60 protein-coding genes (1 of these 60 running past the window's edge) are annotated in these 53461 nt (G+C 62.6%); 27 read left to right on the top strand and 33 right to left on the bottom strand.

All coding sequences use genetic code 11. The features are described 5' to 3' along the window. Nucleotides 1-143 precede the first annotated feature (143 nt). Complete coding sequence (locus tag AC0L2P_RS05620) at nt 144-656, bottom strand: hypothetical protein (RefSeq protein WP_473500236.1); 513 nt, start codon at nt 654-656, stop codon at nt 144-146. A gap of 376 nt (nt 657-1032) precedes the next feature. On the opposite strand from AC0L2P_RS05620, the gene AC0L2P_RS05625 reads away from it, so the two are divergent. The 3 genes from AC0L2P_RS05625 (at nt 1033) to AC0L2P_RS05635 (ending at nt 3796) form a co-directional block, all read left to right on the top strand. Then, entirely contained in the window at nt 1033-1887 is an 855-nt protein-coding gene (locus AC0L2P_RS05625) for a HamA C-terminal domain-containing protein (protein ID WP_473500237.1), read from the top strand. 143 nt (nt 1888-2030) lie between these two features. Further along, nucleotides 2031-2516, top strand: coding sequence for a DEAD/DEAH box helicase (locus AC0L2P_RS05630; RefSeq protein ID WP_473500238.1), 486 nt, complete (start codon nt 2031-2033; stop codon nt 2514-2516). A 47-nt stretch (nt 2517-2563) separates the two neighbouring features. Then, complete coding sequence (locus AC0L2P_RS05635) at nt 2564-3796, top strand: helicase-related protein (protein ID WP_473500239.1); 1233 nt, start codon at nt 2564-2566, stop codon at nt 3794-3796. 174 nt (nt 3797-3970) lie between these two features. On the opposite strand, the gene lepA is transcribed toward AC0L2P_RS05635, so the two are convergent. Then, nucleotides 3971-5776: a translation elongation factor 4 gene (gene lepA / locus AC0L2P_RS05640; RefSeq protein ID WP_473500240.1), complete on the bottom strand. Its 1806-nt coding sequence runs from the start codon at nt 5774-5776 to the stop codon at nt 3971-3973. Nucleotides 5777-6006: 230 nt separating this feature from the next. Here lepA and AC0L2P_RS05645 point away from each other — a divergent pair, with 230 nt between their 5' ends. From AC0L2P_RS05645 to msrA, 4 genes are all read left to right on the top strand, one after another. Continuing rightward, nucleotides 6007-6270, top strand: a complete 264-nt coding sequence (locus AC0L2P_RS05645; protein ID WP_473500241.1) for a hypothetical protein — start codon at nt 6007-6009, stop codon at nt 6268-6270. A gap of 343 nt (nt 6271-6613) precedes the next feature. Next, complete coding sequence (locus tag AC0L2P_RS05650; protein WP_473500242.1) at nt 6614-7339, top strand: DUF1223 domain-containing protein; 726 nt, start codon at nt 6614-6616, stop codon at nt 7337-7339. Between the two features lie 73 nt (nt 7340-7412). After that, the gene (locus AC0L2P_RS05655; RefSeq protein ID WP_473500243.1) at nt 7413-7721 is read left to right on the top strand and encodes a hypothetical protein; all 309 of its coding nucleotides are present in this window, start codon (nt 7413-7415) and stop codon (nt 7719-7721) included. Nucleotides 7722-7803: 82 nt separating this feature from the next. Next, nucleotides 7804-8532, top strand: coding sequence for a peptide-methionine (S)-S-oxide reductase MsrA (msrA, locus tag AC0L2P_RS05660; protein WP_473500244.1), 729 nt, complete (start codon nt 7804-7806; stop codon nt 8530-8532). A 94-nt stretch (nt 8533-8626) separates the two neighbouring features. Here the strand turns inward: msrA and AC0L2P_RS05665 are convergent, their stop codons facing one another. The 6 genes from AC0L2P_RS05665 to AC0L2P_RS05690 form a co-directional block, all read right to left on the bottom strand. After that, nucleotides 8627-9352 (bottom strand): amino acid ABC transporter ATP-binding protein, encoded by a 726-nt coding sequence (locus tag AC0L2P_RS05665; protein WP_473500245.1) that lies wholly within the window; start codon nt 9350-9352, stop codon nt 8627-8629. Then, on the bottom strand, nt 9330-9989 hold the full coding sequence (locus AC0L2P_RS05670) for an amino acid ABC transporter permease (protein ID WP_473500246.1): 660 nt from the start codon (nt 9987-9989) through the stop codon (nt 9330-9332). The genes AC0L2P_RS05665 and AC0L2P_RS05670 overlap by 23 nt, the downstream gene beginning before the upstream one ends. A 10-nt stretch (nt 9990-9999) precedes the next feature. After that, nucleotides 10000-10671 (bottom strand): amino acid ABC transporter permease, encoded by a 672-nt coding sequence (locus AC0L2P_RS05675; RefSeq protein ID WP_473500247.1) that lies wholly within the window; start codon nt 10669-10671, stop codon nt 10000-10002. 13 nt (nt 10672-10684) lie between these two features. Next, nucleotides 10685-11479, bottom strand: coding sequence for a transporter substrate-binding domain-containing protein (locus AC0L2P_RS05680; RefSeq protein ID WP_473500248.1), 795 nt, complete (start codon nt 11477-11479; stop codon nt 10685-10687). Between the two features lie 190 nt (nt 11480-11669). Beyond that, nucleotides 11670-12674 carry a cytochrome d ubiquinol oxidase subunit II gene (locus tag AC0L2P_RS05685; RefSeq protein ID WP_473500249.1) on the bottom strand — a complete coding sequence of 335 codons (1005 nt, stop codon included), beginning with the start codon at nt 12672-12674 and terminating at the stop codon, nt 11670-11672. Further along, nucleotides 12671-14044: a cytochrome ubiquinol oxidase subunit I gene (locus AC0L2P_RS05690; protein WP_473500250.1), complete on the bottom strand. Its 1374-nt coding sequence runs from the start codon at nt 14042-14044 to the stop codon at nt 12671-12673. The genes AC0L2P_RS05685 and AC0L2P_RS05690 overlap by 4 nt, the downstream gene beginning before the upstream one ends. A gap of 263 nt (nt 14045-14307) precedes the next feature. On the opposite strand from AC0L2P_RS05690, the gene AC0L2P_RS05695 reads away from it, so the two are divergent. Then, on the top strand, nt 14308-15234 hold the full coding sequence (locus AC0L2P_RS05695; RefSeq protein WP_473500251.1) for an ABC transporter ATP-binding protein: 927 nt from the start codon (nt 14308-14310) through the stop codon (nt 15232-15234). 14 nt (nt 15235-15248) lie between these two features. Continuing rightward, nucleotides 15249-16010, top strand: a complete 762-nt coding sequence (locus AC0L2P_RS05700) for an ABC transporter permease (protein ID WP_292656992.1) — start codon at nt 15249-15251, stop codon at nt 16008-16010. A 186-nt stretch (nt 16011-16196) separates the two neighbouring features. On the opposite strand, the gene AC0L2P_RS05705 is transcribed toward AC0L2P_RS05700, so the two are convergent. Then, the gene (locus tag AC0L2P_RS05705) at nt 16197-18215 is read right to left on the bottom strand and encodes a PhoX family protein (protein ID WP_473500252.1); all 2019 of its coding nucleotides are present in this window, start codon (nt 18213-18215) and stop codon (nt 16197-16199) included. A 201-nt stretch (nt 18216-18416) separates the two neighbouring features. Here AC0L2P_RS05705 and AC0L2P_RS05710 point away from each other — a divergent pair, with 201 nt between their 5' ends. Together AC0L2P_RS05710 and AC0L2P_RS05715 are read left to right on the top strand one after the other, a co-directional pair. Continuing rightward, entirely contained in the window at nt 18417-18755 is a 339-nt protein-coding gene (locus tag AC0L2P_RS05710) for a hypothetical protein (protein ID WP_473500253.1), read from the top strand. A 14-nt stretch (nt 18756-18769) separates the two neighbouring features. Further along, nucleotides 18770-19456 carry a phosphatase PAP2 family protein gene (locus AC0L2P_RS05715; RefSeq protein ID WP_473500254.1) on the top strand — a complete coding sequence of 229 codons (687 nt, stop codon included), beginning with the start codon at nt 18770-18772 and terminating at the stop codon, nt 19454-19456. Here AC0L2P_RS05715 and AC0L2P_RS05720 read toward each other — a convergent pair. Next, nucleotides 19453-20313, bottom strand: a complete 861-nt coding sequence (locus AC0L2P_RS05720; protein WP_473500255.1) for an NHL repeat-containing protein — start codon at nt 20311-20313, stop codon at nt 19453-19455. The genes AC0L2P_RS05715 and AC0L2P_RS05720 overlap by 4 nt on opposite strands. 115 nt (nt 20314-20428) lie before the next feature. Between AC0L2P_RS05720 and AC0L2P_RS05725 the strand changes: the two genes are divergently transcribed. Beyond that, nucleotides 20429-21235 (top strand): helix-turn-helix domain-containing protein, encoded by an 807-nt coding sequence (locus AC0L2P_RS05725; RefSeq protein WP_473500256.1) that lies wholly within the window; start codon nt 20429-20431, stop codon nt 21233-21235. A gap of 250 nt (nt 21236-21485) precedes the next feature. On the opposite strand, the gene AC0L2P_RS05730 is transcribed toward AC0L2P_RS05725, so the two are convergent. Further along, nucleotides 21486-22433 carry a CHAD domain-containing protein gene (locus tag AC0L2P_RS05730; RefSeq protein ID WP_473500258.1) on the bottom strand — a complete coding sequence of 316 codons (948 nt, stop codon included), beginning with the start codon at nt 22431-22433 and terminating at the stop codon, nt 21486-21488. Continuing rightward, nucleotides 22430-22903, bottom strand: coding sequence for a CYTH domain-containing protein (locus AC0L2P_RS05735; protein WP_473500259.1), 474 nt, complete (start codon nt 22901-22903; stop codon nt 22430-22432). Before AC0L2P_RS05735 ends, AC0L2P_RS05730 begins: the two co-directional genes overlap by 4 nt. An 86-nt stretch (nt 22904-22989) precedes the next feature. Between AC0L2P_RS05735 and AC0L2P_RS05740 the strand changes: the two genes are divergently transcribed. From AC0L2P_RS05740 to AC0L2P_RS05755, 4 genes are read left to right on the top strand one after another with little or no spacing between them, the layout of a single operon-like run. After that, complete coding sequence (locus AC0L2P_RS05740) at nt 22990-23706, top strand: DUF1956 domain-containing protein (RefSeq protein WP_473500260.1); 717 nt, start codon at nt 22990-22992, stop codon at nt 23704-23706. Beyond that, nucleotides 23703-24656, top strand: coding sequence for an HlyD family secretion protein (locus AC0L2P_RS05745; protein WP_473500261.1), 954 nt, complete (start codon nt 23703-23705; stop codon nt 24654-24656). The genes AC0L2P_RS05740 and AC0L2P_RS05745 overlap by 4 nt, the downstream gene beginning before the upstream one ends. Further along, nucleotides 24653-25573, top strand: coding sequence for an ABC transporter ATP-binding protein (locus AC0L2P_RS05750; RefSeq protein WP_473500262.1), 921 nt, complete (start codon nt 24653-24655; stop codon nt 25571-25573). The genes AC0L2P_RS05745 and AC0L2P_RS05750 overlap by 4 nt, the downstream gene beginning before the upstream one ends. Then, on the top strand, nt 25570-26718 hold the full coding sequence (locus AC0L2P_RS05755) for an ABC transporter permease (protein ID WP_473500263.1): 1149 nt from the start codon (nt 25570-25572) through the stop codon (nt 26716-26718). The genes AC0L2P_RS05750 and AC0L2P_RS05755 overlap by 4 nt, the downstream gene beginning before the upstream one ends. Nucleotides 26719-26734: 16 nt before the next feature. On the opposite strand, the gene AC0L2P_RS05760 is transcribed toward AC0L2P_RS05755, so the two are convergent. From AC0L2P_RS05760 to AC0L2P_RS05770, 3 genes are all read right to left on the bottom strand, one after another. Beyond that, nucleotides 26735-27388, bottom strand: a complete 654-nt coding sequence (locus AC0L2P_RS05760) for a glutathione S-transferase family protein (RefSeq protein WP_473500264.1) — start codon at nt 27386-27388, stop codon at nt 26735-26737. A 92-nt stretch (nt 27389-27480) separates the two neighbouring features. Further along, on the bottom strand, nt 27481-28458 hold the full coding sequence (locus tag AC0L2P_RS05765) for a threonine/serine dehydratase (RefSeq protein WP_473500265.1): 978 nt from the start codon (nt 28456-28458) through the stop codon (nt 27481-27483). A 204-nt stretch (nt 28459-28662) separates the two neighbouring features. Next, nucleotides 28663-28980, bottom strand: a complete 318-nt coding sequence (locus AC0L2P_RS05770) for a hypothetical protein (RefSeq protein ID WP_023718860.1) — start codon at nt 28978-28980, stop codon at nt 28663-28665. Nucleotides 28981-29163: 183 nt separating this feature from the next. Here AC0L2P_RS05770 and mbfA point away from each other — a divergent pair, with 183 nt between their 5' ends. Then, nucleotides 29164-30147: an iron exporter MbfA gene (gene mbfA, locus AC0L2P_RS05775; RefSeq protein ID WP_473500266.1), complete on the top strand. Its 984-nt coding sequence runs from the start codon at nt 29164-29166 to the stop codon at nt 30145-30147. Between the two features lie 6 nt (nt 30148-30153). On the opposite strand, the gene AC0L2P_RS05780 is transcribed toward mbfA, so the two are convergent. The 3 genes from AC0L2P_RS05780 to AC0L2P_RS05790 all read right to left on the bottom strand — a co-directional run bounded on the left by AC0L2P_RS05780 (nt 30154) and on the right by AC0L2P_RS05790 (nt 31140). After that, nucleotides 30154-30498 carry an antibiotic biosynthesis monooxygenase family protein gene (locus AC0L2P_RS05780; protein ID WP_473500267.1) on the bottom strand — a complete coding sequence of 115 codons (345 nt, stop codon included), beginning with the start codon at nt 30496-30498 and terminating at the stop codon, nt 30154-30156. After that, a complete protein-coding gene (locus AC0L2P_RS05785) occupies nt 30495-30827 on the bottom strand; it encodes an NIPSNAP family protein (RefSeq protein WP_023679000.1) in 333 nt (110 codons plus the stop codon). The genes AC0L2P_RS05780 and AC0L2P_RS05785 overlap by 4 nt, the downstream gene beginning before the upstream one ends. 97 nt (nt 30828-30924) lie before the next feature. Then, the gene (locus AC0L2P_RS05790; RefSeq protein ID WP_473500268.1) at nt 30925-31140 is read right to left on the bottom strand and encodes a DUF1127 domain-containing protein; all 216 of its coding nucleotides are present in this window, start codon (nt 31138-31140) and stop codon (nt 30925-30927) included. Between the two features lie 69 nt (nt 31141-31209). Here AC0L2P_RS05790 and AC0L2P_RS05795 point away from each other — a divergent pair, with 69 nt between their 5' ends. After that, nucleotides 31210-31884 carry an ArsR/SmtB family transcription factor gene (locus tag AC0L2P_RS05795; RefSeq protein WP_473500270.1) on the top strand — a complete coding sequence of 225 codons (675 nt, stop codon included), beginning with the start codon at nt 31210-31212 and terminating at the stop codon, nt 31882-31884. A gap of 17 nt (nt 31885-31901) precedes the next feature. On the opposite strand, the gene ligD is transcribed toward AC0L2P_RS05795, so the two are convergent. The 3 genes from ligD to AC0L2P_RS05810 form a co-directional block, all read right to left on the bottom strand. Then, nucleotides 31902-34403 (bottom strand): DNA ligase D, encoded by a 2502-nt coding sequence (ligD, locus tag AC0L2P_RS05800; RefSeq protein ID WP_473500271.1) that lies wholly within the window; start codon nt 34401-34403, stop codon nt 31902-31904. A 9-nt stretch (nt 34404-34412) separates the two neighbouring features. Continuing rightward, entirely contained in the window at nt 34413-35264 is an 852-nt protein-coding gene (gene ku, locus AC0L2P_RS05805; protein WP_473500272.1) for a non-homologous end joining protein Ku, read from the bottom strand. A gap of 129 nt (nt 35265-35393) precedes the next feature. After that, nucleotides 35394-35900 carry a YciE/YciF ferroxidase family protein gene (locus AC0L2P_RS05810; RefSeq protein ID WP_473500273.1) on the bottom strand — a complete coding sequence of 169 codons (507 nt, stop codon included), beginning with the start codon at nt 35898-35900 and terminating at the stop codon, nt 35394-35396. A 407-nt stretch (nt 35901-36307) separates the two neighbouring features. Here AC0L2P_RS05810 and AC0L2P_RS05815 point away from each other — a divergent pair, with 407 nt between their 5' ends. Then, nucleotides 36308-36454, top strand: coding sequence for a hypothetical protein (locus AC0L2P_RS05815; protein ID WP_473500274.1), 147 nt, complete (start codon nt 36308-36310; stop codon nt 36452-36454). A 460-nt stretch (nt 36455-36914) separates the two neighbouring features. Here the strand turns inward: AC0L2P_RS05815 and AC0L2P_RS05820 are convergent, their stop codons facing one another. From AC0L2P_RS05820 to AC0L2P_RS05830, 3 genes are all read right to left on the bottom strand, one after another. Beyond that, nucleotides 36915-37298: a DUF1850 domain-containing protein gene (locus AC0L2P_RS05820; protein WP_473500275.1), complete on the bottom strand. Its 384-nt coding sequence runs from the start codon at nt 37296-37298 to the stop codon at nt 36915-36917. Continuing rightward, nucleotides 37295-39391: a TRAP transporter permease gene (locus AC0L2P_RS05825; RefSeq protein ID WP_473500276.1), complete on the bottom strand. Its 2097-nt coding sequence runs from the start codon at nt 39389-39391 to the stop codon at nt 37295-37297. Before AC0L2P_RS05825 ends, AC0L2P_RS05820 begins: the two co-directional genes overlap by 4 nt. 175 nt (nt 39392-39566) lie before the next feature. Beyond that, nucleotides 39567-40526 (bottom strand): TAXI family TRAP transporter solute-binding subunit, encoded by a 960-nt coding sequence (locus AC0L2P_RS05830; protein ID WP_473500277.1) that lies wholly within the window; start codon nt 40524-40526, stop codon nt 39567-39569. 258 nt (nt 40527-40784) lie between these two features. Here AC0L2P_RS05830 and AC0L2P_RS05835 point away from each other — a divergent pair, with 258 nt between their 5' ends. Beyond that, nucleotides 40785-41153 (top strand): YciI family protein, encoded by a 369-nt coding sequence (locus AC0L2P_RS05835; protein WP_473500278.1) that lies wholly within the window; start codon nt 40785-40787, stop codon nt 41151-41153. Between the two features lie 7 nt (nt 41154-41160). Continuing rightward, nucleotides 41161-42417 carry an RNA polymerase sigma factor gene (locus AC0L2P_RS05840; RefSeq protein ID WP_473500279.1) on the top strand — a complete coding sequence of 419 codons (1257 nt, stop codon included), beginning with the start codon at nt 41161-41163 and terminating at the stop codon, nt 42415-42417. A gap of 14 nt (nt 42418-42431) precedes the next feature. Here the strand turns inward: AC0L2P_RS05840 and AC0L2P_RS05845 are convergent, their stop codons facing one another. From AC0L2P_RS05845 to hrcA, 6 genes are all read right to left on the bottom strand, one after another. Then, nucleotides 42432-43052 carry a glutathione S-transferase family protein gene (locus AC0L2P_RS05845; protein WP_473500280.1) on the bottom strand — a complete coding sequence of 207 codons (621 nt, stop codon included), beginning with the start codon at nt 43050-43052 and terminating at the stop codon, nt 42432-42434. Nucleotides 43053-43205: 153 nt separating this feature from the next. Beyond that, entirely contained in the window at nt 43206-44186 is a 981-nt protein-coding gene (cysK, locus tag AC0L2P_RS05850; protein WP_473500282.1) for a cysteine synthase A, read from the bottom strand. 164 nt (nt 44187-44350) lie between these two features. Next, nucleotides 44351-44968 (bottom strand): LysE family translocator, encoded by a 618-nt coding sequence (locus tag AC0L2P_RS05855; RefSeq protein ID WP_473500283.1) that lies wholly within the window; start codon nt 44966-44968, stop codon nt 44351-44353. 88 nt (nt 44969-45056) lie between these two features. Further along, nucleotides 45057-46412, bottom strand: coding sequence for a PQQ-dependent sugar dehydrogenase (locus AC0L2P_RS05860; RefSeq protein WP_473500284.1), 1356 nt, complete (start codon nt 46410-46412; stop codon nt 45057-45059). Nucleotides 46413-46512: 100 nt separating this feature from the next. Continuing rightward, nucleotides 46513-46710 carry a hypothetical protein gene (locus AC0L2P_RS05865; protein ID WP_254818005.1) on the bottom strand — a complete coding sequence of 66 codons (198 nt, stop codon included), beginning with the start codon at nt 46708-46710 and terminating at the stop codon, nt 46513-46515. A gap of 34 nt (nt 46711-46744) precedes the next feature. Beyond that, nucleotides 46745-47857 (bottom strand): heat-inducible transcriptional repressor HrcA, encoded by a 1113-nt coding sequence (hrcA, locus tag AC0L2P_RS05870; protein WP_473500285.1) that lies wholly within the window; start codon nt 47855-47857, stop codon nt 46745-46747. 131 nt (nt 47858-47988) lie between these two features. Between hrcA and rph the strand changes: the two genes are divergently transcribed. Genes rph through hemW form a run of 4 tightly spaced genes read left to right on the top strand, consistent with a single transcriptional unit; the run spans nt 47989 to nt 50986 of the window. Continuing rightward, entirely contained in the window at nt 47989-48705 is a 717-nt protein-coding gene (gene rph, locus AC0L2P_RS05875) for a ribonuclease PH (protein WP_473500286.1), read from the top strand. A gap of 33 nt (nt 48706-48738) precedes the next feature. After that, on the top strand, nt 48739-49149 hold the full coding sequence (locus tag AC0L2P_RS05880) for a VOC family protein (protein WP_473500287.1): 411 nt from the start codon (nt 48739-48741) through the stop codon (nt 49147-49149). Next, nucleotides 49149-49826, top strand: coding sequence for an RdgB/HAM1 family non-canonical purine NTP pyrophosphatase (gene rdgB, locus AC0L2P_RS05885; protein ID WP_473500288.1), 678 nt, complete (start codon nt 49149-49151; stop codon nt 49824-49826). Before AC0L2P_RS05880 ends, rdgB begins: the two co-directional genes overlap by 1 nt. Continuing rightward, nucleotides 49823-50986 carry a radical SAM family heme chaperone HemW gene (gene hemW / locus AC0L2P_RS05890; RefSeq protein WP_473500289.1) on the top strand — a complete coding sequence of 388 codons (1164 nt, stop codon included), beginning with the start codon at nt 49823-49825 and terminating at the stop codon, nt 50984-50986. The genes rdgB and hemW overlap by 4 nt, the downstream gene beginning before the upstream one ends. 12 nt (nt 50987-50998) lie before the next feature. Here hemW and AC0L2P_RS05895 read toward each other — a convergent pair whose 3' ends face one another. Both AC0L2P_RS05895 and AC0L2P_RS05900 read right to left on the bottom strand, forming a co-directional pair. Then, a complete protein-coding gene (locus AC0L2P_RS05895) occupies nt 50999-51184 on the bottom strand; it encodes a hypothetical protein (protein WP_473500290.1) in 186 nt (61 codons plus the stop codon). Between the two features lie 7 nt (nt 51185-51191). Continuing rightward, complete coding sequence (locus tag AC0L2P_RS05900; protein WP_473500291.1) at nt 51192-51377, bottom strand: hypothetical protein; 186 nt, start codon at nt 51375-51377, stop codon at nt 51192-51194. Nucleotides 51378-51552: 175 nt separating this feature from the next. On the opposite strand from AC0L2P_RS05900, the gene rsmI reads away from it, so the two are divergent. Further along, nucleotides 51553-52461: a 16S rRNA (cytidine(1402)-2'-O)-methyltransferase gene (gene rsmI / locus AC0L2P_RS05905; RefSeq protein ID WP_473500292.1), complete on the top strand. Its 909-nt coding sequence runs from the start codon at nt 51553-51555 to the stop codon at nt 52459-52461. Continuing rightward, nucleotides 52454-52831 carry a YraN family protein gene (locus AC0L2P_RS05910; protein WP_473500293.1) on the top strand — a complete coding sequence of 126 codons (378 nt, stop codon included), beginning with the start codon at nt 52454-52456 and terminating at the stop codon, nt 52829-52831. Before rsmI ends, AC0L2P_RS05910 begins: the two co-directional genes overlap by 8 nt. Before the next feature lie 17 nt (nt 52832-52848). Here the strand turns inward: AC0L2P_RS05910 and AC0L2P_RS05915 are convergent, their stop codons facing one another. Further along, nucleotides 52849-53461, bottom strand: partial view of an undecaprenyl-diphosphate phosphatase gene (locus AC0L2P_RS05915; protein WP_352845479.1) — the 3' portion only. Its footprint extends 194 nt past the window's final position; 613 of the gene's 807 nt are visible here — the last part of the coding sequence; its start codon lies off the right edge, out of view; its stop codon occupies nt 52849-52851.

A 53461-nucleotide genomic window follows, 5' to 3' on the forward strand; every position in this document is an offset into this window, starting at 1 on the left:
GGGGCGGGCGGGGGGGGGTTGGCCGGGCGCTGGCCCTCTGGGGGGCCGCGGCCCCCCCCCCCCCCCCGGGGGCCCCCCCCCCCCCCGCGGGGGGGGGGGGGGGGGGCGGCCCCGCGCCCGGAGAGGGGGCGGTCCGACCGGGCTCAACGATCAGGCTTCAGCAGCGTCCAGATCCAGCCGATGAATGTGAGCACCAGGAAGGGATATCCGGCAGCGGGCAGCGGCGCCGAGGTCGGCAGCAAAGGCGCACCCCACAGGATCAGGCCCGCCGAGACGACAAACAGCAGTGCCGCCACGACAGCGGTGAGCCGCATCCACAGGGCGAAGGTTTTCGGCGCGCTGACCATGACCAGCGCCGCCGCCCAGAGCGAGATACCGCCGACATAGGAGGGCACGCTGCCCTCAAGCCCCGCCGCATTGCCGGCGAGCAGCAGGCTCTCGCCGGCAAGGAAGGTCAGAAACCCGGCCGCCACCCAGTCATTGCCCTGCCGCTGATATTTCACCGTCAGCAGCGCGGTCGCCACCACAAGCGCCACGCCGTCGATCGTCCAGAGTGTCTCGCGGAGTTGCGCGCTCGAGACGAAGGTGCCAGCGAGGCCCAAGGCGCCGCCGATGGCGAGGCCGATCGCGGCGACGATGTCCAGCGTAGCGCGCATTTCATGTCTCCTCAGGCCGCCTAAGGATACTCGAGGGTGAGGCGTTCCAAAAGGGTGAGGAATTTATCGGGCCGGCTACTAAGCCCTGGTTCCGTGCGTAGGCGGATGCTGAGGCACAACAACGCCAGTCTGAATGTCGCGCACGACTGCGGTTGGCTAGCGGTCAAGCCGATCCCTCTAAGTACAGCCAGCTACAACTCGTCGCGATTATTTTAGCCCTGACACCATGCTGTCAGGAGGCAGAGCCTATCGTTGAGGTCCCTGCCAATCAGCCGAGCACCGCAAAAGTGCAGAACACCTTTTCGTGCTAAACATTGCGTCTAACACGCTATACCCTAGAGCGCCGATTCGCTGGCCATCTGGGGGGATGCGTTGCGTGAACATCTATAATATCAAGCCAGAGCGCTTCCTGGAGAGGATTGTCTTTGACGACATCCAGACTCCTCCTCGTAGCGCATGCTGTGCGGGATTTGAACTCCAGGCTTGGAGGTGCAAGCCGTTTGTCAATCACCTGATTGAATGGCTTCCCGATTACGCGTTGGCCGAGAGTGAGCTTGATGTAAGTCACGGTAATATATATGTAAAACTGCAGCAAGCAGCAGCGCGCGTATATACCAGCGAGAAATACCAAAAACGCGGCGAAGCTGGAGAGATCGCTCTCCACGCGGTTTGTCGCGACTATTTCGATACAATACCGATTGCCCCTCGCGTCTTTTATAAGAACGCGTCGAACGACGTAGTTAAGTCCTTCGATATGGTTCATGCCAGATTTCCCATCGGTGCTGACCTGGAGCTGTGGCTAGGTGAATCTAAGCTTTATACGAATTCGTCGGACGCCATTTCGGATGCAATATCTTCGGTCGGAGCTCACATAAAACAGGGATTTCTGACGAACGAAAAACTTCTGCTTGGTCCTCAAATTTCTCGAAGCACGCCTCACTACGACGAAATCATTCACCTTTTCAAATCTCAAACTAGTCTTGATCGCTTCCTCCGGTCTTCGGTTTTTGTTATTGGTATTGCGTCGAATAGCGACGCCCTGTCGATTGCAACGGAGTTAACCGATACCTATCGATCTTCCATTTCCATCGAACTCGATAAGTTGGGCACCAAAGTAGCCATTTCGGACTTACCTCGTACGATTAAGATCGTGCTTATTTACATACCTCTACTAAACAAGGACGCTTTGCTAGACGAATTTGATAGAAGATTGAAAGGCTTGCAGCCATGATAACACAGCAAGGTTGGGAGGAACTGCAGTTTTTAGCGGGCGATGCCCTGAAGAGCCGCGTTTTCTCTCTAATTCGGGAGATCGCTGGCGCAATACAGTAACGTGAAATTGACGATCCCGACGTCACTGGATCGGTTCCCCGCTTGGCTAAGCTCATACTAGAGAGAAAGGAGCTGTTTTCGTACCGCGAGATTTTTGGCACGCTCGCTCGATCGGCAGGCCTATGGAACTACATCGATACCGAGACTGCCGACGTACGAGATGAAATCATAGCAGAGTCGGTAACCGTTCCTGCACTCGGCGGGATCACACTTCATCGTGAGCAGGTCGCTGCACTAAACACGTTGCTCTCTGGAAAAAATCTCATCCTGAGCGCGCCTACGAGCTTTGGGAAGAGCTTACTTATCGACGCGCTTATCGCCTCCGGCAGATATGAACGACTCGCAATTGTTCTTCCAACAATCGCCTTGCTTGACGAATTTCGGCGGCGCCTAGTCAGCAGATTTTCGGAGCGGTACCCCATAGTCATGTACCATTCGGAGGTGGCACCGGCAGGTAATGTCATTTTCTTGGGAACGCAGGAGAGGTTAATCAACAGGAAGGACCTGGGGCGCTTAGACGCGCGATAGTCGACGAATTTTACAAGCTCGATCCAAACCGCCAAGATGATCGCAGCATGACCCTAAATGCAGCTGTCTATCAGCTTCTACGCCGCGCGAATCAATTCTTTTTCCTAGGTCCCAATATCGAAGGTGTCCGGTTCTCTACAGATAGTCGCTGGCGGTTCGAGTTTCTCAAAACTCGTTTTTCCACCGTCGCGGTTGACACCTTTGATTTGGCCAAGGTCGACGACAAAGAGGATCGCCTCGCTAAAGAGGCCTTCGAAGAACGAAATTGGCCCGCACTGATCTTTGTTTCGTCGCCAGATAGAGCAAACTCGCTAGCTGGACAGTTAGCAGAACATGGACAGGCGGTCGGTGACGGCAGCGAGATTTCGACCTGGTTCGATGAGAATTTTGGCATGGGCTGGGCATTGAGTCGCTCGATCGAGGCAGGAATCGGTGTTCACCATGGTCGCATACCAAGAGCCCTTGCATCGCAGTTTGTACGAATGTTCAACAACGGGGAGCTTCCGATACTCATTTGCACGTCGACTCTCATCGAAGGGGTCAATACCGCTGCGAAATCTGTTCTTATATATGACAAAGCAATAAATAGGGAAGATTACGATTTTTTTACTTTTTCTAATATTCGTGGCCGTGCGGGACGTTTGGGACAGCACTATGTCGGCTCTGTGTTTCTATTCAATTCTCCACCGTCTCGCGAAGATGTTGAGGTCGAACCACCTCTTTTTGGAGATTTGGATGAGGCGCCAGATGAACTCGTGGTTCACATTTCGGACGAAGATTTGTCTCCGCGGCTGACCGATCGGCTAGACGATATTGCCGAGCGACTAGATCTTACACCTGAAGAACTTCGGATCGCTTCCGTAGTCGGACTAGATCAGCTATTGCCCTGCGGCAATACGTCGACGCTGCGGCTCGGGATGGGGCTAATATCTTCTGGCACGGCTATCCAGACTACTATCAGATTGGCGCAATTTGTGAGATTATTTGTAAGGCCCGACAGGCATCGAGCTTTGGCGTGTTCACGCACAAACAGCTTACATTTTACCTATATGAACTCAGAAAGAATAGGACGATTCGGGGATTCTTCCTTTGGTATACGAGTAACTATAAAGGCCAGGACAGCAATCAAGACAATATTTTTAAATTTCTTCGCTCCTGCGAATACGGTCTGCCGCAGCTTTTTGCTGTCGTCGAGATGTTCGCGCGGCGCAAGGATGCGAGTACAAGCTATGGGCTATTTACTGCAGAGATGCCGAGATGGTTTCGGCCAGAGGTTCTGAAGAATTTGGATGAACAAGGGGTTCCTATTCAAATTTCCGAGCGATTTTATCTATTGGATGACACGGTCGCAAGGCTCTCAAAGCGTATACGCGATGCGGCGCAAACTGGAGACGGTCGACTGAACAAATTTGAAACTGGCTGGGTATTAGCAGCAATCCCAGTTTAGCATAGGCTCAATCCCCCATCTTCAGCGCCTGGATAAACGCCTCCTGGGGAATATCCACCTTCCCAAACTGCCGCATCCGCTTCTTGCCCTCTTTCTGCTTGTCGAGCAGCTTGCGCTTGCGCGAGACGTCGCCGCCGTAGCATTTGGCGGTGACGTCCTTGCGCAGCGCCGAGATCGTCTCGCGGGCGATGACCTTGCCGCCGATCGCCGCCTGGATCGGGATCTTGAACAGATGGTGCGGGATCAGCTCCTTCAGCTTCTCGCACATCTGGCGGCCGCGCTTTTCCGCCGCCGTGCGGTGGACCAGCATCGACAGCGCGTCGACCGGCTCCTCATTGACCAGGATCGACATCTTGACCAAGTCGCCTTCCTTGTAGTCGGTCAGATGATAGTCGAAGGAGGCATAGCCCTTGGAGATCGACTTCAGCCGGTCGTAGAAGTCGAAGACGACCTCGTTGAGCGGCAAATCGTAGATCAGCATGGCGCGCTTGCCGACATAGGACAGGTCGGCCTGGATGCCGCGCCGGTCCTGGCAAAGTTTCAGGATGCCGCCGAGATAGTCGTCGGGGGTGAGGATGGTGGCGCGGATCCATGGCTCCTCGATGGCCGAGATCTTGACCACGTCCGGCATGTCGGCCGGGTTGTGCAGTTCCTTGACCGTGCCGTCGTTCAACAGCAGGCGGTAGACGACGCTCGGCGCGGTGGCGATGAGGTCGAGGTTGAACTCGCGCTCCAGCCGCTCCTGGATGATTTCGAGATGCAACAGGCCGAGGAAGCCGCAGCGATAGCCGAAGCCGAGCGCCGCACTGGTTTCCATTTCGAAGGAGAAGGACGCGTCGTTGAGGCGCAGCTTGCCGACGGCGGCGCGCAAATCCTCGAAATCGGCGGCGTCGACCGGAAACAGGCCGCAGAACACCACCGGCTGCGCCGGCTTGAAGCCGGGCAGGGCCTGTGCCGTCGGACGCTTGTCCTCGGTGATGGTGTCGCCGACGCGGGTGTCGGCGACTTCCTTGATCGAGCCGGTGAAGAAGCCGAACTCGCCGGGGCCGAGCTCGTCGACATTGATGCGGGCGGGCGTGAAGACGCCGGTGCGCTCGACCAGGTATCTGGCGCCGGTGCCCATCATGCGGATGGTCTGGCCCTTCTTCAGCACGCCGTCGATGATGCGCACCAGCACGATGACGCCGAGATAGGCGTCGTACCAGCTATCGACCAGCATCGCCTTCAATGGGGCCGTGATGTCGCCCTCGCGCGGCGGCGGCAGATCGTTGACGATCGCTTCCAGCACATCGGGAATGCCGAGCCCGGTCTTGGCCGAGATCAGCACGGCGTTGGAGGCGTCGATGCCGATCACCTCCTCAACCTGCTCGCGGATGCGCTCGGGCTCGGCGGCGGGCAGGTCGACCTTGTTCAGCACCACGACGATCTCGTGGTTGTTGTCGATCGCCTGGTAGACATTGGCCAGCGTCTGCGCCTCGACGCCTTGCGAGGCATCGACGACCAGCAGCGAACCCTCGCAGGCGGCCAGCGAGCGCGACACTTCATAGGCGAAGTCGACATGGCCGGGCGTGTCGATCAGGTTGAGGATATAGTCCTGCCCATTGTTGGCGCGGTACTTCAGCCGCACCGTCTGCGCCTTGATGGTGATGCCGCGCTCGCGCTCGATGTCCATGCTATCGAGGACTTGTTCCTTCATATCCCGTGCTTCCAGCCCGCCGGTCGACTGGATCAGCCGGTCGGCAAGCGTCGATTTGCCATGGTCGATATGGGCAACGATGGAGAAGTTGCGGATGTTTTTGATCGGCGTGGTCATGCGGCGCGCTTTAGCAGGGGCGGGTAAAGGGGGCAAGCGGCGGTGGTTGGCGGGTTCGCGCCAAATGTCGATGCGGCGCCAGAGTGGCCGCGCAAGATCGTTAAACTTTGATCCACCGGATTGGAGCATAGTTTGCGCCCGGCGTGGTAGCTCACGGCACGTCATGCCCCCGGGGGGGAACCAGGAAATGCTATCCGCAACCCATTTTCTCAAATCCGAGAAAGGCTCCTTTGCGGCTCTACCTCGGCGCCGGGTATGCGACCGCGGCACAAAAGGCCCTAGACCCTTCCAAATACCTTCCCGTCGAGGTTAAGAGCAATACGATCGTCGACATCTTCTCTGCTGTGCCTTGCGGCGAGACCAGCGACCAGGCATGGGAAGACGGCGGCAACAATCCTCCACTGCCAGACGTTACGAACGCCGACTTCTACTACAGCGTGATGGGCAGGTGCGCCTTCAACCAGCGGGCCTCGGAGACAGTGCTTACGCAATAAGGGGCGAGCTGCCGATCTCCCCCTTGGGGGCCCCTTGTGGGGGAGATGGCCGGCAGGCCAGAGGGGGGCGCGCGGGCTCTCGTAATTTGCAAATCGGCAACCCATCCTTGCATCGAGTTGGCGCCACTCGGCATCCAGAAGCAAATGCAGCTAGGCTGATGCTCTGTGGCGCCCCGTCTGTCCTGCCCTCTTTGCCACCACTTGGCATCTCCCCCACAAGGGGGGACATCGGATGTCGCCTCGGCTCTCGCCAATGCCCCTCCTCAATCACGAAGCGGTGATGGTGTAACGAACCGTGCGCCGGCGGCGAAATGTGGACATGGAACCGCACGGGAGAACGGCGATGACCGGATCAAAACGCGGCACGGCCCTTGTCGGGCTCGCCCCGGCTCTGTTTTCGGCGACTTTGTTTTTGACAATCGGGCTTTCGGCAACCAGCGCCGCCGCCGGCCAGACGCTGACCGTCGTCGAGCTGTTCACCAGCCAGGGCTGCTCGTCCTGCCCGCCGGCCAACGCCAATCTGATCAAGGTCAAGGACCGCCCCGGCGTGCTGGCGCTGTCCTTCAACGTCACCTACTGGGACTACCTCGGTTGGAAGGACACATTCGGCAAAGAAGAATTCACGCAGCGCCAGGTCCGCTATGAACCGTCGCTCGGCCGTTCCGGCCCGTTCACGCCGCAAGTGGTGGTCAACGGCAAGGCCGATGCGGTCGGTGCCAGGCCGGGCGAGATCGAGCAGCTGATTTCGAGCGGCGGCCACGCCGACGGACCGTCGCTGTCGCTCGCCGGCGGCAAGGTCAGCATCGGCGCCGGTCCGGTTCCCGGCGGCAAGGCCGATGTCTGGCTGGTACGTTACGGCAAGGGCGTCATCGAGGTGCCGGTGGCGCGCGGCGAAAACACCGGCCGCACGCTGCCGCACGCCAACGTCGTGCATTCGCTGACCAGGCTGGGCAGCTGGACCGGCGGCGCCACCGCGCTGCCGCTGCCGGCTGCCGCAAGCGGCCTCAGCACGGCGGTGCTGGTACAGCTGCCGGGCGGCGGGCCGATCCTTGCTGCCGCTACGAACTAGAACCCGTTCCGAATTTCCCCAACGCCGCAGCGGCGCCACGTGCCTACATCCCAGTCAACCCAAGGAGACCACCATGACCAATCGCCCGACCCTGGCGGCACTCGCCTTCGCACTTTGCTCGACGGCGCTGTTCGCCGGAGGCGCGGCACGGGCCGAAGATGCGATGAAACCGGCCAATGCCATGGCAACAGATGCCATGAAGCCGGCAACGGGCGCCATGAAGCCGGCCGGCGCCATGGCGGCTGACGCGATGGCCACGACCGCGATGAAGGCGACAGATCCGATGAAGGCCGACTGCATGAACAAGGCAGCCGCCGAGACGGACGCCATGAAGAAGGCCGAGGCGACCAAGGCCTGCGATGCCATGGCTCCGGCCAAATAGGCAGGGACGATGCGCACAGCAATGTGAGAGCCCGGCGGACCTATCCGTCGTATAATCCACACCACATCATGGGAGATCAGACATGACCGCAACCGTGCAACGATCGTCGATTTTCGCAAAAGCAGCGCTTGCCGCGCTCATGCTCACGGCCGCCGCGGCCGTGTTCTGGCAGACCCCGGCAGTCTCGGCCGAAGACGCGGTGGTGATCCCGCCGCCCGCAATGGACGAGAAGGCCACCGCCGGCACCGAGAAGGCGGTCTTCGCCGGCGGCTGCTTCTGGGGCGTGCAAGGCGTGTTCCAGCACGTCAAGGGCGTCACCGGCGCCGTCTCCGGCTATGCCGGCGGCGACAAGGACACGGCCGTCTATGAAATGGTCGGCACCAGCCGGACGGGCCATGCCGAATCCGTCGAGATCACTTACGAACCTTCCAAGGTGACCTATGGCCAGCTGCTGCAGGTGTATTTCTCGGTGGCGCACAATCCGACGCAACTGAACTTCCAGGGGCCGGACAGCGGCACCCAGTACCGCTCGACGATCTTTGCCGAAAACGACGCGCAGAAAAAGATCGCCGAAAGCTACATCGCCCAGCTCGACAAGGCCAAGGTGTTTCCCAAGCCGATCGTAACGACGCTTGAGACCGGCAAGACCTTCTATCCGGCCGAGGACTATCACCAGGACTTTCTGACGCTCAACCCGACCTATCCCTATATCGTCTACAACGATCTGCCCAAGGTCGAGAATCTGAAGCGGCTGTTCCCCAACCTCTACAGCGAAAGGCCGGTGCTGGTGCTGGCCGCCAACAAGAGCTGAGCTTTTGGCTGAAGCATGAAGCACGTCGCGTCCGAAGAGATCCATGCGACGCGCTTTAAGTCTTTGTTCTATGCGGGCGGGCAGCGATGCCCGCCTATTGCACACCCAGGAACTGCCTGAGTTCCGGTGTCCCCGGATTGGCGAAGACGTCCTCGGGGGCACCGATCTCGTGGACGCGACCCTGATGCATGAAGACGACGCGCGAGCAGACGTCGCGGGCGAAACGCATTTCATGGGTGACCATTACCAGCGTCATGCCTTCGGCCGCCAATTCCCTGACCACAGCCAGCACTTCGGCGACGAGTTCGGGATCGAGCGCCGAGGTGATCTCGTCGCAGAGCAGCGCGATTGGCTGCATGGCGAGCGCTCGGGCGATCGCCACGCGCTGTTGCTGGCCGCCGGACAGTTCGTCCGGCAAAGCGTCGAACTTGTGGGCCAAGCCGACGCGCTCGAGCATCTTTCGCGCCACCGCTTCGGCGTCCTTCTTCGGCGTCTTCTTCACCACCATCTGCGACAGCATGACATTGCCGCCAGCCGTCAGATGCGGGAACAGATTGAATTGCTGGAAGATCATGCCGACCTTCAGACGTAGCGCCTTGAGATGCGTCTCGTCGGGCAGGAACTGGGCGCCGGCGACGACGATCGAGCCTTCATCGATGGTCTCCAGCCCGTTGATGCAGCGCAGCAGCGTCGACTTGCCGGAGCCGCTCTTGCCGATAATGGCGACGACCTCGCCCGGCGCGACGTCGACGGAAATCCCCTTCAGCACCTCATTGTCGCCGAAGCGCTTCTTCACCTCAGTGATTGCGATGAGCGACATTGAACTTCCTTTCCAGCAGCTGGCTCGATTTCGACAGCGGCCAGCACAAGGCAAAATATATGAGCGCAACCAGGCCATAGACCGTGAACGGCTGGAACGTGGCGTTGGTGACGATCGAGCCGGCCTTCGACAATTCGACGAAACCGATGATGGAGGTGAGCGCGGTGCCCTTCACCACCTGCACCGAAAAGCCGACCGTCGGCGGCACCGCCACTTTCAGCGCCTGCGGCAGGATGACGTAGCGCATCTGCTGGAGATATCCCATGCCGAGGCTGGCGGACGCCTCCCATTGGCCCTTGGCGATGCTCTCGACGCAGCCGCGCCAGATTTCGGCGAGGAAGGCGGCGGTCCACAGGATCAACGCGACCGAGGCGGCAAGCCAGGCGGGAACGTCGATGCCGAACAGGCCAAAGCCGAAGAAGGCGAGAAAAAGCTGCATCAAGAGCGGCGTGCCCTGGAACAGCTGGATATAGCCGCGCGACAGAAGCCGCGCCCCACGCCTGTCGCCGATGCGCAGGAAAAGCAAGGCGGCGCCGACGATGCCGCCACCGATGAAGGAGACCAGCGACAGCAGGACGGTCCAGCGCGCGGCCAGCAACAGGTTGCGCAGGATGTCCCAAAAGGTGAACTGGGTCATGGCACATGTCTCATCGCGATGCCTTCCTCGGGAACAGCATCCAGCCCAGCCCCGCCAGCAGCTGGCGCAGGAGGATCGCGAGGGCCAGGTAGATCAAGGTCGAGACGATGTAGGTTTCGAAGGCTCTGAAGGTGCGCGACTGGATGAAATTGGCGGCGAAGGTCAGGTCTTCGGCGGCGATCTGCGAAACGACGGCCGAACCCAGCATGACGATGACGACCTGCGATGACAATGCCGGCCAGATGCGCTGCAGCGCCGGGACCAGAACCACGTACCAGAAGGTCTGGAACGGGCTCATGGCGAGGCTGGCGCCGGCCTCGAACTGGCCGCGTGGCGTGGCCTGAATGCCGGCCCGGATGATCTCGCAGCTATAGGCGCCGAGGTTGACGATCATGGCGAGATTGGCGGCGGTCAATTCCGACATCTTGATGCCAAGCGACGGCAGGCCGAAGAAGATGAAGAACAGCTGGATGAGGAAGGGCGTGTTGCGGATCAGTTCGACATAGGTCGCGACAACCGGCTTCAGCCATTTCGGCCCAAGTGCACGCGCCCAGGCACAGGCGGTGCCGAGCGCCACGCCCAGCACAGCGCCGATCAGGATGAGCTGCACGGTGATCCGGATGCCCTTGAGCAGTACCGGCAGATAGTCGATCAACCAGCTGAAATCGAAATGGTAGCTCATGATTGGCTGGGGATCACAGATCCGCCGGCAGGTCGACCTTCAGCCATTTCTCGGAGATCGCGTTGAGGGTCCCGTCGGATCTGGCGGCAGCGATGATGCCGTTGATCTTAGCCATCAACGCCGGCTGCTCCTTGTTCATGCCAATATAGCAAGGCGAGTTCTTGATCAGGAATTTGAGTTCGGGCCGTTTGGGCGGGTTCTTTTGGATGATCGCGGCGGCTACGACATTGCCGGTCGCGATGACCTCGACCTGGCCGGAAAGGAAAGCGGAAATGGTGCCGTTGTTATCCTCATAGCGTTTTATCTCGACGCTCGCGGGCGCGACCTTGGTCAGCTCGAGATCTTCGATCGCGCCGCGGGTGACGCCGACGGTCTTGCCGGCGAGGTCTTCCGCCTTGGCGATCGCGACGTCTGCCGGAGCGAACACGCCATTGTAGAATGGGGCGTAGGCCGCGGAAAAGTCGATGACCTTCTCGCGATCGGGGTTCTTGCCGAGGCTGGATATGACCAGGTCGACCTTGTTGGTCTGAAGATAGGGAATGCGGTTGGCACTGGTGACCGGGACGATCTCGACCTTGGCGGCGAGCTTTTCGCCTATCAGATTGGCCATGTCGATGTCATAGCCTTGCGGCGTCATGTCGGCGCCGACACTGCCAAAAGGCGGGAAATCCTGCGGAACGGCGATGCGGATGGTTCCGCGCGCCCCGATGTCGCTCAAGGCGTCGGCCCGCGCCTGCGGAGACGGAGCTATGGCCATTCCAGCCACGGCGGCGAGGGCCAGCATGCACAGATTGCGACGGTTCATCATTTTTCCCTTTGACTGGACAAAACCAATTGGTCGTCAGGGCAAAGCAACAGACGTGCCAAATCGTCGAAATCAGCGCGAAGTGCAGCTTTTCCAGCGGGATTGGGAAGCCGCCATCACGATTGACTTCCACCCGGCCGGCAGGCCGCATAAATATTGTGCAGATAATCGACCTGCCAGATTTGGTCGCCGGTCAGTCATAGGTCAGATCCGTCGCTTTGCCGGCGAACACCCGGTAGGCAAAGAACGAATAGAAGATGATGACCGGCAGCACGACGACCGTGCCGACCAGGATGACGGCCAGGCTTTCGGGTGCCGAAGCAGCCTGCCAGATGGTCAGCCGGTCGGGCACCACGAAGGGGTAGAACGACCAGGCGAGGCCGGCAAAGCCGAGCGTGAAGATCGCGGCCAATGTCAGGAACGGGAGCAGCGCGTGGCGGTCGCCGGGCTTCGGCAGATGGAAGGTCTGGCGCCACAGCCACAGAAACAGCACTGCCGACAGGATCGGCAATGGCGACAGATAGAGAATGGCCGGCCAGACGAACCATTTGTCGAAGATGCGCGCGCTGGCAAAGGGCGTGGCCAGCGATATGGCGACCATGCCGAGAGCGGTCAGCACCAACGCCGTGCGCAGCCACAGCACCGCCTTCCTCTGCAAGTCGCCTTCCGTCTTGTAGATGACCCAGGCCGCGCCCATCGCCGCGTAGGCGGCGGCAAGGCAAAGTGACACCAGCGCACCGAAAGCGATGCCGCCAGGACCGACGTCGAGGCCGAGCACATAGACGCCGAGCATATAACCTTGCGCCAGAGACGCGATGACCGAACCGAGGAAGAAGATGCGGTTCCAGCGGTGCTTCCTGCCGGCAGGCACCTTGGCGCGGAAATCGAAGGCGACGCCGCGCAGGATCAAGCCGACCAGCAGCACGAAAACCGGAATGTAGAGCGCGGTCAGAATGGTGCCGTGCGCCAGCGGGAAGGCGACCAGCAGCAGGCCGACCGCCAGCACCAGCCAGGTCTCGTTGGCATCCCAGAACGGGCCAATGGCGGCGATCATCGTATCCTGCTCGGTATCTTCGGCTGCGGCGAACAGGATGCCGATGCCGAGATCGAAGCCGTCGAGGATAACGTAGATCAGGATGGCGAGGCCCATCAGCCCGGCAAAGATCAGAGGCAGCAGGGTCGGCCAGTCGAAGCTCATGATGTTTCTCCCGGTTGCGCAACCGGCTGCGACAGCGGCCTGTTCATGACGCCAGGCAGCGGCGAGGTGTCTCCATCCTTCGCCGCCTTCAATGCCAGATGCACCAACACGCCGAGATAGGCGATCAGCAGGAGCAGGTAGAGGGTGAGATAGACCGCGAGCGACAGCGCGACATGGCTGCCGGCGACCGGGCCGACAGCATCGGTGGTGCGCAGCACGCCGGTGACCAGCCAGGGCTGTCGGCCGATCTCGGTGGTGTACCAGCCGGCCAGCGTCGCCAGCCAGCCGGACAGCGCCATCGGCACCATGACAAGCGCCAGCGGCCTAGGCAGGCTGTGGCGGCGCTTGAGGAAGAAGGCCGCCGACCAGGAGACGACGAGCATCAACAGGCCGGTGCCGACCATGATGCGAAAGCCCCAGAACACCGGAAACACCGGAGGATGGTTGCCGGCATAATCGTTCAGCCCCGGCACGACGCCGCCGGCGCTGTGCCTGAGGATAAGACTGGCGCCGTCGGGAATGGTGAGCTCGAACCTGTTCTCCCTGGCCGCTTCATCGGGAAGTGCAAACAGCACCAGCGGCACGTTGGGACCGGTGTTCCAGTTGGCCTCCATGGCTGCGATCTTTTGCGGCTGATGTTCCAGCGTGTTGAGGCCGTGCTGGTCGCCGGCAAAGACCTGGATCGGGATCAGGATCGCGGCGGTGAAGACGCCGGTGCGCAAGGCCTTCCACATCGATTCCGAGCGATCGCCGTGGAGATAGCGCAGCGCCGACAGGCCGGCGATCAGGAACGAGACGGTCAGCCCCGAAGCAAGCAGCATATGGACGAGCCGGTAGGGCATGGACGGATTGAAGACAACGGCCCACCAGTCGGTGGCGTGCGCCACACCATCGCGCATCTCGAAGCCGGCCGGCGTCTGCATCCACGAATTGAGAGCGATGATCCAGAAGGCGGACAAGGTGGTGCCGCCCGCCACCAGCACCGTCGCCAATGTGTGGATGCGGTTCGAGACGCGGCGGAAGCCGAACAGCATGATGCCGAGGAACGCCGCCTCGAGGAAGAAGGCGGTCAGGATCTCGTAGGCCAGCAGCGGGCCGGCGATGTTGCCGACCGTCTTCATATAGCCCGGCCAGTTGGTGCCGAACTGAAAACTCATGGTGACGCCGGAAACCACGCCCATGGCAAAGGACAGCGCGAACACCTTAACCCAGGTGAAATAAGCGCGCATCCAGGCGGAATCGTTTGTCGCGTTGTAGCGGAGCTTGAAGAACAGCAGCACCCAGCCGAGCGCGATGGTGATCGCCGGGAACAGGATGTGGAACGAGATGTTCGCGCCGAACTGTATGCGCGACAGAATGAGCGGGTCCATGGCGGCTCCGGCTACTGCTTGTTCGTAGAAGGATAGGCTTCATGCACCTGACGGTCAAAGCGGCGTCCCGCCGCGAGGCGGAACGCCGCAGTGTCGGTTATTCTGCTCTTGCGTGGAATTTGGCTGGACGGCCGGGCAGGTGTTGCCTATTGCGGCGAACCTCGATGTCCAGAACTGTCAGGAGCGGCATTGACATCCGGATTTGCGAACCGACATTCAGCGGATTAAATCAACAACTCTGTTTCAAGCAGCCGTTTTCAGCCATGCAGCCGATCATTTCGATTTCCGGGGTCACCAAGACCTACGCCACCGGCTTCCAGGCGCTGAAGGAGATCAATCTCGACATTGTGCGCGGCGAGATTTTTGCGCTGCTCGGGCCAAACGGCGCCGGCAAGACGACGCTGATCTCGATCGTCTGCGGCATCGTCAACCGCTCGTCGGGCAGCGTCACAGTCGACGGCCATGACATCAACCGCGACTACCGCGCCGCGCGCGGTCTGATCGGGCTGGTGCCGCAGGAACTGACCATCGACGCCTTCGAGAGCGTCTGGGCGACGGTCAATTACAGCCGCGGCCTGTTCGGCAGGCCGTCGGACAAGGCGTTCGTCGAAAAAGTGCTGCGCGACCTGTCGCTCTGGGACAAGAAGGACGCCAAGGCAATCACGCTATCCGGCGGCATGAAGCGCCGGCTGATGATCGCCAAGGCGTTGTCGCACGAGCCGCGCATCCTGTTCCTCGACGAACCGACGGCAGGCGTCGATGTCGAGCTGCGCCAGGACATGTGGGCGATGGTGCGCCGGCTGCGCGAGGACGGCGTCACCATCATCCTGACCACGCACTACATCGAAGAAGCCGAGGCGATGGCCGACCGCGTCGGCGTCATCAACCGCGGCGAGATCGTGCTGGTCGAGGACAAGGCCGAGCTGATGCGCAAGCTCGGCCGCAAACGGCTTGTGCTGGAACTGCGCAGCCCGCTGGCTGCCGTTCCCGACGCTTTTTCGAGCTATGCGCTGGAGCTTTCGCCGGATGGCGGACAGCTGACCTATACTTATGACAACCAGAGCGAACGGCCGGGCGTCGCCTCGCTGATCCGCGAGCTCGAGGCGGCCGGCATCCAGTTCCGCGACATCGACACGGAACGCAGCACGCTCGAGGAGATCTTCGTTAATCTGGTGAGGAAACAGGCATGAACCCGCGCGCGGCCATGAATCTTCATGCGGTATGGGCGATCTATCGGGTGGAGATGGCGCGCGCCCTTCGCACTGTGCTGCAGAGCATTGTTTCGCCGGTCATTTCGACGTCGCTCTATTTCGTGGTCTTCGGCTCGGCCATCGGCTCGCGCATCACCGAGATCGACGGCATCAGCTACGGCGCCTTCATCGTACCGGGGCTGATCATGCTGTCGCTGCTGACGCAATCGATCTCCAACGCCTCTTTCGCCATCTATTTTCCGAAATTCGTCGGCTCGATCTACGAATTGCTGTCGGCGCCTGTGTCCTATCTGGAGATCGTCATCGCCTATGTCGGGGGTGCGGCGACAAAGTCGATCGTGCTTGGCCTGATCATCCTGGCGACGGCCTCGCTGTTCGTGCCGCTAACGATCGAGCATCCGTTCTGGATGCTTGCCTTCCTGGTGCTGACGGCAGTGACCTTCAGCCTGTTCGGCTTCATCATCGGCATCTGGGCGAAGAGCTTCGAGCAGCTGCAGCTGGTACCGCTGCTGATCATCACTCCGCTGACCTTCCTAGGCGGCAGCTTCTATTCGATCAACATGCTGCCGGGCATTTGGCGCACGGTGACGCTGTTCAACCCGGTGGTTTACCTGGTCAGCGGCTTCCGCTGGAGTTTCTACGGCAAGTCCGACGTTTCGGTCGGCGTCAGTCTCGGCATGACCGTGGTCTTCCTGCTCGTCTGCATAGCAATCGTCGCCTGGATCTTCAGGACCGGCTACCGGCTGCGCAACTGATCGAACGGGCCTTGCCCCGGCGAAGTAGCCTTATCGATCGACGTTTCCTTGCCGAAGGCGATATAGGCCTGGGCCCGATGACCGGAACGAACGCTTGGGCGTCTCGAAGCTTGGATGCCGCATCAGGAAAAGAAGGATTTCGTATAGCCGAAATCCTTCCTTGAGACTGCAAGACCTTGCTGCGTGTCAGACCGCGATCTTGCCGCCGCCTTGCCTGGTGATCGCAACGACCGCCGGGCGCACCGGCATGTCCGGCTTGAAATCGGGCCAGCGGGTCGACAAATCTTCATAATAGGACAGACGGCCGAAAGCCTTCCAGTCCTCGCCGCCATCGCCCGGATGCTGGACGGCAACGAAGGCGGTCTGGTCGTCCGGCGCAAACAGGGGACCACACATTTCGGCGCCGATCGGCACGCGGAAGAACAGCTTTGAGGTCGCCCGCGCCGGCCCTTCCGTGTCGACAGCCCACAGACCATCGGTGCGGCCGGTGGCCTTCGGGCCCTGGCCGTCGGTGGCGACCCAGAGGCGGCCAGCCGAATCGACCGCGCAATTGTCCGGCATGCCGAACCAGCCATTGGCCGTGGTTGCGGTCGAGAAGGTGGCGCCGACAGCGGCAACCGAGGGATCACCGCATTTCAAGAGCACCTCCCACTTGCCCTTGGTGGCAGCGAAATCGCCGCCGTCCTCAACGATCTCGATGATGTGGCCAAAGGCATTTTCGGCGCGCGGGTTGGCGGCGTCGACCTGATCGGCTTTGCGCTTCGAATTGTTGGTCAGCATGACGTAAACCTTGCCGTTGGCGGCATTGGGCTGGATGTCCTCAGGACGGTCCATCTTGGTGGCGCCGAGCAGGTCGGCAGCACGGCGCGTCTCGATCAGTACGTCGGCCTGGCTGGCAAAGCCGTTCTCCGCCGTCAGCGGCCCTTGGCCGAAGACGATCGGCAGCCATTCGACCGAACCATCGTCGGCGAACTTGGCGACATGCAAGGTGCCGTCATCGAGCAAATCCATGTTGGCGGCGCGCTCGTCCGGGTTGAACTTGCCTGTGGTGACGAACTTATAGACATAGTCGAAGCGCTCGTCGTCGCCGAGATAGAAGACGACACGGCCATCCTTGGCGACGATCGATTCGGCACCCTCGTGCTTGAAGCGGCCCATGGCGGTGCGCTTCCTCGGCACCGAAGTCGGATCCTGGACGTCGACCTCGACGATCCAGCCGAAGCGGTTCGGCTCGTTCGGCTCCTTGCCGATGTCGAAACGGTCGTAATGCGCTGCCCATTCATAGGCACCTTCAGGAATGCCGAGGCGCTTGTAATTGGCGGCTTCCTTATGGCCCTGCGGCAGCTCGCCCGAGAAATAGCCGTGGATGTTCTCCTCGGCCATGACATAGGTGGCCCATGGCGTGACGCCGCCGGCGCAGTTGTTGACGGTGCCGATGACCTTCGTGCCGGTCGGATCGGCGCTGGTCTTGACGCGGTCGTGGCCGGCGACGGGGCCGGAGAGCGCAATCTCGGTATTGGAGGTGACGCGGCGGTTGAGCTTGCCGTCGCGAACGACCTGCCATTTGCCTGATACCTTGCGGATCTCGACGATGGTGCCGCCATGCGCCGTCATCTCGACATCGACCTGTGCCTTGCTGAGTGGCGCCACTTCGAGCGCTTTCTTGCCGTCCTTCTCGCCGACTTTCACAATGCCCGGAAACATCAGGTGCGGATTGGTGTATTCGTGGTTGACCACCAACAGGCCGTGCTCGGCCGAGCCGCCGATCGGGATATAGCCGACATAGTCGTTGTTGTAGCCGAATTGTCTGGCCTGGGCCTCCGCCGACTGTTTTGTCGGATCGAATTCGGGCGAATCGGCGAACAGCGGATCGCCCCAGCGCAGCAGTACATCGGCGTCATAGCCAGGTGCGACGTGATGCTTGTCGTCTATGCCGGCCTCGAGCTCGTCGAAAGCGAAGGCGGAGCCTTCGGCGGCGCGGGCGTTGTCGGCGGTGATCAGCGCCAGCGGGCTGACGGTGGCGGCTATGGCCGAGACGGCAAGCGAGCCCTTGAGGAAGCCACGGCGCGAGAACCGCGCCGCGATGATTTCACCCATGGTGCGGTTGTCGGTGGGATTGGCTCCTGGCCCGTCGTTTTCCTCGAGCAGGCTGGTGCGGAAATGGGCGTCAGGGGAGCGATGTTCGGTCGAGCGCTGTTCAGTCATGGGGCCTGCCTCTGGCTTGATATATTGCTGGAGCGTGTTGCCTGTCCAACCCGGTATCGCCGGCAGGTCACAGTTTAATGACACGCCGGCTAATTACCACCTGCGATTTGGTATCCAACGTCAGCCCGCTTGACCGCGACCAGCGCTTCGGAAACAAGAGCTGCGGCAGGCGCGCAACGACCGCATCGGGAGGAACAAAAAGTGAGTTTCTGGGGACTTGGGCAGCTCTGCATTTCGACGGTGATCTTCCTGCTGGCGGCCATGGCTGCAAAACAGTGGGGGCTGGCGCCGAGCCTCGGCAAGATCGTGCTGACGTTGGCGCTCTATTCGCTCGGCAATCTGATCATGCTGAGGCTGATCCGTGAATTCGGCATGTCGGTGTCGTTCAGCCTGTCGGCGGTGATCCAGCTGGTGTCGGTGAATGTGGTGGCGTTGGTCTTCTTCGGCGAGCGCGTCAATGCCTTGCAGGCAACCGGCATCGTGCTTGCCATCGCAGCTGTGGCGCTGATCACCCTCGGGCCCTATCTGCAAAGGCTGTAACTGCGATCGGGCCGATGAAGAAGATTGCAAGCAGGCTGCGCAACTGGCTGGAGTTCCCGGTTCTGCTGGCCGGGCTGGTCATTGCCGGCGGGCTGTGGGGGTTCGAGGAGCTGATGGAGTTGGCGCGGGCCACCACGCCGCATGCCTTTGATACCGAAATCCTCCTCGCCTTCCGCAAGGCCGGCCAGCCCGACAATCCGATCGGACCGCCGTGGCTGGAAGGAGCAATGCGCGACATCACCAGCCTTGGCAGCGCCAGCGTACTGGTGCTGATCACGGCAGCAATGATCGTCTATCTGCTGCTTATCCGCAGGCCAGGCGCTGCGCTTCTCATGTTCGTCGCGGTAGCGGGCGGCCAGCTCCTGTCAAGCCTGCTCAAGTTCGATATCGACCGGCCGCGTCCCGATCTGGTCTCGCATCTCGCCGACGTGGCATCGCTTTCGTTTCCAAGCGGCCACGCCATGCTGTCGGCGGTGACATATTTGACGCTGGGCAGCATGGCGGCGCGGTTTTTGCCCGGGCCGACAACGAAAATCTATGTGCTCGGGCTGGCGGTGCTGACAACGGTGGTGGTCGGCATCAGCCGCATCTATCTCGGCGTCCACTGGCCATCAGACGTACTGGCCGGCTGGTGCGCCGGCTTTGCCTGGGCGATGCTGTGCTGGCTTGCGGCACGGTTCCTACAGCGATGGCTCGCTTAGTCGAGCCCCAACGCCACCACTTCGCCCCCATTCATCAGCGGCACGAAGATGGTCGACTTGCCGTCGGTACCGATGTCGGCGCTGCCCGGCTTGAACGTCGCAACCACCTGTGGCGTGTCGCCGGCTTTGTAGCGATAGAGCGTGCCGGTCATATACGCGGTGGCGTAGATGCTGCCGCCGATGGCAACGATGCCGTCGAGGTTGGCGAATTTTTCGGCGCCGGGCAGTGACGCAATTGCCTTGGTGGCGAGATCGACGGAGAGCAGGCCGCCCGGCTCCGCGGTGCTGAAGTCGGGCTTGATGCCCTTGCCCCAGGAGGCGACGATCAGCCGGCCGCCATCGGCGAAGATCCCATTCGGCGAAGCAAGCGCTGCATCCCTGACGAACAGTTCGGGCCGGTCGCCGTCGATGCGATAGATCGCATCGGCAAGCATATCCGTGACGTAGATCTTGCCGGACGCGTCGGCGGTCACGTCGTTGAGGAAGACGGCGTTCGGCACGTCGATCGTCGACGCTAGCTTGCCGCTTGCGAGATCGACGACGCGCACATGGGTGATGTCGGCGACGTAGAGTTTGCCGCCGGCAATCGCCATGCCCTTGGGCGCGTCCATGCCGTCGGTCCAATGTTGCGTGACTAGCTTGCCGTCCATCGACAGGATCGACAGATAGCCGTTCCCGTCGGCTTCGCCGGGATTGCCGACGATGTTTGAGACGATAACGCGCTGGCCGGCGGCGTCGAACAGCGCCGATTCAGGTTGCTCGAGGCCGCCGGCGCGCCAGAGTTCAGCGGCCTGAACTGCCGGCGCGGTCGCGATGCCCACGATGGCGAAAAGTATCGGCGTGAAGAGGCTTTTCATGACTGGTCTCCTGTAATGGACTGGCGGAGAGCTAGGCTTTTCGATACTTTTCGGGAAGATCCATTAGGGCTAGTACCGAATACCGATACCAGATCGCGCAAAAGAGGTGCATCCCATGAACGGCCTGATCTTCGACGCCCTAAAGCGGACGCTTAAGGCCAAGGGCGTGACCTACCGCGTCCTTGCCGAGCGGATGGGCGTTTCCGAGCCGACGGTGAAACGCATCTTCCACGAGCGCAACTGCAAGCTCGACCGGCTGGTGGATATCTGCGCTGCCGCTGGCGTGGAGCTGGAAAACGTGCTCGGCTCAATGAACAGAGGACCAGGACCTGCCAACCAGATCGCGCCGGAGATCGAGCGCAAGCTCGCCGGGCGGCCGGCGCTGCTGTTCGTCTTTGTCATGCTTTCCGAGAAATTCACGCCCGAAGGCATCATGCGCTCACAAGGATTGAGCGAGGCTTCGATGTTCCTCTATCTGCGCGACCTCGAGGAACTCGGCCTGGTCGCGCTCGGTCGCGGCCTGTCGGTAAGGCTGCTGGTCGAGGCGCCGATCCAGTGGAATTTTGACGGGCCATTGCGGCCGCTGTTCGAGACGACCAACAAGAATTTCATCGGCTGGGCCATCACCCATCTCGAGCGCGAGGCGACATTCGTCAGCTTCTCCAGGCGGATGCGGCCGGAAACGGCGGAAATGGTCAGGCGCGAGGCGGAGGAATTGGCGGAGCGCGCCAAATTGCTTGCCTATCACGACCAGCATACGACGCCCGAAGACGGGCTGGTCGGCTACAAATGGACGTTTGCGTTCGGCGCAACGCCGTTCCCGGTGATCATGCCGATCGGGCCGCATCCGCGCGACGCCGGCGCACGGGCGGACCATCGAGTTGCTGCCGCCGCAAACGGACGACGCCCTCAGCCAGCCTAAGTCAAAGTGCAGAACGACCGTGTCCGGGCTGTTGACGGCAGACAATCTGACTGAGCTTCTTACACCTGAGTATCGGCCGCAAACCAGTTCTCAGAGGGTCCCCTGCTCAAACAAGATCCAACGGCGTTTCGTAGCCGGGCGATTCCTCCTGCAGTCGGCCTTCAAGCCAGCGGCCAAGTCGGTCCAGAAGGTGTCGCCGGGCTCGGTCACGCCAGACGGCGATTACCACAGGCGGCAAACTAGACCATGATCAGCCCACGCCAGGCGCGCCGGCGTCTTCGTGCTGCGGTACCGCCGTGAGATCGTCGCGCACCTTGCGGGCAAGCTTCCTCGTCGAGCGCTTCGGACTGTCGCCGAAAAGCTCGGCCGCCTCGGCGAGGCAGGTCTTTTTCAGGCTCTTTTCCGAGCGCTTCAGCAGCTTGGCAAGCAACCGCGTGTCCTCAGGGGGGCCAAGCGGCTGGTCCTCGGCATCGAGGAGCGCACGCATAACGAACACATCGTGCAGTTCGCCAAGCCGCTCGCCCAATTCGTCGACGGCCTTGCGCCGCGTCTTGATCGGCGTCGGCCACAGTCTGCCGAGCAGCGACAGATGCATGCCATGCGTCTTGGCCGCCTTGCGCAGATCGTGAAAGTCATCGGCTTCGCCGCGCGAATTCGCCTTGTCCAGCGCTTTCCTGGCGCGGCGCAAAGTGGTGCGCGCGCCTTCGGCGAGCACGTCGGCAGCCTGCTCCGGCTGGTCGGGCAGAGCGAGCTTGTCGATCCGGGCGACACCTTCCTCGCAAACGGCGATCGCCGCGCCTAGCGCAGCATCGAGGCCTGCTCCGCCATGCAGTTCATGCTGGCGCGCGACGAGCCTGTCACGCACGGCATCGAGGCCACCGCCGGCACTTTGCTCGGGAAAGCTTGCCGCTAGCCGGTCGATTGTTTCCACCAGTGCGGTCGCCTCACGCGGACCGGCAAGCAGTGCCGCCACCTGGCGGTAGCACTGATTCTCGGTCACGCAGAATGTTTCGTCACCGGAACGAACGAGGCGCAGCAATGCGCGGACGTTCTTCAGCCGTTTGCGGCATTTGTGCAGCCCCTGTTCGGGCCTGTCACGCGCCGCGTTCAGCTGGTCGATCGCCTTGCCGATCTCCTCGGCGAGGATGCGCCTGACCTCGCCGGTCAGCAACACGCGCGGATCGATACGAAAGCTCATGCGACGATCTCCGGAATCCCCCCAAGGGCGAGCGACGCGTTGTAAAATCTCGACTCGCCAGTGACCTCGCGGCCGAGCCAATCTGGCAGCATTTCGTGCGGTACATCCTCCGGCGTCTCGAGCTCGGCGATCACCAACCCCGCAAGCACCCCGCCGAAGACATCGACTTCATAGAGATAGGCGCGGTGTCTAACATGGTGGCGCGTCTTCTCGATGACATGTCCGATGGCAAAGGCCTGCATCTCCTGCGCCTCCGCCAACGGCACCGGATATTCGAATTCATCGCGCTTCCGTGCCTGGCTGCCGAACTTGAGCGTCAGCATGGCGGCGGCGTCGTTGCTGATGCGCACACGCACCGTGCGGCTAGGGTCGGCGACAAGATAGAATTGACGGATATGAATGTCCGCCTCGACCATTGCCCGCCATTCCTCCCCTGAGACCAGGAATTTACGCTCGATTTCCTTGCCCATGGCGGCACTAAAGCGCGCACGGCCAGAGTTGGCAAGACGCTTGACCGCACTTGACTTTAATCATTCGATTGATTAAATGGCTGGCCATGATCAAATCGTCCAGCGCCAGAGGCCTTCCTGATGAGGCGCCCAAGACCGCCGCAGATATGACGCGGACGGCACTCGTGCGCGCGGCGCTGAAGCTTTTCGGACGCCAGGGTTTCGACGGCACGTCGACGCGCCAGATCGCGGCTGAAGCCAAGGCCAATATCGGCTCGATCGCCTATCATTTCGGCGGCAAGGAAGGGCTCCGCAACGCCGCGGCCGACTACATCGTCGACACCATCCAGACCGTTGCCGGCCAGGCGATCGGCAATCTGCAAGCGCCGGCCGCGGCATTGGCGGGTCCCGAGGCCGCGCGAGCACATTTGGCCGTCGCGCTGGAGCGGATGGTCGCCTTCATTGCGGCAAGGCCGGAGGCCGGCGAGATTGTACAGTTCGTCCTGCGTGAGCTGTCGCATCCAACCGCCGCGCTCGACCGTATCTATGACGGCGTGTTCGAACCGGCGCATCACCGGCTCTGCCTGATCTGGGAACAGGCGACGGGCGAGCCGGCCGAGGGCGAGCGCACAAAACTCACCGTATTCACGCTGATCGGCCAGGTCGTCTATTTCCGCATAGGCCGCGAGGCAGTCATGCGCCGGATGGGCTGGCGCGAGATCGGCGATGATGAGGCCGGCAAAATCGCGGCAATAGTAACCGACAATCTCAGCGCGATTTTAGCGCGGCGCGATTTGGCTGCCCGGAAGGATCGTGGATCATGAGCCTGCTCTGTTCTTTGCCGCTTGCCGCCCAGCTTTTCAGCGCCTGCGCGCCGGCGGCACCGCTCGCCGTCGGCTACGTCGAGGGCGATTATGTCCTGCTGGCGCCGATCGAGGTGGCGCAGGTCGAGACGATTGCGGTCAAGCGCGGCGACCGCGTCGCGCCCGGCACGCCGGTGGTGACGCTGGAAAACGCCGACGCCAAGATCGCCATCGCACAAGCCGAGGCGGCCCTTGCGCAGGCCCAGGCGCAACTTGCCGACCTGCAGGTCGGCAAGCGGCCGGAAGAGATCGCGGTGCTCAAGGCGCAGGTCGACATGGCCAAGGCGCAAGCCGCAGACGCCAAACGCCGATACGTCCGCGCCAGCGATCTGTTCAAACGCGGCACCGGCACACAGGCCGACTACGACACGGCTTCCGCGACGCTGGAGACGGCCAACGCGCAGGTCGGCCAGGCGGAGGCCAATCTCGCCGTCGGCGGCCTGCCGGCGCGCCCCGAGACGATCAAGGCCGCCGACAATCAGGTCAGGCAGGCGCGATCGGCGCTGGAGCAAGCACAATGGCGGCTGTCGAAGCGCGTGCTGGCGGCGCCCTCGCCCGGCCGGGTCAATGATGTCATCCGCTATCCCGGCGATACGGCCGGGCCGACCGCGCCGGTCATCTCCATGCTCCCGGATGGCGCGGTGAAGCTCAGCGTCTATGTTCCGGAAAGCGCATTCTCGTCGGTCGAGGTCGGCACGCTGCTCAACGTCCATTGCGACGGTTGCGGATCGGGCGTGAGGGCACGCGTCAGTTATGTGTCGCCGGATCCGGAATTCACGCCGCCGGTGATCTACTCGCTCGAGACCCGGCAAAAGCTGGTCTATCTGGTCGAAGCGCGGCCTGAGGGCGACGCCAGCGCATTGCAGCCCGGCCAGATCGTCGATGTCGATCTGGCGGACATCGCAAAATGAACGTTATCGACGTGCACGGCCTGGTCAAACGCTTCGGCGACAAGACCGTCGTCGATCATGTGACCATGGCGGTGGCCGAGGGCGAGATCGTCGGCTTCCTCGGGCCGAACGGCTCAGGCAAGACGACGACCATCCGCATCATGTGCGGCTTGCTGACGCCGGATGAGGGTGAAGGCACGGTTCTGGGCTTCGACATCCGCACCGACAGCCTGCGGATCAAGCGCGAAGTCGGCTACATGACGCAGAGATTCTCGTTCTACGAAGATCTGACGATCGGCGAGAACCTCGAATTCGTGGCACGGCTTTACCGGCTGAAGCCGCTCGACGAGCATGTGGCCAAGACGCTTGAGGAGCTCGGCCTGACATCGCGCAGGAAGCAGCTGGCCGGCACCTTGTCCGGCGGCTGGAAGCAGCGGCTGGCGTTGGCCGCCTGCATCATGCACAAGCCGAAACTGCTGCTGCTCGACGAACCGACAGCTGGCGTCGACCCGAAGGCGCGGCGCGAATTCTGGGACGAGATCCACCGGCTGGCGAGCGGCGGGCTGACCGTGCTGGTCTCCACCCATTACATGGACGAGGCCGAGCGCTGCCATCGCATCAGCTACATCTCCTACGGCAAGATGCTGGCCACTGGCACGGTCGAGGACGTGGTGAGGAATGCCGGGCTGACCACCTTCGTCCTGCAAGGGCCGCGGCTCGATCAGGTCGCTGCCGCACTTCATGGCCGCCCCGGCGTCGACCAGGTGGCGCCGTTCGGCGCGACGCTGCATGTCGTCGGCTCCGACAGGACGGCGCTTCAGGCAGCGCTCGCCGACATCGAGAAGGAGCACGAGGGCGTCAGGGTATCGCCCGGCGAGACCAGCCTGGAGGATGTATTCATCCAGTTCATGTCCGGTTCGAAGGACAACATGGGATGAAAAATGGTGTAAACAGCATCTTTTCCTTCGCCAGGCTAGGCGCGCTGCTGATCAAGGAGTTCATCCAGATGCGGCGCGACCGCATCACCTTCGCTATGATGCTGGGCGTGCCGCTGATGCAGCTGGTGCTGTTCGGCTATGCTATCAACAACGATCCTAAGAGCCTGCCGGCAGCGCTGGTTGCGATGAGCAGCGATCCTTACACGCGGGCCATGGTTTCGGCGCTGCAGACCACCGGCTATTACCGCTTCGACCACGTCGCGCAAAGTGCCGCCGAAGCCGAATTCCTGATGGCACGCGGCGACGTCGCCTTCGTCGTCACCATTCCCGCCGATTTTGCCCGACGGGTCGAGCGCGGCGACAGCCCGCAGATCCTGATCGAGGCGGATGCGACCGACCCGGCCGTCGCCAGCGGCGCCATCTCGACGCTCGGCACCGTCGCCAACCAGGCACTGCTCAGGGCACGCGGCATGCAGGAGACGGCGGCCGAAGCTGCCCGCGGCCAGCTCCAGGTGGTGGTGCACCGGCGCTACAATCCGGAAGCCGTCTCGCAATACAACATCGTGCCCGGCCTGCTCGGCGTCATCCTGCAGATGACGATGGTGATGATGACCTCGATCGCACTGACGCGCGAGACCGAGCGCGGCACGATGGAGAACCTTCTGGCGATGCCGTCCAGCCCGCTCGAGATCATGCTGGGCAAGGTGCTGCCCTATCTGGCGGTCGGCGCCGTGCAGGTGCTGGTGGTGCTGGCGGCCTCGAAGCTTCTGTTTGCCATACCCTTCACCGGGTCGATGTCGCTGCTGTTGACCGCAGTCCTGATCTTCGTCTTGGCACTGGTGCTGCTCGGCTACACGATCTCGACGATCGCACGCACGCAAATGCAGGCCCTGCAGCTCACCTTCTTCTTCTTCTTGCCATCGATCATGCTGTCCGGCTTCATGTTCCCATATCGCGGCATGCCGGACTGGGCGCAGATTTTCGGCGAGGTGCTGCCGCTGACGCATTTCCTGCGCATTATCCGCGCTGTGATGCTGAAGGGCGCCGAGCTGCCGGCGGTGGCAACGGAGATCGGCTGGCTGGTGATCTTCGTGGCACTGTTTGCCGGCATTGCGCTGGTGCGGTTCCGCCGGACGCTGGATTAGGTCAAACGATCGAGATTCACACGGCCTTGGCCTGGCCCGGGACCGGTGTCAATTCAGGTGCATTGAGCCCTTCGAAGGGATCGCGCCAGGCGTCGATTTCTTCAAGCTGCCGATACCAGCGGGCGACAGAAGGATAATCATCGAGAGGCAATCGGGCGACGTCGTTGAAGGGCAGAAACGTCGCCATTCGAAAGTCGGCGTAGGAAACCGAATTTCCGACCAGCCATTCTCGCTGGGAAAGCTCGGCATCAAGTATTACAGCGGCGGTACTGAAGTCCCTCAGGCCCTCCTCAACCCGCGCCTGATCGATCGGGCCGAGCCCATAGCGCTGTTTGGTCCCGCGTTCGAAATGCACGACATCGCAGGCTCGTGCGAAGTTATCTTTGCCCCAACTCAGCCATCGGATCATCTCGGGCTCGTCGTCGCTGGTGCGCCAGAAATGCGAATGCATGTCGCGTGAAAGCCGGCAGGCTATGGCGTCGGCCTCCCAGAGGCTTTTTCCAACGCCTATGAGGATAGGCAATGAAAGATTTGGATTGAGCTGCCGAAAGCGCTCGGCCTGCCCCGGAGCGAAGGGAGAGGCGAATTCGAACTCTAGCTTGGCTTTGAGGTACCGTGCCACCGCGACCGCGAGGCGAGGATTGGGATTGCGGCTGAAGAACAGTTTCATTCATCTCAGTCTTTGAAGGGTGCCGGTTCGACTGGGCGCAACGGAGGCTCGAGCGCCTCGAACCGGCACATGACCCGGAATTTGTTGCTATCTTAGCCGGCAGCAATGATCTCGGCATAGGTGCTGAGATCGACATTGCCGCCGGAGAGCACCACGGCAATGGATTTCCCGGCAAGGTCGATCTCGCCTGACGACAGCGCGGCCAAGCCGACGCAACCGCCGGGCTCGACGACCAGCTTCAGGCAAGCCATCGCATCGCGCATCGCCTGTGCTACCGCCTTATCGGAAACGGCGATGGCGCCGGCGAGATTCTTGCGGTTGGCCTCGAAAGTGATCGCGCCCGGCTCGGCGACGAGAAGGGCATCGCAGATCGAGGTGTGGCCGGGCGCGTTCGACACCCTGGCGCCTGTGATCAGCGAGCGGCGTGTGTCGTCGAAATGCTCGGGTTCCACAGCCCAGACGGCGGTGGCCGGCGAGGCGTCCTTGACCGCGATCGAAATGCCGCTGCTCAACCCGCCGCCGCCGCAGGGAACCACCACCGCATCGAGGCTGACGCCAAGCGCTCTTGCTTGGCGCAGCAATTCCACGCCGATCGTGCCCTGGCCGGCGATGATGGCCGGATCGTCGTAGGGCGGCACCAGGACCATGCCCTTTTCCACGTAAGAACGGACGACGGCAGTGCGATCGTCGCGGACCCGGTCGAAGCTGATCACTTCCGCGCCCATCTTCCTGACATTGCCGACCTTCATCGCCGGCGCATCGGTGGGCATGGCGATGACGGCCTTGACACCGAACATCGCCGCCGCGGCGGCAACGCCTTGCGCGTGATTGCCCGACGAGAAGGCGACGACGCCGCGGGCGCGTTCTTCCGCCGAGAGCGAGGAGAGCTTGTTGTATGCGCCGCGGAACTTGAACGAGCCGGTGCGCTGCAACGTCTCCGGCTTGAACAGGATCCTGGCGCCGAAGCGCTTGTTCAGCTCCGCCGATTCGATCAGCGGCGTGTCGACGATCAGTCCGGACAATCGCGCTGCCGCGCTGTGAATATCGGCGATGCCGGGAGGGGTAGTCATGGCTAGGTCCTGCAAGAGATGAGACGCCTATGGTGCACGGAAAGGGAGGCGGCGCACCAATGAAAAAATGTGACCGTTACAATTCGTCCCGGAGGCAGAAGTGGGGCGCGACTGTCACCCACCGCCTCCTCGGCCTTGCGCCACTGCGTTCGTCGCTTCAATCGACAAAATCGTTCCCGATGGATCGGGATGGCCTGCCGCTCCTCACCCCAACAGCGTCTTTTGCCGTTTGGGGCCGCCCATCTTGCGCCAGGTGTTGAAGCGGTGGGTGGCGGCGGCGAAGGATATCTTCATCTGCTGGGCAACCGAATAGCGCGACTTGCCCTCGTCGAACAGCCGGTAGCAGCACTCGACGCCCTCCTCGGTCAACTTGCCATCGGGAGCCTTGTTGTGCGGATTGGCGGGATCGAATTTTTCGACCTGCTGCTCGACCAGGCCTTTCAGGCGCTGCAGATCCGCCTCAATATTGGCGATCAGGTCGAGAACCGGTTTAGGATCGAACGGCTGCTGTTTTTCCGGCATCTGCGGCTTCCTTTTCTCTTGGTTGAGATTCGGTTATATAAGTGAACGTTTGCCGATAGCAACCGGGAACCCTGTTCGAGATTTTGAAGCCTGTACCTTTTGAGCATGAGTGGAGCGCACACGATTGACCGGCGACGTGCAAGGTCATAGTTTAGAACCATTCTAAACTAGGGTGAATTTCTCATGCTTTCCCGCGTTTTCGGCTTCGGCCGCCGTCCCTTTGAATCGCTCTCGGAACAGGAGATCCTGGCGCTCGCCATCTCCTCCGAGGAGGATGACGGGCGCATCTATCGCGCCTATGCCGACGGGCTGGCGGAGAGCTTTCCGCAATCGGCCAAGGTGTTCGAGGAGATGGCGGAGGAGGAGGACGGCCATCGCGATTCGCTGATCGAGCTTTACCGCAAGCGTTTCGGCGAGCGCATACCGCTGATCCGGCGCGAACATGTGAAGGGCTATTACGAGCGCAAGCCGGACTGGCTGGTGAGGCCGCTCGGCATCGATCATGTGCGCAGCCAAGCCGAGGCCATGGAGCGCCAAGCCTATCTGTTCTATATCGAGGCGGCCAAACGGACAGGCGATGCGTCGACGCGAAAGCTGCTCGACGACCTGGCGATCGCAGAACAGGGTCACGAGACACTGGCGCAGCGGCTGGAGCAAAAGCATGTGCCGGGCGCGGTCAAGGACGAAGAGGCGGCAGCCGAGCAGCGCCAGTTCATCCTGACCTACGTGCAACCGGGGCTGGCCGGGCTGATGGATGGGTCGGTGTCGACGCTCGCGCCAATCTTTGCCGCCGCCTTTGCCACGCATGATACGTTCCAGACCTTTTTGGTCGGGCTTGCCGCCTCGATCGGCGCTGGCATCTCGATGGGGTTCACCGAGGTGGCTTCCGACGACGGCAAATTATCGGGCCGCGGCTCGCCGGCAAAACGCGGGCTGACCGTCGGCGTCATGACGACGCTGGGCGGGCTCGGCCATGCGCTGCCCTATCTCATCCCGCTTTTCTGGACGGCGACCCTTGTCGCCGCCGTGGTGGTTTTCTTCGAGCTGTGGGCGATCGCATTCGTGCAGAACCGCTATATGCAGACGCCGTTCTGGCGCGCCGCCTTCCAGGTGGTGCTGGGCGGCGCGTTGGTGTTTGCGGCAGGGGTGCTGATCGGGAATGCATAGCGGTCCCTATCCGTTCACCACCCGGGTATCTGCTGGCGCCTCGGCGCGGTCGGTCAGGCCGTAGTCGCGCACGACATGAGCGATGCGCAATCGATAGAAGGCGAAGATACCGCTACGCCCGGCCTTCTGCGCCTGCCGATGTTCCTGCGTGTTGCGCCAGGCCTTCACCGCGTGCTCGTCGCGCCAGAAGGACAGCGACAGGATCCGGTTCGGATCGGCAAGGCTCTGGAAGCGCTCGATCGACAGGAAACCGTCGATGCCGTCGAGCAGTGGCCGCAGGTCGGCGGCCATGCCGAGATAGGCATCGCGCATGCCCGCCGCCGGCTCGACCTCGAAGATGACGGCGATCATGGCTTCACCAAAGGAGCATGCGGCCCGGAGGCCAGCTTGAGGAAGATGCGGTCCTCCTTCAGGATGAATTTTTCCCGCCGGGCGAACTCGTAATTCGCCTTGCCGGCGGGATCGGCGGCGAGCCGGGCGCGGTAGGCTTCGTAGGCCGCAAGACTGTCGATGTTGTAGGCGGCATAAGCCGTAGTGGCCGAGCCTTCGTGCGGCGCGAAATAGCCGATCAGATCGGCACCGCAGCGCGGGATCGCCTGTCCCCAATTGCGGGCATATTCCTCGAACGCCGCCTTGCCGAACGGATCGATCTCGTAGCGGATGAAGCAGGTGATGGTCATTTTCGCCTCCTTGGCGGTGGATGTTTTCTTGCGGTCACGGTTCGAGCCGGGTCGAAACGTTCCGAAGATCGATGTGCTAGGCAAATTCACTGGCCGGTCAGGTTTGCCAGAAGGATTTCGCGCATTCGCGGCGGACGTCTTCGGGTGTCAGGCCAAGGTCGCGCAGCAGATGATCGTCGATCTCGGCGAGGTCGAGACGCTGCAACTGACGGTCGTACCACCGCTTCAGGAGCCGCAGCCGCAAGCGGCGCAAGACAATGAACGGGAACGGCCGGCGAGCAGGCGCGGCGCTGAGAATGGTCCTTGCAGGCAAAGTCGTCTCCTTGATCTGCATCGAGATTAATGCTTTATCTGACGAGAATGCTTTGATGGGGAACGAACTATGCGCGAAGGACCTGACATAGCCCGCATTGCCAGCCTGGTGGGCGATCCGGCGCGGGCAAACATGCTGTCCGCACTGATGGGCGGCACGGCACTGACGGCGAGCGAACTGGCACTCGAAGCCGGCGTGTCGCTTCCGACAGCGAGCTCCCATCTGTCGAAGCTGATGGAAGGCGGGCTGCTGACGCTGGCGAGCCAGGGACGGCACCGCTATTACGGCCTCGCCGGCCCGCAGGTGGCAGGAATGATCGAAGCGATCACAGGCGTTGCCGCCGCGGTCGGGCCGCAGAGGGTGCGACCCGGCCCTCGCGACGCGGCCATGCGCGTGGCGCGGGTCTGCTACGACCACCTCGCCGGAGAGCAGGCGGTGGCGATGCTGGACCGTCTTGTCGCTCGACAAGTGCTCCTGCGCGATGACGAGGAGATTCAGCTTGGGCCGTCGGCCGCCTCGCATTTCGCCACGATCGGCATCGATATCCATACCAAAGCGAGGCGACCGGTATGCCGCGCCTGCCTCGACTGGAGCGTGCGGCGTTCGCACCTCGCCGGCACGCTGGGTGCCGCGATTCTCGACAAGATACTCGCCGAGAAATGGGCACGGCGCGAGAAGGACAGCCGTGCGGTGATCTTTTCGCCGACGGGCAAACAGGCGTTCGAGAAGACGTTTCTAGCCTGATAGCTCGCTCCGATGCGTTAACCGCGCTTGAGCGGCTTGGCCTGCTTGAAAAAATCCGCCCAGGGATCGGCTTGCCCGAGCTGCTTCAGCGTCGTCTTGTCGCCGATCGGAAAGGCGTTCGGCGGCAATCCGGCCTCGATTTCCGCCCAGGTCACCGGTATCGATACCGTGGCGCCTTTTTTGGCGCGCGACGAATACGGCGCAACCGTGGTGGCGCCGCGGCCATTGCGCAGATAATCCACGAAAATCTTGCCCGTGCGCGCCTTCTTCGACAGCGTCGCCGTGTAGCGGTCGGGTGCGCCCTGTTCGAGCGCTCGGGCGAACTCATGGGCGAAGCCTTTGACCTCGTCCCAGTCCGCCGACGGCTTCAGCGGCACGAGGACATGATAGCCCTTGCCGCCCGAGGTCTTGACGAAATTCGGCAGGGACAGTTCGTCGAGCCGGCTACCGATATCGAGCGCCGCGGCACGCACCGCCTTCACGTCGACGCCCTCGTCGGGATCGAGATCGAAGATGATCTGGTCGGGTTTTTCCAGTTCGTCCGTGGTCGAGCCCCAGATGTGGATCTCGACGACGCCGAGCTGCACCAGGGCCACGACACCGTCGAAATCGCGGATGAACAATATCTCCTCGCCGTCTGTGGGATCCTTCATCACGGCGATCTTGTCGTGCATGCCGGCCGAGGCATGTTTTTGGAAGAACCGTTGGCCGCCAACGCCGTCCGGCGCCCGCACGAGGCTGAGCGGCCGGTTGATGACGAATTGCTTCATGCGCGGCCAAACCAGCGCGTAGTGATCGACCAGATCCTGCTTCGATACGTTCTCTTCGGGCCACAGAAGCTTGTCGGGGCGGGACAGCGTAACCGAGGTTTTCGCCGCGCCTGCGGCTTTAGCGGACTTTGGCTTCGGCTCTGCCGTGGCTGAGCGTGCTTTCGGTTTCTCCTGCACGACTTCCTCCGCCGGCTTGTCCTCGCGCAATCCCTGGAACGAGGCGTGGCGTATTATACGGTCCGATGTCCAACTGCGAAACTCCACTTCGCCGACAAGTTCGGGCTTGACCCAGACCAGGCCCTTGCCCCTTGGCACCGCCCTGTCGAAGGCCGAGGCTGTCGTCTTCAGCGCGTCAAGCCTCTTCTTTACCTCGTTGGTGCTTTTGGCCGTGAAGCCGGTGCCGACGCGACCGGCATAGCGCAGCTTGCCGCCCTCGTAATAGCCGACCAGCAGCGAGCGCAGGCCGCGCCCGGTCTTGTCCGACGGCATGTAGCCGCCGATGACGAATTCCTGGCGCGCCGTGCATTTCGACTTCACCCACGTGGGAACACGGCCACTGCGGTAGGGCGCATCGGCGCGCTTGGAGACGACGCCTTCGAGGCCTAGGCGGCAAGCGTGCTCCAGCATGATCTTGCCGGGCTCGGCAAAGTGATCGCTGAAGCGCACGGCCTGATCCTCGGCCTGTCCGGCGAGCAAAGTGCGCAGCCTTTCCTTGCGCTCGACCAGCGGCTCGGAACGGATATCCTCACCATCGAGGCGCAACAGGTCGAAAACGTAGTAGATGAAACGATCGGTGCGGCCCGCTGACAGATCTTGCTGCAGCAGCGAGAAGGACGAGACGCCATTATCCGCCAGCACGACGATTTCGCCATCGATGATCGCATCGGTGCATTTCAGGCCGCCAAGTGCCGCGACAATTGCGCCACCGAACTTGTTTGTCCAATCGAGGCCGGTGCGTGTCAACAGCCGCACCTCGGTGCCGGCAAGCTGCGCCTGCATGCGATAGCCGTCGAACTTCACCTCATGTAGCCAGTCCTTGCCGGGCGGAGCGTCCCGCTCCAGCGTGGCGAGCGCCGGCTCGATGAATTCGAGCCGCCTTGCCGCGGCAGCGTTCGCCTTGCCGGCGGCCGGCCTGTTGGACTGCCAGACCCTCTGTTTCTTGCCATCGGCTGTCTTGCCTTCGCCGACCTCCTCGATGGTCAGGCCGGATTTCACCGATTGCGGCGCCTCCTGCAGAATGTCCTCGCCCGGACGCGCGGCGGCATCGTCGGATTTGATCAGCAACCAGTTGTCACGCTTTTCGCCGGGCCGCGGCTTCAGCCGCACCAGGTGCCAGGCGCCCTGCAATTTATGGCCGTGCAGTTCGAAATTGATGTGGCCTTTCTTCATCGCCTTCGCCGGATCGCCCTCCGGGACCCAGGTGCCTTCGTCCCAGACGATGACCGTGCCGCCGCCATATTGGCCCTTGGGGATGATGCCCTCGAACGGCGCGTAGTCGATCGGGTGGTCCTCGACATGGACGGCGAGCCGCTTTTCGTGCGGGTCGAGGCTCGGGCCTCGCGTCACCGCCCAGCTCCACAGCACGCCGCCATGCTCAAGACGAAGGTCGTAGTGGAGCCTGGTGGCGGCATGCTTGTGGATGACGAAGATGCCACCCGGCTCGGCTTTCTTGCCGCGCGAAACCTTGCCGGCCGGTTCGGCCGTCTTCTTGAAATTGCGCTTGGCGTGATACTGCTCAAGGCTGGCCATGGTCTGGTCCTAAGCGGATTTGCGCCGAGCGGCTTTGGACTTGGCTCCCTTTGCCGGGCGTCCGGTCTTTGCCGGCGCACCGGCTTCCGACGAAAGGCTCTTCTTCAGTGCATCGAAGAGGTTGACGACGTTGGAGGGCCGTGGTTCTGCCTTGGCCTTCGGCGCCTTCTTGCCCGCCTTCTTGGCGCGGACCAGCTCGATCAGGGCGTTCTCGTATTTGTCGTCGAATTCGGAAGGGTCGAACTTCGCCTGTTTCTCATCGACGATGTGTTCGGCCAGCCTGATCATCTCCGCGTCGGTCTTCGCCGGCTTGATGTCGCCGAACACCATCTCGGGCCTGCGAACCGTATCGCCATAGCGCAGGGTCGTCAGCAGCAGACCCTTGCCCCACGGCTCGATGACCACCGGACGTTCGCGGCGATAGAGCACGATGCGCGCTAGCCCCGCCGTTTTATTGGCGGCCATGGCGTCGCGGATGACGGCGAAGGCCTCTTCCGAGACCTCGTCCGCAGGCGTCACATAATAGGGCGTATCGAGATAGATCTGCTGGATCGAGGATTTTTCGATGAAACCATCGAGGCTCATCGTGTGCGAGGATTCGATCTGCACGGCTTCGATCTCCTCCTCCTCGATTTGGATGAAGTCGGCGTCGCCGATCTCGTAGCCCTTGATCTCGTCGCCTTCATCGAGCAGCTTGCCGCTTGCCGCATCGACATAGACGCGCCTGACGGTGTTGCCGGTCTTGCGGTTGAGCACGCGGAACGAGACTTTCTCGGCCTGGGTGACGACATTGGTCAGTTCGACGGCGCAAGTGACCAGCGAGAGCTTGAGATACCCTCTCCAGGCCGGGCGCGGCGCCATGACAAACTCCCTGCGCGACAACGTTCAACCGAGAACGGGCAAAGCCCGTTCCGGTTCCGGCGGCACAAAAAGGCAAGCCCGCGGCTTTCGGCCCAGCCTTGCCTTGAGCTCAATTTCTCGATCGCGGCCCTACTCGGCGGCTTGCAGGTTGATCTTGCTTTCCGCAATCTCGGTAAGCTTGCGGTCGGTGGCCTGCTCCTCCTTGAGGTTGTTGGCCAACACATTGGCGCAGTCGCTGCGGCCCAGTTGCTTGGCCCAAGCAATCAAGGTGCCGTAACGCGTCATCTCGTAATGCTCGACAGCCTGTGCGGAGGCGATCAGCGCAGCGTCGAGAACCTCCTTGTCGGCGATGTCGCCGCTGACGTCGTCGGCCTCTTCGAGAATGCCGTCGATGGCCGGGCAGTCGACCTGCTTGGCCTTCACGCCGTGCAGTTCGAACACCTGCTCGACACGCTGGATATGACCCTTGGTCTGGGTGAGATGTTTCTCGAAGCCGGCTTTCAGCTGCGGATCACTCGCCTTGTCGATCATCTTCGGCAGCGATTTCTCGATCTGTTTTTCAGCGTAATAGATGTCGCGCAGCGTGTGCACGAATAGGTCGTCGAGTGTTTTGATATCCTTCGAAAAGAAGCCCATGGCCTTTGCCTTTCCATTGCTCTTGCTGTTTCGGATTGTTGGCTGCGGACCAGCCGATGGCTGCAATCCGCAGGACCGGAGTCGTCCCGGCACTAGAGGTCAACGTGCGGCTGACGGGCCGGTTCCTGGTTTTTCGACCACGTGTACGGAAATTTTGCGGTCCAGCAAAAACCTGAAACAAAACCGCGCCTCGGCGACATTCAGGCGAAACATATGTGATGCAAAAGTCACACTGGGTGAAATGCCGACGGACAGCACTGAAACACCGCGAATCAGCCGTATTCCAGCCATGAACAAAGGCATTTTCGACCAGAGATTAACATCGCGTTCACCGACTATTCACGCCTGGACGCTATGATCGCCGCAATTCGGAAGGGACATCCGAAACGGGACAGGGACCGAGTAAAATGAGCTTGTGGAATCAAATCGCCGGCTATGCCGCCGCCATCCGCGAATTCGTCGCGCCGACCTATCGGCCCGAACGCTATTACATGCGCGGCCCAGGCCCCGCATGCGCGCGCCGTGGCAACACGCTTGGGATCCGCGTGCACTGATGATGACCATGGAAAGCCGTCACGACAGCCGAATCTGCCGGCCCGAGGCCGACAACCGGTCGACGACCTACCGCGCCGAGCGCCCTGCGCTGACCGACAGACGGCGTGCGACACCGCCAAGCTTCTAGCATTCCGGGCTTTGATCCAGCCACCGGCAGGCCTAGTGTCGCCTGACACAGCCGCCGGGCGCCACGTGATCGTCAAGGCGAACCATTCTCCTGAGCCGCAAGAATTCGAATCGAGTCGCCCGGTGATCGTCTTCGACGGTCTTTGCGTGGTTATGCTCGAGCTTTGTGCGCATGGTGGTGAAGCTCGACCGCAAGGGCCGGTTCCATTTCGTGACGGCGCAGTCGCCCTTGGCCAGATGCTGTCAAGAAATTCGGGCTGCGGACGGACCGCTACGAGACCAATCTCGTCATCGTCGATGGCGCCCCTTTCACCCGGCTGGCATGATCGCCCGCTACCGCGGCTGGCTGGAGCTCTCCGGTCCGCACGGCTCCAGCGAGATTGTGCCGCCTGCCAGCTTCGCCAGTTCGCGGCAGTCCTGCGCCGTGCACAGCGTCCAGCCCTGACCCGTGGCGCCCGAGGCGGCGAGCACGAGGCGCCGCTGTGGCCCGACCTTGGGCGCATAGACCCACCAGCCGTCGCGCAGCACCGAGCCTTGCGGCGGCTCCATCCCGGCGCCCGATCCCTTGATGCGGGCCTCGACCAGCTCCAGGCCGAACGGCAGCACCTTCCAGTCTTCCTGCCACTGGGTCTTCTCCACCGAATGCACCCAGGAGAGCGTGAAGGCAGCGACCGCGAGCGTCACCGTCTTGCCGGCCGCGACGATGCAGAGGCTCATGCTGAATTGGCGAGCGAAGCCTGCCGGGCGCGCCAGCAATGCCAGCCGATCCAGGCAAGGGACAGCGCCCAGCCCGCCTCGTCGGTGAGCGGCAGCGCCGCAACCAGCAGCACGCCGGCGGCGAAGGCTACGAGGCGTTCCCACCAAGCCGTGCGCCGGGCCAGAAACCCGACGGCGGCGGCACCCCACAGGACGACGCCCATGCAGGCCTTGATAACGATATAGGCGACCTCGACGGGATAGCCGAACTGGGCGGCGATCGGGCCGGGGTCTTGCAGCATCAGCGCCGGGGTATAGACCGCCATGAACGGCACGACGAAGCCGGCAATGGCCAGCTTGGTGGCCTGAATGCCGATCTTGAGGCCGCTTTCCTTGGCCACGGGTGCGGCGGCGAAGGCGGCCAGCGCCACAGGCGGGGTGAGATCGGCCATGATGCCGAAATAGAAGACGAACATATGGCTCACCACCAACGGCACGCCGAGCGACAGCAGCGCTGGCCCGGCCAGCGAGGAGGTGATGATGTAGTTGGGAATGGTCGGTATGCCCATGCCGAGCACCAGGCAGGTGAGCATGGTCAAAAGCAGAGACAGAAACAGATTGTTCTCGCCGATCGAGATGATCCAGCCGATGAAGGTCGACGCGACCCCGGTAAGCGTCAACGTGCCAATGACGATGCCGACAATGGCGCAGGCAATGCCGACCGGCAGCGCGTTCTTTGCTCCCTCGGCAAGGGAATCCACGCATATGCGCAGCGTCTCGCGCCCGCCCTTGAAGGTGAGGCAGGCGACGACCAGAACGGCGATGACCAGGCTGAGGATGTTGACGCCGAATTTCATGAAAGAAGCTGCGGCAAGCCCGAGCGCCAGCCAAAAGACGATGCGGAAGGCGAGCGGCCCGATCGATGCTGCCAGCGGCGTGCCGAGGATAAGCACAATGGTCAACGCCAGGCCCATGGTGCCGGCGAAAACCGGTGTGTAGCCGGCAAACAGCAGGTAGATCAGTGCTGCGAGCGGCAGTACCAGGGGCCAGTGCTGTCTCACCGCATCCCAGGGATTGGGCAGGTCGGCCTTGGCCATGCCGTGCAGGCCGGCCTTGCCGGCCTCCAGGTGCACCTGCCAGAAACAGGCGCCGAAATAGAGCAGCGCCGGGATGATGGCCGCCTTGACCACCGCGGCATAGGGGATGTTCAGCGTCTCGGCCATGATAAAGGCAACCGCTCCCATCACCGGCGGCATGATCTGGCCGCCCATCGACGAGGTCGCCTCGACGGCGCCGGCGAAGGCCGAGCGGAAGCCGAAGCGCTTCATCAGCGGGATGGTGAACTGGCCGCTGGCCACCACATTGGCGACGCCCGAGCCGGAAATGGTGCCCATCAGCGCCGAGGACAGCACGCAGACCTGCGCCGGGCCGCCGCGCCATGAGCCCACCAGGCCGAGCGCAAAATCGTTGAACAGCGCGATCATGCCGGCGCGCTCAAGAAAGGCGGCGAAGACGACGAAGATGAAGATGTAGGCGGCCGAGACATAAATCGGCGTGCCGTAGATGCCTTCGGTGCCGTAGGCGAAGGTGTCGACGAGCTGGGCGAAATCATAACCGCGATGAATAAAAGGCGGCGGCAGATGATTGCCGGCAAATGCGTAGGCGAGAAAGATGAAGGCAATGACGGCGAGCGGCAGCCCCATCAACCGCCGCGCCGCCTCGAAGATCAGCACGACCAGCACCGTGCCGACGATCAGGTCCGGCGTGGTGAGAAAGCCGGAGCGGCGGATGAGGTCGGCATAGAACACCCAGTTGTACAGACCGGTGGCGAAGCCGAGCAGACCAAGGACCCAAAATACGACTTTAGCCGACCTACCGGTGGCGCGCAGATTGGCGATCAGGGCAAAGCCGAGCAGCAGCAGGAAGCCGACATGCATGGCGCGTACGACCTGGCTCGGCAGGCTGCCATAGGCGGCGATGTAGATCTGGAAGATGGAGAATGCGATGGCGATAAAAAAAGCCGCCTTGCCGGCGATGCCTTCGCCGAAGCCAGGCGGCAATCCTTCGACAGGGACTTCGGCGGCGGGGGAAGGAATCGTCGGGATTTCAGTCATTAGCGGGGTTCCTGGCGGGGCGCTCCCTTCCCCCTCGAGGGGAGGGTGGACAGCCGCCGAAGGCGGATGGGTGGGGTAATCTCAACTGCCTCGATCTTTGCCGGAACGAGGGAGCGCCTCGCGGAGGACCCTCCCGGCCCGCGGACTATCCTCCCCTCGAGCGAGAGCGGACGCCTTACTTGATGAGCCCTTTTTCTTTGTAATACCTCTCGGCGCCTGGATGCAGCGGTACGGGCATGCCGTCGAGCGCCTTGGCCGGGTCGATCGCCTTGGCGGCGGCGTGGGCAGCGGTGAGCTGGTCGAGATGCTCGAACAGCAGTTTGGTCATCTGGTAGGCGGTCTCGTCGGAGACATCCGCGCTGGTGATCAGGAAATTGCCGACGGCGGCGGTCGCGACATCCTCGGTCTGGCCCTCATAGGTGCCCTTGGGGATGACCACGGAAAGATAGGGCGAGCCGATCTTGGCGACGTCCTCCGCCGGCACGGCAACGATGGTTACCGGCACCGAGGTGGCGAGGTCACGGATCGACGCGACCCCAAGGCCCGCCGACTGCAGCGTGGCGTCGAGCTGGCGGTTCTTGATCAGCTCCACCGATTCGGCGAAGGGCAGATATTCGATCCGCCCGAGGTCTTCGTATTTCAGCCCGGCAGCGGCAAATATCGTGCGGGCATTGAGCTCGGTGCCTGAGGCCGGCGCGCCGACCGAAAGGCTCTTGCCCTTGAGATCGGCCAGCGTCTTGATGCCGGATTCCTTGCTGGCGACGATCTGGATGTAATTGGGATAGATGGCTGCAATGCCGCGCAGCTTGTCGAGCTTGCCTGGGAAGCCTGCTTCGGTATTGCCTTCGGCGGCCAGCTTGACGGAATCGCCGAGCGCAAAGGCGATCTCGCCCTTGCCCTGCTGCAAGAGATTGAGGTTTTCGACCGACGCTTTCGTCGCTTGCACCTGGGTGCGTGCGCCTTCGATGCCCTTGCCGTAGATTTCCGACAGCGCGACGCCGAGCGGATAGTAGACGCCGGACGTGCCGCCGGTCAGCACGTTGATGAACTCCTGTGCCTTGACCGATACCGCGCCAAGGCCAAGCGACAGCGCCAGCACGCCCGCCGCAATTAATTTCGTCCTGAAATAGAGCATGCGATTTCCTCCCTGAAAATTCGTCACCGTGCCCTCCTCGACAGCACGAAGCGAACCGAGTTTAGACAGCGGACGGGAAATGCCAACCCGCAATAACAGGGATTAGACGAACGGCTAAACAGTCCCCCAGCACATCGGCGCTTGCGCGAGGCCGCATCGCGGCCGAAAGATTTTTCCAGCGCCTGTCGAAATGGGCCAGGGCCGCGCGACATACGTCCGGCTCGCAACGATGCGGCCTTCGAAAAACGGGAGAAGACCATGCGATACATGCTTTTGATTTACAACGACGAAGCCTCGATGGCCACCACGCCGAGCGAGAAGACCTACGAGATCAGCGCCGCGTATGGCGCCTATACCGAAGCGTTGAAGAAATCCGGCGCGTGGCTCGCCGGCGACCGGCTGAAGCCGACCCAAGCCGCCACCTCGGTGCGGATGGCCAACGGCAAGACCAATGTGCTCGACGGCCCCTATGCCGACACCAAGGAACAGCTTGCCGGTTTTTACATGATCGAGGCTGAGGACGCCGACGCGGCAATCGCATGGGCGGCCCGTTGTCCGGGCGCCAGCACCGGCACTCTCGAGGTGCGGCCGATCTGGGAAATGACCGAGTACCTGTCTGAAAAATGACCATCTGATGGACAGTCGCCCGGAGATCGCGCGGGCGGCAGCGGAGGCCGCCGCCCGGCAAGGCTACGGCAAGCTGGTCGCCTATCTCGCCGCGCGTACGCGCGACGTGGCCGGCGCCGAGGACGCGCTGGCCGACGCCTTCGCGGCGGCGCTCGAACGCTGGCCGCAGGCCGGCGTGCCCGAGAAGCCGGAAGCCTGGCTGCTGGCGGTGGCGCGCAGGCGCCGCATCGATGCTGTCAGACGGCGGCTGACAAGCGAAGCAGGCCGCGACCACCTGAGGCTGATCGCCGAGGAGATGGAGGCATGCATGGCCGACGAAGACCTGCCGGACGAGCGGCTCAGGCTGATGTTTGCCTGCGCCCATCCGGCAATCGAGGCCGGCGTGCGAGCACCGCTGATCCTGCAGACGGTCCTGGGCTTCGACGCTGCGACCATTGCCTCGGCTTTTCTTGTCTCGCCAGCCACGATGAGCCAGCGCCTGGTGCGCGCCAAGACCCGCATCCGCGAGACCGGCATTCCGTTCCGGGTGCCGGAGCGGGCCGAGCTAGGCGAGCGCCTGGGCACCGTGCTGGAGGCGATCTACGCGACGTTCGCCGAAGGCTGGTCCGACCCGGCCGGCACCGAAACGCAGCGCCGCAACCTCGCGACCGAAGGTATCTGGCTCGGCCGTCTGCTGGCGACGTTAATGCCGGACGAACCGGAAGCGCTCGGCCTGCTGGCGCTGATGTTGTTCGCCGAGGCGCGGCGTGCGGCGCGGCGCAACGCGGAGGGCGATTATGTACCGCTGGCCGAGCAGGATCTTGCATTATGGGACGATACAATGATCGACGAAGCGGAGACGCTGCTCAGGCGCGCCGCGGCCAAGGGCATTGTTGGCCGCTACCAGCTCGAGGCCGCCGTGCAATCTGCCCATACGACTCGGCGGCTGACCGGCGACACCGACTGGGTTGCGATTAAGGAGCTCTACGACGCGCTGTCGGTGATTGCCGGCTCGCCGGTGGTTTCGATCAACCGTGCGGTGGCCATTGCCGAGGCCGAAGGTGCTTCGGCAGGATTGGGCGCCCTTGATCAACTCAGTGGCGACAAGCGGCTGTATGACTATCAACCTTACTGGGCCGCCCGCGCGGGCCTGCTGGCCAGACTCGGCAAAGTTCCGCAAGCGAGCGAGGCCTACGACCGGGCTATCGGCCTCGAACGCGACCCAGCCGTGCGCCGGTTCCTGCAGGGCCGGCGGGCAGCGCTCGGCCGCGCAGAAAAAGACTGAGCGAGGCGATCCGTTCAGGCCGGCCACATGTCGTGAGAGGCGTTCAGCCTCTTCATTACCCGATGGTCCCGCAATTTGGCCCAGAGGCGTTCGATGTTCGGCCAAGTGGTTGGAATTTTCGCGGCCTCCGGATGCCAAGCCACCAACATGACGAGATAGATGTCGGCCAGCGAGAGCCGGTCACCCAGCCAGTCCCGGCCTTCGAGGGCGGCATCGAGAATGGCAAAGCTGCGGCCCATTTCCGAGACCGCCGCCTGTTTGACGGCTTCCACGCCGCCGGGATCGGTCGTGTAGCGATGAGCGTAGAAGAACCGCAGGTTGGCCGGATAGATGACCGAGGACATGAAAATCATCCAGCGCAGGAAGTCGGCACGGTCTGGCGAACTTGCCGCGGGCGCCAGTCCTGCTTCCGGGTGACGCTCGGCCAGCAGAATGCAGATCGCCGCCGATTCAGTCATTGAACGGCCGTCCGGCAAGACCAGCACCGGAACCTGGTTCATTGGGCTGATGTCCAGAAAGGCCTGGTCGGGCGGGCCTTTCGGAACGTCGATCCTGTCGAAGGGCACATCCGCCAATGCAAGCGCCGCCTCGACGACAAAGCCGCCGGTGTTGGCACGTGTGTAAAGCTTGTACATTAAGTCCTCCGCCTGCCCGGCAGCGACGATTTGATACGGAAGCGACTCGCCGCTCAAGCGAACGATGTCGCCACGGATATTTTCAGCAGCCCAGGCCGGACTTTTGATGCCGGAGGGGCAGCGCGCGAAGGGATCGCTACTCGCGTCCAGACACTAAGTCCCCAATCCCTCGAACAGGATCGTCGAGAGATAACGCTCGGCGAAGGAGGGGATGACGACGACGAGGTTTTTGCCCTTGTTCTCGGGCCGCGAGCCGACGACGATCGCCGCTTGCAGGGCGGCACCCGAAGAGATGCCGACCGGCACACCTTCCAGTCTAGCGACGAGCCGTGCATTGGCAACCGAATCCTCGTTCGAGACCTTTACGATCTCGTCATAGATCGTCGTGTCGAGGATCTTTGGCGCGAAGCCGGCGCCAATGCCTTGGATCTTGTGCGGGCCCGGCTGGCCGCCCGACAGCACCGGCGAGGCTTCCGGTTCGACGGCGACGACATGCACCGAGGGCTTGCGCTTCTTCAGCACCTGGCCGACGCCGGTGATGGTGCCGCCGGTTCCGATGCCGGCAACGAAGATATCGACTTCGCCATGGGTGTCGTTCCAGATTTCCTCGGCCGTGGTGCGGCGATGGATTTCCGGATTGGCCGGGTTCTCGAATTGCTGCGGAATGACAGCGTCGGGCAGCGTTGCCGCCAGTTCGTCCGCCTTGGCGATGGCGCCCTTCATGCCTTTCGGCCCTTCGGTCAGCACCAGTTCGGCACCGAGCAGCGCCAGCATCTTGCGGCGTTCGACGGACATGGTTTCCGGCATGGTCAGGATCAGCTTGTAGCCCTTGGCGGCGGCGGCAAAGGCGAGCGCGATACCGGTATTGCCCGAGGTCGGCTCGATCAGCGTGGTCTTGCCGGGCGTAATCCTGCCCGAAGCCTCCAAGGCCTCGATCATCGACACGCCGATGCGGTCCTTGACCGAGGCGATCGGGTTGAAGAATTCGAGCTTGGCCAGCAGATTGGCGACGACACCCTTCTCCCTGGCGAATTTATCCAGCCGCACCAGCGGCGTGTCGCCGATCGTCTCGGTGATAGAATTGTAGATGCGGCCGCGGCCGGGCACGTGCGTGGGGGTGGCGGGCTTGTTCATTGATTTCCTCCCAGAGGTCAAGCGGCAAGAGTCGGGGCGGGCATAGGATAGAGCCATCCACCGCGCAAGATAGGCTGTCGATCGAAAATATCCGAGTGAGTTCGTGCTGAATACCACCGCCTTGGAATGGGGTGACAATCCCTGGGCGGAGTGGCGAAGGAGGTCTATTGCCGGGCGGCAATTGCCGCCGCCGCACCGACCATGAAGCCGGCGGCGGTGCGGTTGAGTGCCCTCAGCGCCCGCGGTGACTTCAGGAACCAGCGCGCCTTGGCCGCCAGCGCCAGATAGGGCACCAGCAACACGAGCAGGACGACGATGGTGACCGCGACAAGGATGGCGTAGTCGACCAGCGTGATCGCCTTCAGATCGACGATGGTCGGGGTGATGGCAAGATAGAAGATCATCGTCTTCGGATTGCCGAGTGTGACGGCAAGACCGGCTGCAAAGCTGGATGCCAAGCCGCCCTTGCCTTTCTTCGCCTCCACCGTTTCGGGCGTGATGCCGCTCGTCCAGAAACGCCAGCCAAGAAGAGCGAGGTAGGCGACGCCCAGCCATTTGATGGCTAGAAAGACCATGCCGAAAGTTTGTGCGACGAAAGCCAGGCCGAGCACCACGGCAGTCAAATAGGTCAGGTCGCCGAGCATCAGCCCGAACGACATGGCCAGCGACGAGCGGAAGCCGGAACCCAGCGCACGCGCAACAAGCGCGGTGACGCCTGGGCCAGGGATGGCTGCGGCGATGCCGAGGGCGGCGCTATAGGCGAGGAATCCGGTGAGCGTCATGATTCGCGCTTGTCGCACGACGTTGAAGTTGGGTGAATTCCCTCGGGCCGAAATTCGATTGCGCCAGCGCAGCAGGCCGACACCGCGTTCAGGAGCGGCTGTCTTCGTAGGTAACGCGCCAGATGGTGCCGTTACCGTCCTCTGTCACGATCAGCGAGCCGTCCTTGGCTACCGCGACACCGACCGGGCGGCCCCAGACGGCGTCGCTCGAGACGACGAAGCCGGTCATGAAGTCCTCATATTCGCCGGTCGGCTTGCCATCCCTGAATTTGAGCCTCACCACCTTGTAGCCGGTCCTGGCGCCACGGTTCCACGAACCATGCATGGTGACGAAGGCGTCACCTTGAAAATCCGCCGGGAAGTTCTTGCCGTCGTAGAAGGCTATATTCATCGGCGCCGAATGCGCCTGCATCAATACGTCGGGGACAGTGGCCTTGCCGGCGAGATCTGGCCGCTCGCCCTGATGGCGCGGATCCTCGTTATTGCCGATGTAGTACCAAGGCCAACCATAGAATCCGCCGTCCTTGACCGCAGTTGCAAATTCGAACGGCACGTTGTCGCCGAGCTCGTCGCGCTCGTTGACGACGCACCACAACGCGCCAGTGGCGGGCTGCACGGTCATGCCCGTACAGTTGCGCAGGCCGGTGGCGACAGTTCGGGGATTTTTCCCATCCGGATCAAAGGCGAGCACATCGGCACGGCCGTCCTCGGAGCCCCAGGCTGCCCCGAGCGGCTTTGATTTGGCCCAGGCGTCGAGACCGCTATCCGGCCCCTTGCCTATGTCCTCGGCGACATTCGAGGCGGAGCCAACCGACAAATAAAGCGTTTTGCCGTCCTGCGAGAAGGCGATGTCGCGGGTCGTGTGACCGCCCGACGGGATTTTGGCGACAATGGTTTCTGGTTTGCCGGATGTCTTCAGGTCGCCGTCGCGATAGGGGAAGCGGACGATGCTGTCGCTGTTGGCGATATAAACCCATTGCGGCTTGTCGCCTGGCGGATAGAAGGCGATTCCGTAGGGATAATTGAGCCCCTTGGCGAAGATCGCTTTCTCGATGGGCTTAGCGCTGCCCTCGGCGAGACGGTAGACGCGTATCTGGTCGGCATGGCCGTTGGCGATGAACAGGTCGCCATTCGGAGCGACGCGCACGACGCGCGGATTATAGAGTCCGGAGGCGATCATTTCAGCCGAAAAGCCCGGCGGCAATTCTGGCTTGGCGGTTTCGGGCCGTCCCGTCACGCCGGCGCCGTTCGAAGCGGATTGGGCGGGATCGGCTGGCGGCATGTCTTGCGGCCCGATCAGGCGGCGGACGCCAGGCCTGTCGGCGTGCCAATCGCCAAAAGCGGCTTCGCCTTTGAGCACCTTCTGATCCGCCTGCTGGGCGGCTGCCGGTATCGCAACAAGGAGGGCAGCGGCAACGGCCGCAAAGCCGCCAGATCGGATCATCAACGTCCTCCGGGATACGCCTCGAGCCGGACAAACGGCATCAGGCATAGGTCGTTCCAAGCGGTCGTCCAGCACACGAGGATTTGAAGCCGAACCCCGTTCAGTTGCCAGAGGCGTAGAAATCGTCGTCGAGGCGCTTTTCCAGCGCGACCAGATCGGCCGGCAGCGGCAGGCCCATCGCCCGCATCTCTTGCAGCTTCTCACGCAACTGCTCTTGCACCTCGTGCTGATCCTCAGGCTGATTGACCATTTCCTCAAGCAGCAGGCTGATCTGGGCCTTGAACGATTCCAGCGCCATTCTTTTTCTCCTTGCGGCAGGCCCGCGGCGTCTCCTAGCGCAGCATGCGCGAAATCAGCTGGGCGGTATAGTCGACCATCGGTACTATGCGGGCATAGTTCAGCCGTGTCGGCCCGATAACGCCGAGCGCACCGACGACGCGCGCGTCCTTGTCGCGATAGGGTGCCACTACCAGTGAGGAGCCCGACAGCGAAAACAGCTTGTTTTCCGAACCGATGAAGATGCGCACCCCCGGGCCTTCCTCGGCGAGGTCGAGGAGCTGGATCAGCCCATCCTGCGTCTCCAGATCCTCGAACAGATGCCGCAGCAATTCTATGTCGGCCTGGGCAGTGACGTTTTCCAGGAGATTGGCGCGGCCGCGCACGATAAGCCGCCCAGGCATCCCGCTTTCGGCGCCTGCCCAGACTGCCAGGCCCTTCTCGACCAGATCCTGCGACAGCGTGTCGAGGGCTGCCCTGGTCTCTTCCTTGATGCGGGCGATCTCGACCCGCGCCTCGGCCAGGGTGCGGCCACGGATATGGGCGTTGAGGAAGTTGGAGGCTTCGTGCAATTGCGAGACGGTGATGCCGGCGGGCAGATCGATGACGCGATTTTCGACGTCGCCGTTCTGCGAGACCAGCACGGCCAATGCCTTAGTCGGCTCGAGCTGGATAAATTCGATGTGCTTCAGCGCCACCTCGTTCTTGGCGGCGAGCACGAGGCCGGCGCCGCGCGACATGCCGGACAGCATCTGGCTGGCCTCGGTCAGCATATGCTCCAGCGTAGCGCCCGAGCCGGAGGCGCGCACCTGCGCCTCGATGGTGCGGCGCTCCTCGTCGGAGAGATCACCGAGTTCCATGAAAGCATCGACGAAGAAACGCAGGCCGGCCTGGGTCGGCAGCCGGCCAGCCGAAATGTGCGGCGCATAGATCAGGCCGAGATGCTCAAGGTCGCTCATCACGTTGCGGATGGTGGCCGGCGACAGCGACGACGGCAGGATGCGCGACAGGCTGCGCGAACCGACCGGCTCGCCATCCCTCAAATAGGAATCGACGATGCGCCGAAAGATGTCGCGCGAACGCATGTCAAGCGATTGAAGCGCGGGCGATTGCAGCGCGTGCGACGGAAGCACGTGCGATTGCGAACCGGGATCGACTGCCTTGGTCATTCGAGCCAAAAACCTCCGGCCCGAAGATATAGACTTCCGCGGCGGCGGCGCAACCGGTCCATTTTCCTTTGCGCCTAGCGCCCCGTGCGGCTACAAGCCGGCCAAGATTCCGAAGAAAGAAAGAAGCCTGAATGCGCCCTTCCAAACGCCAATTCGACGAAATGCGCCCCATCTCCTTCGAGCGCGGCGTCTCCAAGCACGCGGAGGGCTCGTGCCTGGTGAAGTTTGGCGACACCCATGTTCTGTGCACGGCCAGCCTGGAGGAAAAGGTGCCGGGCTGGATGCGCAATTCCGGCAAGGGCTGGGTGACGGCGGAATACGGCATGCTGCCGCGCTCGACCGGCGAGCGCATGCGCCGCGAGGCTTCGGCCGGCAAACAAGGCGGCCGCACGCTGGAAATCCAGCGGCTGATCGGCCGCTCCCTGCGCGCCGTGGTCGATCTGCAGGCGCTCGGCGAGCAGCAGATCACCGTCGACTGCGACGTGATCCAGGCCGACGGCGGCACGCGCACCGCTTCGATCACCGGCGGCTGGGTGGCGCTTTACGATTGCCTGCGCTGGATGGAAGTCCGCCAGATGGCGAGCCTTGGCAAGGTGCTGAAGGATCACGTTGCGGCGATCTCCTGCGGCATCCATGATGGCCAGCCGGTCATCGATCTCGACTACATCGAGGATTCCTCGGCCGGCACCGACGCCAATTTCGTCATGACCGGCAAGGGCGGTATCGTCGAGATCCAGGGCACGGCCGAGGGCGAGCCGTTCTCGGAAGAGCAGTTCGCGGCGCTGATGGGATTGGCCAAGAAAGGCATTCAGCGCCTGGTCAGCCTGCAGCAGATGGCCGTGGACTGATCTTCAGTTTATGACGATGAGGTTGACGATCCTGTGACCCCTTCCGCCATCCTGGAATCAGCACTCTACGTGACGGATCTTGCTGCCGCGGAACGGTTCTATTCGGGCGTGCTCGGGCTCGATCCGCTCGGCAAAGTCAACGGCAGGCATCTCTTCTTCCGCTGTGGCTCCGGCGTGCTGCTCATCTTCGACGCCGAGGCGACCAAGGTGCCGCCGGCGCCGGACGCCAAGCTGAAAGTGCCGCCGCATGGCGCGGTCGGCGAGGGCCATCTTTGCTTCGCCGCAAGCGCGGATGAAATCCCACGCTGGAAAGCCCATCTTGAGGCGAAGAAAATCGCCATCGAAAGCGAGTTCGAATGGCCGCAGGGCGGCCGCTCGATCTATATTCGCGACCCGTCGGGCAATTCGGTCGAATTCGCCGAGCCAAGAATCTGGGGCATCTGATGCATTCGCCGACTATTCACTCGCCAACTGTTCATTCACTTGATGCGCATAAGATCGTCGTCGCCAGCCATAACGCTGGCAAATTGCGGGAATTCGCCGATCTGATGGCGCCATTCGGCATAGAAGCGAAGTCCGCAAAGGAATACGGCTTGCCGGAACCGGACGAGACCGGCACCACTTTCGAGGAGAACGCCCTCATAAAAGCCTTGGCCGCCGCCAGGGCCACTGGATTACCGGCGCTGTCGGACGATTCCGGCCTATGTGTCGATGCGCTCGACGGCGCACCCGGCGTCTACACCGCCAACTGGGCCGAGACGCCGCACGGCTCCCGCGACTTCGGCATGGCCATGCAGCGCACGGAAGTGGCCTTGCAAGAAGTTGGCGCGATCACGCCTGCCCAGCGCAAGGGCCGCTTTGTCGCGGTCATCTGCCTGGCCTTTCCCGATGGCCGGGCGGAATATTTTCGCGGCGAGGTCGAGGGCATGCTGGTATGGCCGCCACGCGGCGAGCTCGGCTTCGGCTACGATCCGGTGTTCTTGCCCAACGGGTTCGAAAAGACCTTCGGCGAGATGAGCGCGGAGGAAAAGCATGGCTGGAAGCCGGGCCAGCCAACCGCATTATCGCACCGTGCCCGCGCCTTCCAGAAATTCGCGCAAGTCCGATTGGCCGCCGCATGACCATGCTGCTCGACCGCAGCCCTGGTTTCGGCGTCTACGTCCACTGGCCGTTCTGCGCGGCCAAATGCCCCTATTGCGACTTCAACAGCCATGTCCGCCACCAGCCGGTCGATCAGGAGCGTTTTGCCCGCGCCTTCGAGACCGAGCTGGCGACGATGCGCGGCCGCACCGGGCCGCGGGAGGTGACCAGCATTTTTCTTGGCGGCGGCACGCCATCGCTGATGAAGCCACAGACCGTGGCGGCGGTGCTGGATGCAGTGGCGAAGAACTGGACGGTTCCCGATGGCATCGAGGTGACGCTGGAGGCCAATCCTTCCTCCGTCGAGGCCGAGCGCTTTCGCGGCTATCGCGCGGCGGGCGTCAACCGCGTATCGCTTGGCGTGCAGGCGCTGAACGACGAGGATTTGCGCTTTCTCGGCCGTTTGCACAATGTCGATGAGGCCCTGCATGCGATCGGCCTGGCGCGCGAGATTTTCCCACGGCTGTCTTTCGACCTGATCTATGCGCGGCCCCGCCAGACACCCGAAGCGTGGCAGGCGGAGCTCGAGCAGGCGATCGGCCACGCCGCAGACCATCTGTCGCTGTACCAGCTGACCATCGAGGAAGGCACGCCGTTCCATGCACTGCATGCGGCAAGGAAATTCATCATTCCAGACAATGATGTTGCCGCCGATCTCTACGCGCTGACGCAGGAGATCACCGCCGCGCACGGACTGCCGGCCTACGAGATTTCCAACCACGCGAGGCCCGGCGCCGAAAGCCGGCACAATCTCACCTATTGGCGCTATGGCGAATATGTCGGCGTCGGTCCCGGCGCGCATGGCCGCTTCGTCGAGAGCGGGCGGCGCCTGGTGACGATCGCCGAGAAAATGCCGGAGACCTGGGCCAATCTGGTTGAAGCCAAGGGCCATGGCGTTACCGGCGGCGAGATCCTGACGCGGTCGGAAGAGGCCGACGAGTTCCTGCTGATGGGGCTGAGGCTGGCGGAAGGCATCGACCTTTCCCGCTACGAGGCGTTTGCCGGCCGCGGCCTCTCCACCGCACGGTTGTCGGTGCTCCAGGGCGAGGGGCTAGTGGCGCCGATCGGCAATGCCCGCCTGCGCGCCACGCCGGCCGGCATGATCGTGCTCGACGCCGTGGTGGCGGATCTGGCGCGGTAGGCCGCGGGGGAACTAGGCCTCGTGCTTGTGGCGGTGTTTGGCGCGATCTTTTTCGCTGGTCTCTCCGGAACGCGCCGGCTTGATCTCGCTTTTGTCGCGCGAGGCACGGTGCTGGTCGGCTGTGGGATGTGATGCTGCGCCATCGCGGGCGGTTTTTGTTTCGAGGCGGGTGATGAAAATGTCGAAGCGATTGGGCATCGTCCGGTCAGTGCTCCATCGTGCGGTCGGTTTCGGTTGCGGGCTTGCTCTGCGCCGATCGCTGGCGTGCAAGCGGCTTCTTGGCTCTGCCGTCTGCGGCTTCGGCGGGCAGGCGCTCGTCGCATGGCGCGGCGAAGCGCTTGCGGCCGGCATAATAGGGTTCGAAAACGTCCTGTATCGTCAGGCTTTCCATCCTGCTCCTCCCGAGATCAGGGGTAAAATTCGCCGGCAACGGTTTCGTTCCCTACTATGGCGAAGGCGTGGCGGCTGGTTCACGTAGGCCTCCCATTTGGAACCCGGGCTTTGCAACCCAGGCTTTTGCAACCAAGCGTAAGCCGTGCCAAACAGGGCCGAACGGAGTTGTGCAGGTGACCGGCGAATTGGCCAAACGCAGTTATGTGGTCGGGCAGACCGAGATCGCCGCCCGGCCGCTCGAACCGGCGCTCTATCTCGTGGCGACGCCGATCGGCAATCTTGCCGACATCACGCTTCGCGCGCTGGAAACGCTCGCCGCCGCCGATATCGTCGCCTGCGAGGACACACGTGTCAGCCGCGTGCTGCTCGACCGCTACGGCATCCGCCGCCGCACCACCGCCTATCACGAGCACAATGCCGGCGAAGCCGGGCCGAAGCTGATCGCGGCACTCGAGGCCGGGCAGAGCGTAGCGCTGATCTCGGATGCCGGCACACCGCTCATCTCGGATCCCGGCTACCGGCTGGTCGGCGAGGCACTGGAACGCGGCATTCGTGTCGTGCCGATCCCCGGCCCATCAGCAGCACTTGCCGCTTTGACGGCATCCGGCCTGCCCTCGGACGCCTTTCTGTTTGCCGGCTTCCTGCCGGCGAAGACCGGGCAGCGGCTGACGCGGCTGGAAGCGCTGAAGGCGGTGCCGGCAACGTTGATCTTCTTCGAATCGCCGCGACGGCTGGCCGAGACGCTCAGTGCCATGGTCGAGGTGCTGGGCGGTGCCCGTAAGGCGGCGATCGGCCGCGAGCTGACCAAGACTTTCGAGGAGATGCGGACCGGCACCCTGCAGTCGCTCGCCAGCCATTACGCCGCAGCCGATACGCCCAAGGGTGAAATCGTCATCTGCGTCGGCCCGGCGGATGCGGTCGCTGATGAGCCTGAAGACATCGACCGGCTGCTGCTTTCGCTCGCCGCCGAGATGCCGGCCTCCAAGGCAGCGGCGGAAGCCGCCAAGATGACGGGTGGCCAGAAACAGGCGCTCTATCGACGGCTGCTCGAACTCAGGGATAACGGTAACCGCGATGGCTGAACGGTCGAGCGCCAGCCGGCAAAAGGCCTACCGGCGCGGCCATCACGGCGAATGGCTGGCGGCAGCGGCGCTGATGCTGAAAGGCTACCGGATTCTTGCCCGCCGCCACCGCACCAGGTTCGGCGAGATCGACCTGATCGCCCGGCGTGGCGATCTGGTGCTGATCGTCGAGGTCAAGGCGCGCCGCACGCTGATGGAGGCAATGGAAGCAGTCGGCCGCGAATCGGAGCGCCGCATCGAAGGTGCCGCCGATTTCTGGCTGTCGCGCCAATCCGACTACGGAAAAATATCGGTGCGCTTCGACATGGTGGCGGTGCTGCCGTGGCGCTGGCCGGTGCATGTCGAGAACGTTTTCTACGGGCGGAACTGAGCCGCTTTCGCGGACCGCTACCCCCAGATGGCCAGCCCTGCAAGGCCGACGATGCCGACCACCAGCCGCCACCAGCCGAACAGCGCGTAGCCATGGCGCGAGACGTAGTCGAGCAGGAAGCGCACGACGATCAGCGCGGTGACGAAGGCGGCGACGAAGCCGACGACGATGATGGGCAGGTCGGCGCTGCTCAGTACATTGCGGTTCTTGAACAGGTCGAAGGCGAAGGCGCCGACCATCGTCGGGATGGCGAGGAAGAAGGAGAATTCCGCCGCCGCCCGTTTGTCGACGCCGAGCAGCAGCGCGCCGACGATGGTCGAGCCCGAGCGCGACGTGCCGGGGATCAGCGACAAGCACTGAAACAGCCCGATCTGCAGATAAAGCCTGGTCGGGAACCGCTCGACATCGTGATAATACGGCTTCGGCTTCATGCGATCCACCAGCAGCAGGATGACGCCGCCGATGATCAGCATGATGCAGATCAGCCGCGGCGATTCGAACAGCACCGTCTTGATGAAATCATGCGCCAGCGCGCCGACGACGGCCGCGGGCAGGAATGCGATGAGGATGCCAAGGACGAAATGCCGCGTCAGCCGATCATAGGGCAGTTCGAGCAGCATCTTCCAGAGA

It is taken from the genome of Mesorhizobium sp. WSM4836, assembly GCF_055811815.1.

Excerpts from the sequence above, each read along its gene's own strand:
- AC0L2P_RS05910 (WP_473500293.1), top strand. The coding sequence starts at position 52,454 with ATGGCTGAACGGTCGAGCGCCAGCCGGCAAAAGGCCTACCGGCGCGGC.
- AC0L2P_RS05705 (WP_473500252.1), bottom strand. The coding sequence starts at position 18,215 with ATGACTGAACAGCGCTCGACCGAACATCGCTCCCCTGACGCCCATTTC.
- AC0L2P_RS05815 (WP_473500274.1), top strand. The coding sequence starts at position 36,308 with ATGAGCTTGTGGAATCAAATCGCCGGCTATGCCGCCGCCATCCGCGAA.
- AC0L2P_RS05620 (WP_473500236.1), bottom strand. The coding sequence starts at position 656 with ATGCGCGCTACGCTGGACATCGTCGCCGCGATCGGCCTCGCCATCGGC.
- AC0L2P_RS05745 (WP_473500261.1), top strand. The coding sequence starts at position 23,703 with ATGAGCCTGCTCTGTTCTTTGCCGCTTGCCGCCCAGCTTTTCAGCGCC.
- AC0L2P_RS05695 (WP_473500251.1), top strand. The coding sequence starts at position 14,308 with ATGCAGCCGATCATTTCGATTTCCGGGGTCACCAAGACCTACGCCACC.
- AC0L2P_RS05900 (WP_473500291.1), bottom strand. The coding sequence starts at position 51,377 with ATGGAAAGCCTGACGATACAGGACGTTTTCGAACCCTATTATGCCGGC.
- AC0L2P_RS05650 (WP_473500242.1), top strand. The coding sequence starts at position 6,614 with ATGACCGGATCAAAACGCGGCACGGCCCTTGTCGGGCTCGCCCCGGCT.
- AC0L2P_RS05730 (WP_473500258.1), bottom strand. The coding sequence starts at position 22,433 with ATGAGCTTTCGTATCGATCCGCGCGTGTTGCTGACCGGCGAGGTCAGG.
- AC0L2P_RS05700 (WP_292656992.1), top strand. The coding sequence starts at position 15,249 with ATGAATCTTCATGCGGTATGGGCGATCTATCGGGTGGAGATGGCGCGC.
- hrcA (WP_473500285.1), bottom strand. The coding sequence starts at position 47,857 with ATGACCAAGGCAGTCGATCCCGGTTCGCAATCGCACGTGCTTCCGTCG.
- AC0L2P_RS05755 (WP_473500263.1), top strand. The coding sequence starts at position 25,570 with ATGAAAAATGGTGTAAACAGCATCTTTTCCTTCGCCAGGCTAGGCGCG.
- ligD (WP_473500271.1), bottom strand. The coding sequence starts at position 34,403 with ATGGCCAGCCTTGAGCAGTATCACGCCAAGCGCAATTTCAAGAAGACG.
- AC0L2P_RS05780 (WP_473500267.1), bottom strand. The coding sequence starts at position 30,498 with ATGATCGCCGTCATCTTCGAGGTCGAGCCGGCGGCGGGCATGCGCGAT.
- AC0L2P_RS05680 (WP_473500248.1), bottom strand. The coding sequence starts at position 11,479 with ATGATGAACCGTCGCAATCTGTGCATGCTGGCCCTCGCCGCCGTGGCT.
- AC0L2P_RS05835 (WP_473500278.1), top strand. The coding sequence starts at position 40,785 with ATGCGATACATGCTTTTGATTTACAACGACGAAGCCTCGATGGCCACC.
- AC0L2P_RS05715 (WP_473500254.1), top strand. The coding sequence starts at position 18,770 with ATGAAGAAGATTGCAAGCAGGCTGCGCAACTGGCTGGAGTTCCCGGTT.
- AC0L2P_RS05785 (WP_023679000.1), bottom strand. The coding sequence starts at position 30,827 with ATGACCATCACCTGCTTCATCCGCTACGAGATCGATCCGTTCGGCAAG.
- AC0L2P_RS05795 (WP_473500270.1), top strand. The coding sequence starts at position 31,210 with ATGCGCGAAGGACCTGACATAGCCCGCATTGCCAGCCTGGTGGGCGAT.
- AC0L2P_RS05765 (WP_473500265.1), bottom strand. The coding sequence starts at position 28,458 with ATGACTACCCCTCCCGGCATCGCCGATATTCACAGCGCGGCAGCGCGA.
- AC0L2P_RS05830 (WP_473500277.1), bottom strand. The coding sequence starts at position 40,526 with ATGCTCTATTTCAGGACGAAATTAATTGCGGCGGGCGTGCTGGCGCTG.
- mbfA (WP_473500266.1), top strand. The coding sequence starts at position 29,164 with ATGCTTTCCCGCGTTTTCGGCTTCGGCCGCCGTCCCTTTGAATCGCTC.
- hemW (WP_473500289.1), top strand. The coding sequence starts at position 49,823 with ATGACCATGCTGCTCGACCGCAGCCCTGGTTTCGGCGTCTACGTCCAC.
- AC0L2P_RS05675 (WP_473500247.1), bottom strand. The coding sequence starts at position 10,671 with ATGAGCTACCATTTCGATTTCAGCTGGTTGATCGACTATCTGCCGGTA.
- AC0L2P_RS05720 (WP_473500255.1), bottom strand. The coding sequence starts at position 20,313 with ATGAAAAGCCTCTTCACGCCGATACTTTTCGCCATCGTGGGCATCGCG.
- AC0L2P_RS05895 (WP_473500290.1), bottom strand. The coding sequence starts at position 51,184 with ATGCCCAATCGCTTCGACATTTTCATCACCCGCCTCGAAACAAAAACC.
- AC0L2P_RS05635 (WP_473500239.1), top strand. The coding sequence starts at position 2,564 with ATGACCCTAAATGCAGCTGTCTATCAGCTTCTACGCCGCGCGAATCAA.
- AC0L2P_RS05685 (WP_473500249.1), bottom strand. The coding sequence starts at position 12,674 with ATGAGCTTCGACTGGCCGACCCTGCTGCCTCTGATCTTTGCCGGGCTG.
- AC0L2P_RS05740 (WP_473500260.1), top strand. The coding sequence starts at position 22,990 with ATGATCAAATCGTCCAGCGCCAGAGGCCTTCCTGATGAGGCGCCCAAG.
- AC0L2P_RS05865 (WP_254818005.1), bottom strand. The coding sequence starts at position 46,710 with ATGGCGCTGGAATCGTTCAAGGCCCAGATCAGCCTGCTGCTTGAGGAA.
- AC0L2P_RS05840 (WP_473500279.1), top strand. The coding sequence starts at position 41,161 with ATGGACAGTCGCCCGGAGATCGCGCGGGCGGCAGCGGAGGCCGCCGCC.
- lepA (WP_473500240.1), bottom strand. The coding sequence starts at position 5,776 with ATGACCACGCCGATCAAAAACATCCGCAACTTCTCCATCGTTGCCCAT.
- msrA (WP_473500244.1), top strand. The coding sequence starts at position 7,804 with ATGACCGCAACCGTGCAACGATCGTCGATTTTCGCAAAAGCAGCGCTT.
- AC0L2P_RS05725 (WP_473500256.1), top strand. The coding sequence starts at position 20,429 with ATGAACGGCCTGATCTTCGACGCCCTAAAGCGGACGCTTAAGGCCAAG.
- AC0L2P_RS05690 (WP_473500250.1), bottom strand. The coding sequence starts at position 14,044 with ATGGACCCGCTCATTCTGTCGCGCATACAGTTCGGCGCGAACATCTCG.
- rph (WP_473500286.1), top strand. The coding sequence starts at position 47,989 with ATGCGCCCTTCCAAACGCCAATTCGACGAAATGCGCCCCATCTCCTTC.
- AC0L2P_RS05860 (WP_473500284.1), bottom strand. The coding sequence starts at position 46,412 with ATGATCCGATCTGGCGGCTTTGCGGCCGTTGCCGCTGCCCTCCTTGTT.
- AC0L2P_RS05845 (WP_473500280.1), bottom strand. The coding sequence starts at position 43,052 with ATGTACAAGCTTTACACACGTGCCAACACCGGCGGCTTTGTCGTCGAG.
- AC0L2P_RS05670 (WP_473500246.1), bottom strand. The coding sequence starts at position 9,989 with ATGACCCAGTTCACCTTTTGGGACATCCTGCGCAACCTGTTGCTGGCC.
- AC0L2P_RS05770 (WP_023718860.1), bottom strand. The coding sequence starts at position 28,980 with ATGCCGGAAAAACAGCAGCCGTTCGATCCTAAACCGGTTCTCGACCTG.
- AC0L2P_RS05825 (WP_473500276.1), bottom strand. The coding sequence starts at position 39,391 with ATGACTGAAATCCCGACGATTCCTTCCCCCGCCGCCGAAGTCCCTGTC.
- cysK (WP_473500282.1), bottom strand. The coding sequence starts at position 44,186 with ATGAACAAGCCCGCCACCCCCACGCACGTGCCCGGCCGCGGCCGCATC.
- AC0L2P_RS05665 (WP_473500245.1), bottom strand. The coding sequence starts at position 9,352 with ATGTCGCTCATCGCAATCACTGAGGTGAAGAAGCGCTTCGGCGACAAT.
- rdgB (WP_473500288.1), top strand. The coding sequence starts at position 49,149 with ATGCATTCGCCGACTATTCACTCGCCAACTGTTCATTCACTTGATGCG.
- AC0L2P_RS05655 (WP_473500243.1), top strand. The coding sequence starts at position 7,413 with ATGACCAATCGCCCGACCCTGGCGGCACTCGCCTTCGCACTTTGCTCG.
- AC0L2P_RS05750 (WP_473500262.1), top strand. The coding sequence starts at position 24,653 with ATGAACGTTATCGACGTGCACGGCCTGGTCAAACGCTTCGGCGACAAG.
- AC0L2P_RS05820 (WP_473500275.1), bottom strand. The coding sequence starts at position 37,298 with ATGAGCCTCTGCATCGTCGCGGCCGGCAAGACGGTGACGCTCGCGGTC.
- AC0L2P_RS05810 (WP_473500273.1), bottom strand. The coding sequence starts at position 35,900 with ATGGGCTTCTTTTCGAAGGATATCAAAACACTCGACGACCTATTCGTG.
- AC0L2P_RS05735 (WP_473500259.1), bottom strand. The coding sequence starts at position 22,903 with ATGGGCAAGGAAATCGAGCGTAAATTCCTGGTCTCAGGGGAGGAATGG.
- AC0L2P_RS05760 (WP_473500264.1), bottom strand. The coding sequence starts at position 27,388 with ATGAAACTGTTCTTCAGCCGCAATCCCAATCCTCGCCTCGCGGTCGCG.
- AC0L2P_RS05855 (WP_473500283.1), bottom strand. The coding sequence starts at position 44,968 with ATGACGCTCACCGGATTCCTCGCCTATAGCGCCGCCCTCGGCATCGCC.
- ku (WP_473500272.1), bottom strand. The coding sequence starts at position 35,264 with ATGGCGCCGCGCCCGGCCTGGAGAGGGTATCTCAAGCTCTCGCTGGTC.